The following is a 54,211-nucleotide window of genomic DNA, read 5'->3' as shown; positions in this document are numbered from 1 at the left end:
GCTCGAAGAGGTCCTCGACGTGCTTGCGCACGGTGCGCTCCGAGATCGACAGCCTGCGACCGATCTGCGCGTTCGTCAGCCCTCGGGCGACGAGGACGACGACCTCGAGCTGGCGCGGGGTCAGCCGCACCTCGTCCGGCCCGCCCGACCAGTCCGAGCGCGGCTGCGCCGGGTCGGCGAGGCCGACGAGGCGGCGGCGCAGGAGCACGGCGTCGTGCACGGCGGCCCGCACCCCCTCGACGACCTCGAGCGCCGCGTCGTCGAAGTCGTGGGTCTCGCGCCACAGGCACACCAGCGTCATCGTCGTCGGCCCGCTCCCGAGCGTCGCGGCTGCCTGGTAGCGCATCCCGCGTGGTGCGAGCAGCTCCTCGTAGACCTGCGACCCCCAGACGTCCTCAGGCACGACGCATTGGGTCATCCGGGTGGTCAGGGTCGGCCGACTCGCGAGGTACCGGGCGTAGGGGTGGGTCGGGAGCAGCTCCCGCCACCGCGCACGCTCGACCTCGGTGAGGTCGTCGCCGTGCACGAGGACCCGCGGCACCGGGTGCACGAGGTCGAGACCGAGGTCGACCGACAGGGTCGTCGTGTCGGCGCCGACGTGTCGCGCGAGCAGAGCCAGGAGGTCGGGCCCGACGTCGTCGCCGTCGACGACGGCGTGGGCGATCTCAGCGGTCTCGCGCACCAGCGCGGCGCGACGGGCGTACGGGTCGGCCACCATCGACGGCCCCCTCCGGGCCGGGGCCACCCCTCCGCGGCCCGCCTCCGCCCAGCATCCCACCGGCGTGCGACCCGTGACCGCGTGCGCCACCCGCGATCCCGTCCACCGAGAGGTCGCGAAGGGGTCGCCGCGAGTTCGTCACCTATCTCCCCCTTCGGGCGGTTTGGTGTGATAAGGGGAGTCGTGGGTAGGGTGCCACCCGCCGCGATCCCCTGCGACGGCCACGCCACACACCAGAAGGGCACGACCTCGTGTCAGAGACGACATACCAGCTCATCGCCATCGCGATCTACTTCGCCGCGATGCTGAGCATCGGCTACTACGCCTACACCCGCACGCGGAACATCGACGGCTACATGCTCGCCGAGCGCGGGCTGCGCCCCTCGGTCGCGGCCCTGTCCGCGAACGCCTCGGACATGTCCGGCTGGCTGCTCATGGGTCTGCCCGGAGCCATCTACACCTCGGGTCTCATCGAGGCGTGGATCGCCATCGGCCTGACCATCGGCGCCTACCTCAACTGGACCTTCGTCGCGCCCCGGCTGCGCGCCTACACCGAGATCGCCGGTGACTCGATCACGATCCCGAGCTTCTTCGAGCGCCGCACGCGCGACACGACGCGGCTGCTGCGCGTCGTCGCCGCCCTCGTCATCCTCGTCTTCTTCACCTTCTACGTGTCCTCGGGCATGGTCGCCGCCGGCAAGTTCTTCGAGAGCTCCTTCGGCTGGAGCTACCTCAGCGGGATGGTCCTCGTCGCAGTCATCACCCTCGCCTACACGCTCTTCGGCGGCTTCCTCGGCGCCACCCTCACCGACGTCGCCCAGGGCCTGCTGATGTTCGCCGCCCTCGTCGCGGTGCCCGTCGTCGCCCTCGTCAAGCTCGGCGACCTCGGTGACGTCGTCGCGCAGGCCGAGAGCGTCAACCCCGACGCCTTCAACCTCTTCACCGGCATCGACGGCGGCGCGATCGCGTGGGTCGTCGGGATCATCTCCACCGCGGCGTGGGGCCTGGGCTACTTCGGGCAGCCGCACATCATCGTGCGCTTCATGGCGCTGCGCACCCCGGCCGAGGCCAAGATCGGCCGCCGCGTCGGCACGACGTGGATGGTCATCACCGCCCTCGGCGCCGTCGGCACCGCCCTCATCGGCATCGCCTACTTCGCGGGCGACCCCGCCAAGCCGATCGAGGACCCGGAGACGGTCTTCCTCCTGCTGAGCCAGATCTTCTTCCACCCGCTGATCGCCGGTCTCGTCCTGGCCGCGGTGCTCGCCGCGATCATGTCGACGATGAGCAGCCAGCTCGTCGTCTGCTCCTCGGCCCTCGTCGAGGACCTCGTCAACCTCACCGGTCGCAAGGCCAGCCCCGAGCGCCTGCTCGCGTACGGCCGCCTCGGCGTCCTCGCCGTCGCGCTCGTCGCCTTCGTCCTCGCGCTCGACTCCGACTCGGCGATCCTCGAGCTCGTGGCCTTCGCGTGGGCCGGCTTCGGCGCCGCCTTCGGCCCGATCGTCCTGCTGTCGCTGTACTGGCGCCGCCTGACCGCCATGGGCGCCCTCGCCGGCATGATCACCGGCGCGGTCGTCGTCTTCGTCTGGGGCAACATCGACGCCCTCTCCGACGAGATGTACGAGATCGTCCCCGGCTTCCTCGCCGCGCTGCTCGTCGCCGTCGTCGTCAGCCGCCTCACGGCGACCGACCAGCCGGGCGTCGACGAGGAGTTCGACCAGATGATGGTCGAGCTCGACCGCCCCCGCGTCACCGTCTGAGCGCAGACCTCATGACGACGCCCTCCCCGGGTCACCCGGGGAGGGCGTCGTGCGTCACGGGGTCGTCAGCCGGGGGCGACGGGGCGCTGGTCGTGGACGTGGCGGCGCACCCACGCGTGCATGACGATCGCGGCGGCGGCCCCGGCGTTCATCGAGCGGGTCGAGCCGTGCTGGCCGATCTCGACGACGTCGTCGCACACCGCGAGCATTTCCGCGGTGATGCCCGGCCCCTCCTGCCCGAGGACGAGGACGCACCCGTGGGGCAGGTCGTAGGTCTCCAGCGGCGCCGCGCCGGGCACGTTGTCGACGGCGACGAGGCGAAGGGGTGCGCCCCCCTCTCCCGCCGTCTGCGCCCACGCGTGGAGCGCCTCGGCGTCCGCGTGGTGGTGCTCGACCTGGTAGCGGTCGGTGACCATCGCGCCCCGCCTGTTCCACCGGCGTCGCCCGACGACGTGGAAGGCGGCGGCCCCCAGCGCGTTCGCCGTGCGCACGACGGAGCCGATGTTGAAGTCGTGCTCCCAGTTCTCGATGGCGACGTGGAAGCCCAGACGTCGCGTCGCGAGGTCGGCGACGATCGCGTCGTGGCTCCAGTACCGGTAGCGGTCGACGACGTTGCGCCGGTCCCCCGCCTCGAGCAGGGCCGGGTCGAGACGGTCGTCCTGCGGCCACGGGCCCTGCCACGGACCGACCCCGACCTCGCGCTCCTCGCTCACGGGGGCCCAACCTACGCGGGGCGGGCGGGTCCCCCTTCGCCCCCTCGCCCGGCGGTCTGTCCAGCGCTCTCCCAGGCCCGGACCTCTACCCTGGGTCGCGGCCCGTCCCGCCCGGGACGGCCACCAACCGCGGGAAGGGCGGCATGCAACAGCTCATCGACTGGGTCCTCTCGGTCATGGAGTCCGTCGGCGGTCCGGGGATCGCGCTGGCGATCTTCCTCGAGAACGTCTTCCCGCCGATCCCGAGCGAGGTGGTCCTGCCGCTCGCGGGGTTCACCGCCGCCAACGGCGAGTACACGATCGTCGAGGCCATCGCCTGGGCCACGCTCGGCTCGGTCGCCGGCGCGCTCCTGCTGTACGCGATCGGCGCGGTCGTCGGGATGGACCGGCTGCGCCTCGTCGCCCAGAAGATGCCGCTCGTCGACGTCTCGGACGTCGACAAGGCCGACGTGTGGTTCAGCAGGCACGGGAGCAAGGCGGTCTTCTTCGGCCGGCTCATCCCCGGCATCCGCAGCCTCATCTCCATCCCCGCCGGTGTCGACCGCATGCCGATGGGGCGCTTCTTCCTCATGACCCTGGCAGGCAGCGCGCTGTGGAACACCGCCCTCGTCAGCGCCGGGTACGCGCTGGGCAGCCGCTACCACCTCGTGGAGCAGTACATCGACCCGATCAGCAAGGTCGTCTACGTCCTCATCATCGTGACCTTCCTCGTGTGGGTCGGCTTCCTCGTGCGCCGCTCGCGGCGTCGCTCGCACGACCCGGACGACCAGGTCGACCTCGAGGCCGGCACCGACCGCTGAGCCCAGGCTCGCCGAGGTATGGCAATCGGGCTCCGATCCCCACCGGATCGGAGCCCGTTGCCATACCTCGGCGGACGAAGGGGTGGTGGCGGCAGCCCGGGCGAGGCGATATCTCGTGGCGCCCTCGCCCGACGCCTGAGAGGGTCGGCAGATGACCGTGGACCGACCGTGGTGGCACGCGCACAACGCCGGGCTCGAGGCGCTGAGCGCCGAGGACCGGCGGTGGCTCCCCGAGGACGCCGCCCTGCCCACCCACGTCCTGGATCTGCTCGACGCCGTGGAGGCGCGCTTCGCCGCGGCCCGCACCGTCGCCGACTGGGCGGACCCGCACGAGGACCCCGCGGCCCCGGGCGAGCACGCGGAGCCGCGCGAGGAGGAGTATTCCCGGGTCAGCCACCCAGAGCGTCATGTCGTCGTCGGCGAGCGGGTGCAGGCCTGGGTCGACGAGCTCGTCGCCCGCGGCCTGGCGGACCCCGAGGAGGTCCCGCCGCCCCGGCCTCTCGGCCCGTCGGAGGCAGCCAGCAGCGGTGACGGGTGGCTGCTCCGCCCCCGCCTCGAGCTCGACCGGGTCGTCGTGCTCCGTCCGCAGCGCGCCGGCGCACTTCCCCTCGTCCTGGGGCAGATCGGGTCCGAGGCGGTCGTCGTCGCGGCGGGCTCGCCCGCCGTCGAGCTGGCCCTGCTCCCCGACTGCGGGTGCGACGCGTGCGACAGCGGCTCGGCCGCGCTGCTGCAGGAGGTCGACGAGGCCGTCCTGCCCGTCGTCGACGGGTCGCTGCGGGTCCGGGTCACCGCCGAGCGGGAGCAGGTCGCGAGTGCGGGCTCCGCGCGCACTGCCTCGTGGGCGCGGCCCGAGACCCGGGCGCGTCGGCGTGCGCTCGGGCGCGGGGCGCACGAGCACGCCGGGCCCCCGTGGGACCCGGCGTGGCCGGTGCGTCGTCCTGCCCCCTTCGCCTGAGCCCTGGCTCGCCGAGGTATGGCAGACGGGCCCCGATCCTCACCGGATCGGGGCCCGTTGCCATACCTCGGCGGACGACGGGGTGACCGCCTCAGATCTCGGCGTTCCACGCCTCCTTGTAGCCCAGCTTGCCGCTCGTCTGGAGCAACGCCCGGCGGTAGATCCGGGTGGCGACCGCGAGGACGAGGGTGGTGAGGGCGAGGAGGAGCAGGAGCGCGACGAGGGCCTGCCACCACTGCGCCTGGCCGGTGACGAGCCGCATCGGCATGAGGACCGCCGAGAAGGGCGGCAGCCAGGACAGCACCGAGGCGATCGTGCCGGTGGCGAAGATGCCGGAGAAGAAGACCGCCATGATGAGCAGGGTGACCGGCGTCGACGTCGACTGGACGTCCTCGACCCGGCTGGCCAGCGCCCCCGCCATCGCGAAGAGCGTCGCGACGAGGACGAAGCCGGCGAGGTAGAAGGCGACGTACCAGAGGATGCCCGAGGACAGCGACGGCAGCAGCGACCCGAGGTCGGTGAGCGTGAGGCCGACGAGGCCCACCCCGACGAAGAGCGCGAGCTGGCCGACGGCGAGGACGAAGTTGCCGAGGATCTTGCCGGCGAGCAGCTGGGTCACCGGCATCGACGTCGCGATGATCTCGACGATGCGCGACTGCTTCTCCTCGACGACGCTCATCGCGAGCGTCATGCCGAACATCATCGCGCTGAAGTAGAAGAGGATCGCCATGACGAAGCCGACGGCCTGCGCCAGACCGGCCCGCTCGGCGTCGCCCTTGAGCAGGGTCTGGGTGACCTCGCTCCCCTTCGTCAGCTCGGCGGTCGTCGTGCCGGCCGCCTCGGCCCGCTCGGCGAGCACCTGCTGGGCGACACCCTCGGTGACCGCGCTCGACAGCGCGCCGTCCTGCTCGTCGTAGGCGGTGAGGGTCCACGTGCCGTCCTGCTCGTGCAGCCAGCCGTCGGCGTCCCCGGACTCCAGCGCCGCCCGTGCCGCGTCGGCGTCGGGCTCGTCCTGCACCGTGATCGTCAGCTTGTCGTCCGCCTCGGCGGGCTTCGCGACCGCCTGGGCCATCGACGTCGCCTCGGGCGTCGCGACGAGGGTGACGTCGCGGTGCCGCTCGGCCTGCCAGGCCTGGAAGCCCATGAGGCCGGCGACGAGGGCGAGGGACATGAGGGTCCCGAGGATGAAGGACTTGTCCCTCAGCTTGACCATGACCTCGCGCTGGGCGACGAGGCGCCACGGGGCGGTGCGGGTGCTCATGCCGTGACCTCTCGGTAGATGTCGGACAGGGCGGGGACGACGCGGGTCAGCTCTCGCACGCCGCCGCGCTCCAGCGCGGCCCGCACGAGGGCGTCGACCCGCGGGTCGCTCCCGGCCCAGGTGGGGTCGACCCCGGCAGCGGCCCCTGTACCGCCGCCGGGATCGAGCTCGATGAGGGCCGTCGGCCCGTCCACGTCGACCGTGTGGATGCCGGGCAGGTCACGGACCCAGCCGGCGTCCGACCCGAGCGTGACGCGGTACCGCTCGGGCCCGCCGGTGCGCAGCTCCGCCGAGGTGCCCTGCGCCCGGACCTGGCCCTGGGCGAGGACGACGAGTCGGTCGCACAGGCGCTCGACGAGGTCGAGCTGGTGGCTGGAGAAGAGCACCGGCACCCCGCGCGCGGTGTGCTCGCGCAGCAGGTCGGCCATCGAGTCGACGGCCTGCGGGTCCAGCCCGCTGAAGGGCTCGTCGAGGACGAGCGCGACGGGCTGCGACATCACCGCGGCGATGATCTGCACCCGCTGCTGGTTGCCCAGCGAGAGCTTCTCGACGGTGTCACCGGCCCGGTCGAGGAGCCCGAAGCGGTCGAGCAGCTCGCTCGCCTCCGTCGTCGCCGCCGCCCTGTCGGCCCCGCCGAGGGTGGCGAGGTAGACGAGCTGCTCGAGGATCTTTTGCTTCGGGTAGAGGCCGCGCTCCTCGGGCATGTACCCGAAGCGGCGGCGGTCGGCGGTCGTGATCTCGTGCTCGCCGTAGCGCACCGTGCCCTCGGAGATGCCGAGGACGCCCATGATCATGCGCATCGTCGTCGTCTTGCCCGCGCCGTTGCCGCCGACGAAGCCGGTCATCTGACCGCCCGGGACGGTGAAGCTCACGTCGTCGACGACGGCCCGGTCGCCGAAGCGGCGCGTGAGGCCCTCGACGCTGATGGAGTCAGGGGTGGAAGCCATGTCCACGACACTAGGTCGGCCCCCTGCCACGGCGGATCCACCGCGGGGGTGACCCGGGACGGCCCCGTCCTCCCCCTGAGGAGGGAGGGCTCAGCCGACGACGCCCGCCTGGTGGGCGAGCACGACGGCCTGCACCCGGTCGCGCAGCTGCAGCTTGGCCAGGACGTTGCTCACGTGGGTCTTCACCGTGGCCTCGCCGATGTAGAGCTCGCGCGAGATCTCGGAGTTCGACAGCCCGCGCCCCACCGCGACGAGCACCTCGCGCTCGCGCTCGGTGAGCACGCCGAGGTCGGGGGTGTCGCCCGACGAGGCGGCCTCGGTCGTCTCGCTCGTCACCATCGCGCTGATGACGCGGCGGGTGACCTCCGGCGCGAGGAGGGAGTGGCCGCGGCCGACGGCCCGCACGGCGTCGACGAGCTGCTCGGCCTCGGCGTTCTTCAGCAGGAAGCCGCTCGCCCCCGCCCGCAGCGCGTCGAAGAGGTAGTCGTCGCGGTCGAAGGTCGTGAGGACGACGACCTGCCCGAGGCCCTGCCGCACGATCTCGCGGGTCGCGGCGATGCCGTCCATGCCGGGCATCTGGACGTCCATGAGGACGAGGTCGGGGCGCAGCTGGGCGGCCCGCTCGACCGCCTCGGCTCCGTCGCCGGCCTCGCCGACGACCTCGATGTCGGGCTCGACGCCGAGCATCATCGCGAAGCCGGCCCGGATGAGGCGCTGGTCGTCGACGAGGAGGAGCCGCAGCGGTGCCTCCGGCGTCGCCTGCTCGCTCACGCGTCTCCCCCTTCGAGCGGGACCCTGAGCCGCACACGGTAGCCGCCGGTCGCCCGCGGCCCGACCTCGACCGTGCCGCCGAGGAGGCCGGCCCGCTCACGGATGCCCATGTGGCCCAGGCCGGAGCCGGTGCTCCCGGCGCGGGCGCGACCGTCGTCGGTCACCTCGACCTCGGCGAAGGGGGAGCCCGACCGGGTCCGCACCCGCACGACGACCCGGGCGGTCCGGGCGGTCGAGTGCTTCGCGACGTTGGTCAGCGCCTCCTGGGCGGTGCGGTACATGCTGTGCCCGACCGCGGCCGGCACGGCGTCGAGGGCGTCCTCGCAGTCGAGCACGACCTCGTGCTCGACGTGGAGCACCGGCCCGTCGCGCTCGGCGACGAGCCGGGCGATGTCGCCCAGGTGCGGCTCCGGGCCGCGGTGCTCCTCCTGGGTGACGACCGGCGTCGCCGTGCGCAGGGTGCGCAGCAGCGATCGCATCTGGGTGACCGCCTCGCGGCTCGAGCTCTCGATGACCCCGAGGGCGTCCGTCGCGGCGACCGGGTCGCGCTGGAGCACGCGCCGCGCGCCGGCCGCCTGGACGCCGATGACGGAGACGTGGTGGGCGACGACGTCGTGCAGCTCGCGGGCGATGCGCAGCCGCTCCTCGACGACGGCGCGCTCGCTCAGCTCTTCGGACTGCGCCGAGATCGTGCTCGCCTGGTCCTCGAGACGGGCCCGCTGCCGGCGGTTGCGCCAGGCGCTCTGGCCGACGAGGACGGCGCCGCCGAAGTAGACGACGTTGATGAGGGTCGTCAGCGCGATGCCGGCGACGATCGCCCGCGACCGGTTGGCCGGGTCGCTCCCGGCGAGCATGTCGTCGACGGCGCTGCCCACGGCGAGGCTCCAGACCAGCCAGGCGAACATCCCGACGAGCACGGCGCCGACGACGAGGACCATCTCGGAGCGCCGGCGGGCGTAGGCGACACCGGAGTAGACGACGGCGAAGTAGACGAGCTGCGTCGACAGCAGGCTCGCCATCGGGCTGGCGAAGGTCGCGATCGCCCAGTAGGCCACCGAGCCGACGACGAGCATCGTGAGCGGCCACCGGCGGCGGCCGAGCAGGAGCAGACAGGGCCCGGCGGTGACGAGCCACTGCACCCAGACGGGGTGGTCGACGGCCTCGAGCACCCCGACCCCGCGCATGAGCTCGACGGTGAGCAGGCTGAGCACGGCGGTCCCCGCGGTGATGAGCGCGTCCTGACGGGTCACCTCGCTCCCCGGGCGCTCCCAGGGGTCGTCGATCGCGAAGAACCGGCGCAGGGTGTCGATGAGGACCACCCCGACACCCTAGGAGAGCGCAGGTGCGCCGCGCCTCCGTCGCGAGACGGAGACACGGCGCACGGGAGGCAGCAGGCCGGCGAAGGGGGTGGCCTCAGTCGTCGTCCCACTCGTCGTCGTCGCGGTCCTCGGTCTCGACGTCGTCATCGTCGTCGTCGTCGTAGGTACGCGGGCTCGGGGCGACGGTGCGCGGCGAGGGCGGTGCCGTCGTCGTGCGCGCCGGGGTGCGGGTCGTCGAGGACGTGGGCCTCGTCGGGGTCTTCGAGGAGGAGCTCTTCGAGGAGGAGCTCTTCGAGGAGGAGCTCTTCGAAGAGGACGACGAGCTCGTCGAGGACGTCGTCGACGAGCTGCTCGAGGTGCTGCGGGCCGCGGGCTCCGTGGTCGCGCTGCCGATGCGCACGCCCGGGACCGTCTCGGGAGCGGGGGCGCTCGCCTGGACCCAGAGCAGGACCGATGCGGCGCCCACGAGGAGGAACCCGACGACTGCTGCCATGACCTTCATGACGCCCAGCCTCCCAGCCGAGCATGACGGCGCGCTAAGACCCGCATGAGAGCGCTCTCATGAGAGGCGGTGCCGACGCCACCCGCTCGAGCTCGGTGCGGGCGAGACCCGCCCACCTCGGCCGGAAGAGGTAGATCCCCGCGAGGCGCAGCCGGGTCGCGGCGCGGTAGGCGGCCAGCCGCCGCGGGTCGGCGCCGACCCGCTCGGCGGCCCGGCGCACGCCCTCCTCGCCGAGCGCGACGACCGCCGGCGACCACAGGCCCTGCCGGCCGCGCAGGCGCACGTGCTCGAGGAGGTTGGCCAGGTCGAGCTCGGGCTCGGCACGAGCGGCGGTGTCGAGGTCGAGCAGCCCGAGGCCCTCGCCGACGAGCAGCTGCTTGTCGTGGAGGTCGCGGTGGCTGGGCACGGCGGGGGCACCCGCGTCGTCGAGCAGCGCGGCGACCGTGAGGTCGAGCGCTCGCTCGACGCCCAGGCGGACCGGCGCCGGGGGCGAGCACACGTCGAGGGCCTGACGCACGGCCCGCTCGGCGACCTGGACCTCGGCGCTCGCGTCGTGCGCGGGCAGCCCGCTCGCGTCACCGGCGACGACCTCGGGCCAGCCCTCGGCGAAGGCGCCCCACCCCCTGCGCACCGCCTCCTCGTCACCGCGCACGCCGAGGTCGTGCAGGGGCGCGCCGGGCACGGTGCTCAGCCGGATCGTCCCGGGCCGACCCGGCACCACCTCGGCGGCGGGGGCCGCCCAGCCGGCGCGTGCGGCGAGCCGAGCGCCGGTGCGATGGGCCTGCAGCACCGCGTCCAGCGCACCCGGGCGGACGACCTTCGTGTACGACCCGGCCTCGCGCAGCACCGCTCGACGGCCGCCGCGGTGGACGAGCAGGGTGCCGTCGAGCCCGGCGAGCCCGGGCAGACGTGGGTCGGTCGCGAAGGGGAGGACCCTCACCTCGTCGACCTGCCACCGTCCGCGCGACCGGATGAGGTCGAGCTCGCCGGCGCGCAGCCGGTCGGAGCCGTCACGGCCCTCGACGCGCAGGGAGAGCCGGTCGGCAGACAGGTCCTTCGGCCAGGCGCGGCCGACACGCAGCTCGTCCGCGCCGAGGCCGACCCGCTCGGGCACGGCGCTCATCGCAGCAGCTCCTCGGCGAGGTCGAGGGTGCGCCCGACCCCGTGGCGCCACGTCGGCTCTGCCCGGCGCAAGGGCTCCTTCGCCCGGGTGAGGAGGGCGGCCGCGCTCGCCGACCGCACCGCGGCGTCGCCGGGCCAGCGCCCGCCGCCCTCCTCGTACCCGGCGCGCAACCCGGCCGCGCCCGCCCCCTGGGGGTCGCCCGCGCGCAGGGCCTCGACGGCGAGATAGGAGGCGAGGTCTCGCAGCGCCGGCCCGGAGCCGGCCCGGTCGAGGTCGATCATCCGCGGGCCGTGCTCGCCGACGACGAGCTGGTCGCTCGACCAGTCGCCGTGGAGCAGCACCGGCGCTCCGTCGGGCACCGCGGGGAGCCGGTCGACGAGACCGGCGGCGCGCGCACCGAGGTCGGCGTCGACGTCGGCCAGACCTCGGGCGGTGGCGCGCAGGCCCCCGTCGTCCCAGGCCTCGCGCTGCGGCAGCCGCTCGTGCGCACCGGCTGGTACGGCGAGCTGGTGCAGCCGGGCGAGCAGCCCGCCGGCGATCTCGCCGGCGCGACGCGCGCCGAGGTCTCCGCGGTCGGAGAGGGCGTCGAGGCTCTCGCCCGGCACCCACTCCCAGCGGGTGACCCGGCTCGAGGCGCGACCGCGGGGGGCCGCGGCCAGGCCCTCCTCCGCGAGGGCGGGGACGAGGCGGTGCACGTCGGGCTGGGCCTTCGTCGTCACGCGGATCTGCGTCGTGCCACGGCGCAGGACGAGGCGGCGCAGGGGGTTGTGCCGCACGACGACGGAGGCGTCGACGAGATCGGCCGCGCGGTGCAGCACCCGCGCCAGACGGGGGTCGGTCCACAGGTCGCCGTGCACGAGGACGAGACCGTCGACCTCGTCCACCTCGACCCGACGCCCGACGCGCGCCGCCCCTCCCGCGTCGCGCACCGCACGGTCGTGGTGAGGGGTGAGCCGCAGCCAGCCGGTGGGACCGGTCGCGTCCGCGAGCGCCGCGACGGTGTACTGCCCCGGCTTGTGCCGCAGACGGGTGACCCGCATGTCGGCGCCGAGGAGCTCGCAGACCCGGTCCGGGTCGAGGGCGACGTGCAGCGTCGCGTGGCGGCTCATGCCCGCACCGGGATCGGCACGGTGTCCTCGGTGCCGTCACGCACGACCCGGTGGCCGCCCAGGACGATCGGCGCGTCCGGGTCGTCGGGTCGGAAAGCATGGCCGCTCGGCATCTCGTCGTGAGGGCCGCCGTCCCAGCGCACCCGGCCGTCCTCGAGCCAGATGATCCGGTCGCACGCCCTCGCGGTCTGCTCGTCGTGCGTGACGACGAGGGTCGTGCGGCCCCGGGTCAGCTCGTCGAGCCCGGTCCGCACAGCGGCGGCGTTCTTCGGGTCGAGCCCGCTCGTCGCCTCGTCGAGCACGACGACGGCGCTGTCGCGCAGCATCGCCCGGGCGATGGCGATGCGCTGGCGCTGCCCGCCCGACAGCGTCGAGCCGCGCTCGCCGACGACCGTCTCGTAGGCGTCGGGCTGCTCCATGACGAAGTCGTGGGCGCGAGCCCGACGGGCGGCCTCCCACACCTCCTCGAGCGTGGCGTCCGGCCGCCCCTGACGGATGTTGTCGGCGATGGTGCCGGTGAAGAGCACGGACTCCTGCAGCAGGAGGGTGACCTCACGACGCACGAGCGACAGCTCGAGGTCGCGCAGGTCGTGCCCGTCGAGCCGGACCGAGCCGCCCTGGGGGTCCTGCAGCCGGGCGAGCAGCGCGGTGAGCGTGGACTTGCCGGACCCGCTCGGGCCGACGAGGGCGACCCGCTGGCCGGCGGGGATGTCCAGGTCGACCCGGTCGAGCACCCGCCGGCCGGGGCCGTACCCGGCGACGACGTCGCGCAGCGTGAGCGCACCGCGGACGCGGGAGGGGCGCACGGGCTCCTGCGGCGAGAGGATCTCCGGCACCTCGTCGAGCAGGTCGGCGACCCGCTCGCCCGAGGCGGCCGAGCGCGAGATCCGCCCGGTGTACTTCGCGATGTCGCGCAACGGCTTCATCGAGGTCTTGAGGTAGGTGAGGAAGAGGACGAGGTCGCCGGGGGTCATCACCTGCTGCACGACCCGCCAGCCGCCGACGAAGATCACGGCGGCCGTCGCGAGCCCGACGACGACGTCGGTCGAGCGCTCGAGACCGGCGGCGAGGCGACGAGCCCTCACCCCGTCGCGCAGCGCCCGGTCGTTGCTCCCGCCGAAGGAGCGCGAGAGCGCCCCCTCGAGCGTGTACGCCTGGACGACGGGGATCGCGCCGATGGCCTCCTGCGCGACCCCGGCCAGCTCGCCCTCGCTGCGGCGCGTCTTGCGCGAGGCGACGGTGATCTGGCTCGTGCTGCCGCGCGAGAGGAGCACGAAGACGAGCGACGCGGCGACGACGACGAGCGCGAGGAGCGGGTCGAGCCAGATCATCACGCCGGTCATGACGACGAGGGTGAAGACGTTGACGAGCAGCGGCAGACCCGCGGTGACCGCGACCTCCTGGAGCTTGCCGACGTCGCCGACGAGCCGCTGCACGATGTCGGCCGACCCGTTGCGCGAGTGGTACCCCTTCGACAGCGCGGTGACGTGGTCGAAGGTGCGCTGGCGCAGCTGGGTGGCGACGCGGCTGCCGACGAGCGCGAAGGCGATCGTCGCGAGGTAGTTGCACACCGCGCGCAGCCCGACGAGGGCGATCGTCGCGAGCGCGGCGGCGCCGAGCAGCGCGGGTCCGGCCTCCGGTCCGCTCGTCGCGAGGTCGGCGCCGAGCGAGCGGGTCACGGCGTCGACGACGACCTTGACCGGCCACGGCTCGAGGACCCGGAAGAGCACCTCGAGGACGAGGGCGAGGGCGCCGGCCCCGATGAGCAGGCGCTGCTCGGGCAGGTGGGGCCGCAGGACGCCGAGGGTCCGGCGCAGCGCGCCCTGGTCGCGGCTCATGCCGTCGCCTCCTCGCGCGCGCCCGCCCAGGGCAGGGCCAGCCCGGCCGTCGCGCGGTCGAGCACGTGGAGCCAGGTGTGCTGGCGCACGACCCGGCGGCGGCCGGCGCGTCCCATCCGCTCGGCCCGGTCGGGGACGGACACGAGCGCGTCGACGGCGGCGGCGAGCGCCTCGGGGTCCGACGGCGGCACGAGCAGCCCGGTGACGCCGTCGTGGACGAGGTCGCCGAGCTGGCCGACGTCGCTCGCCACGACGGGCAGGGCGGCGGCGCTGTACTCGAGCACCTTGAGCGGCGAGAAGTACTGGTCCTGCCCCGCCGGGTAGGGCGCGACCGCGACCGCGGCTCCCTCGAGGTGCGTGGGCACCTCCTGCGGGGTCACCGCACCGCGGAAGTCGACGCTCAGGCCGAGCCGGTCGGCGCGCTCGCGCAGGGCGCTCGCCTGAGGGCCGTCGCCGACGACGCGCACCTGCCACGGTCGACGGGCCAGGGCAGCCGCGTCGAGCAGGTGCTCGACGCCGTGCCACGGCTTGAGCGTGCCGACGAAGACGACGACCGGCGCGCCCACGCGGTCGGGCGCGACGGCGTGGATGCGACCGGGGTCGACGCCGTTGGGGGTGATGACGACCCGCGCCGAGGGCACGTGCGTGCGCACCCAGTCAGACACGGGGCCGGAGACGGCGAGCACCCGGTCGGCGGCCGCCGCCTGGGTCCGGAGCGCGGCCAGGGCGCCCGCGGCGTCGTCGAGCTCGCGGTGCTGCGCCTGCTCCTCGACGAGCGGGGCGTTGACCTCGAGCAGGCCGACGGCGCCGGTGCGAGCCGTCACCTGCGCGAGCGCGGTGGAGAAGAGGGAGTAGCGCTCGTGCACGACGTCCGCGCCGTCGGCGAGCACGGCCCGGGCCAGCGCGTCCGCGGCGACCCGCTGCGCGCGCTCGCGCCCGGCCGTCCCGCCGTCGGCCGGTCGGCCGACCGGCACGTGGGTCACCGGGACGTCGAGGAGGTCGTCGGGCACGTGGTCTCCGGTGCGGACGACGTAGAGGTGGACCTGCGCCCCCTTCGCCCGCCAGGCCCGGACCATCTCCTGGATGTGGACCGAGGCCCCTTTCGTGCCGAAGGCGGGGACGCCGGGGTCGGCGCAGACGTAGGCGACTCTCATGCGACGGCTCCTGTCGATCGGGCCAGGAGGGCGGCCTGGCGGGTGGTGTCGTGGTCGCGCTCGACGAGGTCCCGGGCGCGGCGGGCGACGTCGGCGCGGGGGAAGGCGTCGGCCGCGACGGCGCGCAGCGCGTCGGCCAGGGCGCTCGGGTCCCCCGGCTCGAGGAGCACCCCGGTGACGGGGTCGGCGACGGTGCCGCGGACGACCTCGGGGATCCCGGTGACGGCGGTCGAGATGACGGGCGTGCCCACCGCCATGGCCTCGAGGATCACCGTCGGCAGCCCGTCGGCGTTGCCGTCGGCGCCGACGACGCACGGCGCGACGAAGACGTCGGCCTGCCGCAGCAGCGCGAGCACCTCGTCCTGCGGCCGCGCCCCCAGCCAGGTGACGACGTCGTCGAGACCGAGCGCGCGGGCGCGGGTGAGGAGGTCGGGGCCGAGCTCACCGGACCCGGCGACCTCCGCGCGGACCTCGAGCCCGGCGGCGCGGGCGGTCGCGAGCGCGTCGAGGAGGACGTCGAAGCCCTTCTTCTCGACGAGCCGGCCGACGGCGAGGACGCGAAGGGGGCCCGCGACCGGCTTCGGCTCCCGGTAGCCGAAGCCGGTGAGGTCGAGACCGTTCGCGACCCGGGCGACGCGGGCCCGCGGCGCGACCCGGCCGAGGTGCCGCTCGTTGTACGCGCTGATCGCGACGACCGTGCTCGCGCCGTGCAGCAGGTCGACGAGCAGGTCGAGGTCGACCTCGTCGTGGAAGATGTCCTTCGCGTGGGTGGTGACGCTCCACGGGACCTGGGCGAGGTGCGCGGCCACCGCGGCGACGCGGGCCTGGGCCGACGCGAAGTGCGCGTGCAGCCGGGTGATCCCCCGGGTGCGCACGGCGATCGCGAGCTCGACGCCCTGGGCGACCTCGTCCGCGGCCAGCCGCGTCGTGAGCGGCAGCACCTCGGCCAGACGCGGCCCGAGGTCGGGCAGCACGTCGTGGGCGCGGGCGATGCTCGCCCACAGCTCGGAGGCCTTGAGGGCGCGGGGCAGGTAGGTGACGGGGGCGTGCACGCGGGCGAGCGCCGGGTGGAAGTGGGTGTCGGTCGTCGGGCGCAGCGCGAAGATCTCGAGCTCCTCGCCCTGGGCCTCGCGGGCGAGGACCTCGGTGACGACGAAGGTCTCCGAGAAGCGCGGGTACACCTTGACGACGTAGCCGACGCGCTCGGTGGCGGTCGCGGGGGCGCCGCACGACGCGGTGGTCGGGGACGGCGTCGTCGACGGCGGGGCGGACGGCGACGGCGGGGCGCTGGTGCGCGCGGGGGCGAGGGTCTCAGACCGCATGGCGGATCTCCTGGGGGGTCGTGGCGAGCAGGTCGGCCGCGTGGCCGGCGACGGCGGCCAGCCCGTCGCGGCGCAGGTGGCTGCGGTCGACGCTGCGGTGGAGGTTGTCGGCGAACCAGCGGCCGAGCCGCTCGGGGGTGAGCTCGGCGGCGCGGATGACGTCGAGGGCGCCGGTGGCCTCGAGCGAGCGGGCCCGGATGAGCTGCTCCTGGCGCGGCTCCTCCCGGGGCACGACGACGGCGGGTCGGTCGGTGCTCATCACCTCGCACACGGTGTTGTAGCCGCCCATGCAGGCGACGGCCTCGGCGGAGCGGATGGCCAGCAGGCCCTCGGGCACCTCGTCGAGCACCTCGGTGCGCGGCCCGGCGAGCGCCTGCAGCTCCTCGCGCCGGCTCGGGGTCGCCTGAGGGCCGACGACGACGACGTGGCCGAGGCCCTCGGGGACGGGCGCCTGGACGGCGGCCCGGCACAGGTCCTCGCCGTCGTGCCCGCCGCCGACCGTCGTCAGCAGGTACGGGCGCTGCAGCTCGCGCAAGAAGCTGCGGGTCGCGCGGTCGGCGGAGAGGTAGCCGGTGTGGACGACGAGGTCGTGCAGCTCGGCGGGCACGGCGCCCGTGGCGCGCAGGTCGGTGACCCGCTCGTCGCCGTAGACCCAGATCGCGTCGAAGAGCTCGCGCACCCGCTCGGAGCCGACGCGACGCCACTCGCGCACGGCGACCTCGGGCTCGTCGAGCACCTCGCGCAGCCCGAGGACGACGCGGGTGCCGGGCTGCTCGCGGCGCAGCCGGCGCAGGGGCTCGAGCAGCTCGTCGTCGACGCCGAAGGCGTGCCGGTCGACGACGACGAGGTCGGGGGCGAGGGCCCCGAGCGCGCCGGAGAGGATCGCGCGACGCACGTCGATGAGGTCGGTCATCGGCACGCTCATCTCGCGCGGCGCGTAGCCGTGGGCGTCCTTGGCGATGCCCGGCAGGCGCACGACGTCGAAGTCGGCCGGCAGGTGGCCGACGACCCGCTCGACGCCGGTGAGGAGCAGCCCGGTGACCTCACGCCCGGTGAGGGCCGGCAGGTGGGTCCGCAGGGCGTGGGCGATGGCGAGGTTGCGGCGCTGGTGGCCCAGCCCCACCGAGTCGTGGGAGTACAGCGCGACGCGCAGGGGCGCTGAGGTCGGTGCGGGCGAGGTGGCGATGCGCATGCGGACATGCAACTGCGTCGCGATGAGCCGCCCGTGAGCCGATGGTGAGAGCCCTCTCATCCGCGCGGCGCCCCCTTCGCCCACCCCCGTCGCCCCCCCTTCGCCGAGGTATGGAGATCTGCAGGCCAGAGGGGGGTCTGGCCGACCGATTGCCATACCTCGGCGAAGGGGGGCGAGGGCGAAGGGGAGCCGCGCGGCTCAGGCGAGGCGGTAGCCCAGCCCGCGCACGGTGACGATGCGCTCGGCGCCGATCTTGTGCCGCAGGTAGCCGATGTAGACGTCGACGACGTTGCTGCTCGTCTCGGCGCCGTCCCAGACGCGCTCGATGAGCTGCTCGCGCGAGAGCACCTGGCCGGGGTGCTCGAGGAAGGTGCGCAGCAACGAGAACTCGCGCGCCGACAGGGTCACCGGGGCGCCGTCGAGGCGCACCTCGCGGGCGACGACGTCGAGCGAGACCTCGCCGCGCTCGAGCACCGTGACCTCGGGGGTGCCGGGGGCGCGGTCGCGCAGCCGCAACCGGATCCGGGCGAGCAGCTCGGCGAAGGTGTACGGCTTGGCGAGGTAGTCGTCGGCGCCGCCCTCGAGACCGGCGACCTTGTCGTCGGCGGAGTCACGTGCGGTGCACATGATGACCGGCACCTCGACGTCCATGCCGCGGATGAGCTTGAGCACCGTGAAGCCGTCCATGCGCGGCAGCCCCACGTCGAGGACGACGAGGTCGACCCCGCCGCCGGTCGCGTGCTCGAGCGCGGTCATGCCGTCCGCGGCGACGACGGTCTCGAAGCCGGCCTTGCGCAGGCCCTTGTCGATGAAGCGGGAGAGGTGCTCCTCGTCCTCGACGATGAGGATGCGCGCCATGGGTGTGCCCTCCTGCGGGCCGGGGACGGTCCGGGTCGGGCGGGTGCCCGGGTGCGGCCAGGCTACCGAGCCCGCGGCGACGGCTCGGGCTCGGGCGCCGGGACGACGAGGGAGAAGGTGCTCCCCTCCCCCGGTCGCGAGTCGAGCTCGATCTCGCCGCCGTGGGCGTGGGCGATGGCCCGCACGATGGGCAGCCCGAGGCCGCTGCCCTCGACGGCGCGCTGGCCCTCGGCCCGGCCGAAGCGCTCGAAGACCGCCTCCTGCTCCTCCGGGGCGATGCCGACCCCGTCGTCGGAGACCGACAGCACGAGCGCGCGGTCCTCGCCCGCCCCGCGCCAGGCGGTGCGCAGCCGGACCTGCGAGCCCGGCTGGGAGAACTTCACGGCGTTGGCGCACAGCTGCTGCACGGCCTGGACGACCCGGTCGCGGTCGACGTGGACGACGCCCTCGACGCACCCGTCGTCGACCCACTCGTGGTCGCCGAGCGCGGGGACGAGCGCGAGGAGGTCGGCGTGCAGGTCGCGGGCGTCGATGGGGGCCGGGCGCACGAAGTCGGGCCGGTCGAGCCGGGCGAGGAGGAGCAGGTCGTCGACGATGCGGCGCATGCGGTCGATCTCGACGAGCTCGATGTGGCGGGTCGCCTCGACGTCCTCGACGTCCTCCGCGTCGAGCACCTCGAGGTTGCCCCGCATGATCGTCAGCGGGGTGCGCAGCTCGTGCGCGGTGTCGTCGAGGAAGCGGCGCTGGGCGACGAAGGAGGACTCGAGCCGCTCGAGCATCGTGTTGAGCGAGGTCGCGAGCGAGGCCACCTCGGTGCGCTGCTCGGGCACGACGACCCTGCGCGAGAGCTCGCGGTCGTCGATCTGCTCGGCCGCCTCGACGAGGTCGCCGAGCGGGGAGAGCAGGCGGCGCACGGCGACGAGGAGGACGGCCCCGGCGAGCAGCAGGGTGAGCAGGGCGCCGACCCCGTAGGCGCTGAGGAGGGAGTCGACCCGGTCGAGGCGCGCCCCGCGGTCGATGCCGACGACGAGCGTGCCCTGGCCGTCGTCGCCCTGGACCGAGGTGATCGCGATGCGCAGGTCCTGGGTCGGCGTCTCGACGGTGCTCAGCACGGTCTCGTCCGGCCGGCGCTGGGTGAGCACCGCGTCGATGACGGCCGGCTCCGTGAGGTCGATGCGGCGCTCGCCGCCGGAGACGAGCGACGGCACGCGCGAGCCGCCGACGAAGGCGATCATCGACTCGTCGCTGCCGGGCACGCTGAAGCGCAGGAAGTCCTCGAGGAGGACCCCGACGTCGCGGTAGGGCCGGTCGGCCGCGGACTGGTCGGAGAGCTGGCGCAGCTCCTCGACCTCCTGGAGCAGCTCGGCGTCGGCCTGCTCGAGGACCTCGGCGCGCTGGACGACGTAGGCGATGACGCCGGCGAGGACGAGGGCGAGCGCCAGCGTGGCCGTCACGAGGGCGACGAGCCGCCCGGCGATGCCGTGCTGGCGCCCGACCATCAGCGACGGGGGGTGAGGACGTCCTTGCCGAGGTAGGGACGCAGCGCCTCCGGCACGCGCACCGACCCGTCCGGCTGCTGGTGGTTCTCGAGGATCGCGACGAGCCATCGGGTCGTCGCGAGCGTGCCGTTGAGCGTCGCCGCGACCTGGGTGCGCCCGTCGCCGTCCTTGAAGCGCGTGCCCAGACGGCGCGCCTGGTAGGTCGTGCAGTTCGACGTCGAGGTGAGCTCGCGGTAGCGGCCCTGGGTCGGCACCCACGCCTCGCAGTCGAGCTTGCGGGCCGCCGGCCCGCCGAGGTCGCCGGCCGCGGTGTCGATGACGCGGTAGGGCAGCTCGACCTTCGCGAGCATCTCGCGCTCCCAGGCGAGGAGGCGCTCGTGCTCGGCGGCGGCGTCGGCCGGGTCGCAGTAGACGAACATCTCGAGCTTGTTGAACTGGTGGACGCGGATGATGCCGCGGGTGTCCTTGCCGTAGCTGCCGGCCTCGCGGCGGAAGCAGGTCGACCACCCGGCGTAGCGGCGCGGGCCGTCGGCGAGGTCGATGATCTCGCCCGAGTGGTAGCCCGCGAGGGCCACCTCGGAGGTCCCGGTGAGGAAGAGGTCGTCCGCCGGCAGGTGGTACACCTCCTCCTCGTGGCTGTCGATGAAGCCCGCCCCGGCCATGACGTCGCGCGACACGAGCGCCGGCGTGATCATCAGGGTGAAGCCGGCCGCCGTCGCCTGGGCGACCGCCATGTTGAGCAGCGCGAGCTCGAGCTGCGCGCCGATGCCGGTGAGGAAGTAGAAGCGCGAGCCGCTGACCTTCGCCCCGCGCTCCATGTCCAGGGCGCCCAGGCCCTCGGCGAGCTCGAGGTGGTCGCGCGGCTCGAAGCCCTCGGCCGCGAAGTCCCGCGCGGTGCCGACCTCGTCGAGCACGACGTAGTCGTCCTCGCCGCCGGTCGGGACGCCGGGCTCGATGACGTTGCCCACGGTGCGCAGCAGCCGGTCGAGCTCGCCCTGGGCCTCGCCCTGGGCCGCGTCGAGCCGCTTGACCTCCGCGGCGAGCGCCGCCCCCTTCGCCTTGAGCTCGTCGGCCTCGGCCTGCAGGGCGCTCGTGTCCTCGCCGGACGTCTTGGCGGCCTTGATCTTGCCCATGATCGGGCCGAGGCCCTTGCCCGAGGCCTTCTGCTCGGCGCGGACCGACTCGAAGCCGGCGATGGCGGAGCGGCGGCGCTCGTCGGCGGCGAGGATCGCGTCGACGACGGAGTCGTCCTCGCCCCGGGCGCGCTGGCTCGCGCGGACGAGGTCGGGCTGGTCACGCAGCTGCTTGATGTCGATCACCGGGTCAGCCTAACGACGGGGTAGCGTCCGGCTCGTGCCTGGATCCTGGACCCTGCTCGCGCTCGCCGTCGCGCTCTGCCTCCTGCTGTGCGCGCTCGTCGTGTGGATGGTCCTCACCGACCCCGGCCCGCGGGGACGTGGCCGGCACCGCGCCCGTCGTCCCCCGCGCAGCGCCTTCCGCCCCGAGGCCGACCCCGAGGCCGAGCCCCCGCGTCGTCCGCGGGCCGCCGTCGTCGTCAACCCGACGAAGGTCGACGACCTCGCGGCGACCCGCGCGAGCCTGGCCCAGGCCAGCGCCCGGCTGGGCTGGGACGACCCCGTCGTCCTCGAGACGACCGCCGAGGACCCGGGGACCGGCCAGGCTCGCCTCGCCCTCGAGCAGGGCGTCGACCTCGTCTGCCCCCTCGGCGGCGACGGCACGACCCGCGCGGTCGCGGCGGCGCTCGCCGGCACCCGCACCCCGATGGGCCTGCTCCCCCGCGGCACGGGCAACCTCCTCGCCCGCAACCTCGACATCCCCGCCGGCGACCTCGAGGCGGCCTTCGAGGTCGCGTGCACCGGTCGCAACAGGGCGATCGACGTCGCCTGGCTCGACCTCGACCCCGTGGCCGAGGTCGTCGCCGACGACGAGGGCCAGGCGGAGGAGCCGGTGCGCGGCGAGCCCGTGCGCCGCCACCCCTTCCTCGTCATGGCCGGCATGGGCTTCGACGCCGAGATCATGGGCAGCACGAGCGAGGGCCTGAAGAAGAGCGTCGGCTGGCCCGCGTACTTCGCGACCGGGCTGGGCAAGATCTTCGTGCGCCGCTTCAAGATCCGGTGGAGCGTCGACGGCCAGGAGCAGACCCCCGTCGCCGCGCGCACCATCGTCTTCGGCAACTGCGGCACGCTCACCGGCGGCATCCAGCTCATGCCCTCGGCGCAGATCGACGACGGCCGGCTCGACTGCGTCGTCGTCAGCCCCCGGACGATCGTCGGCTGGGCCTCGCTGGCCGGGAGCGTCCTCTCGCGCTCCGAGCGCGACATGCCCCACCTCGCCCGCACGTCGGGCGAGCGCTTCGAGGTCGAGGTCGACGAGCCCCACCCGGTGCAGGTCGACGGCGACGTCCTCGGCGAGGCGCGCCACGTCGTCGCCACGGTCGACCGGCAGGCGCTCATCGTCCGCTCGCGCTGACCCGACGACGACGAAGGGGTGGCCCCACCGACCGGTGGGACCACCCCTTCGCGCGTCAGGCGGGGCTAGAAGATCAGGCTGAGGGTGAGGGCGAAGGCGAAGCCGACGACGCCGATGAGGGTCTCCATGACCGTCCACGTCTTGAAGGTCGTCTTCTCGTCCATGCCGAAGAAGCGGCTGACGAGCCAGAAGCCCGAGTCGTTGACGTGCGAGAGGACGGTCGCACCGCAGGCGATGGCGATGACGATCAGCGCGAGGTCGATGCTGCTCAGACCGCTCGCCGCCTCGACGGTCGGCGCCATGAGGCCGCCGGCGACCGTGAGGGCGACGGTCGCGCTGCCCTGGGCGACGCGCAGGGCCGCTGCGACGACGAAGGCCGCGACGATGACGGGCAGGCCGAGCGAGGACAGGCTGCTCTCGAGCGCCGTGCCGATGCCCGAGGCGCGGAGCACGCCGCCGAACATGCCGCCCGCGCCGGTGACGAGGATGACGACGCACACGGGGCCGAGGGCGTCGCCGAGCAGGGTCTCGACCTCGTCGCGGCTGCGGGTGCGCCAGCCGAGGACGACCATCGCGACGAGGGTGGTGATGAGCAGGGCGACGGGGGTCTGGCCGAGCAGGACGAGACCGTCGGCCCAGGCCTGGCCCTCGGCGATCGTGCCGGTGGACACGAGGGTGGTGATGCCGGTGTTGAGGAAGATCAGGGTGAAGGGCAGCAGGAGGATGAGCAGCACGGTGCCGAAGGACGGCAGCGGGCCGCGGACCCCGCCCTCGGCCTCGAGGTCGTCCTGGACGGTCATCGCCGCGGGGACGGGCAGCTCGAAGCGGCGCCCGGCCCACAGGCCCCACAGGTAGCAGGCGATGAACCACGTCGGGATGCCGATGAGCAGGCCGAAGACGATGACGAGGCCGACGTCGGCACCGACGAGACCGGCCGCGGCGACCGGTCCGGGGTGCGGCGGGACGAAGGCGTGGGTCACGGCGAAGGCGCCGGCGGCGGGCAGGGCGTAGGTGAGCACCGAGCCCCCGAAGCGCCGGGCGACGCTGAAGATGATCGGCAGCATGACGACGAGACCGGCGTCGAAGAAGATCGGCAGGCCGAAGAGGAAGGACGCGACGCCGAGGGCGAGCGGGGCCCGCTTCTGGCCGAAGCGCCCGATGAGGGTGTCGGCGAGCACCTGGGCTCCGCCGGTGACCTCGAGCAGACGACCGATCATCACGCCGAGCCCGACGAGCAGGGCGACGTTGGCCAAGGTGCCGCCGAAGCCGTCGAGGAGGGTCGACGGCACGTCGGCGAGGGGGATGCGGGTCGCGACGGCCGTCAGCAGGCTGACGAGGACGAGCGCGACGAAGGCATGGATGCGCAGCTTGATGATGAGCAGGAGCAGCAGCGCCACCGCGGCGAGCGCGATGAGCAGCATGACCGGCGCGCCGTACGCGGCGGCCGGTGGGGCGTCCTCGAAGACCATGACGTGACCTCTCGTCGGGGTGCGCGCGTGCACCCGGGACCACGCAGCGCCCACCACGTGCAGGCCGCGAACCACGTCGTCCGACGTCACGGATCCTGGCGCAAAAGTATGACTATTGCCAGCCGACGCGTCGGTGGGAGGCCTAGGATGCGCCGGGTGAGCACCCCCGCGCCGCGCCGCGACCTGCACGTCGCGCTCCTGCGCGACCTCGGCGCCGACCTGCTGGGCGGCGTCCTCGGCGTGGGCACCGCGCTGTCGACCGAGCAGCTCGAGGCGCGCTACGGCGTGAGCCGCACGGTGGTCCGCGAGGCGGTCAAGGTCCTCGAGTCGGTCGGCGTGCTCACCGCACGTCGCCGGGTCGGGCTCGTCGTGCGCCCGCCCCAGGAGTGGGACGCGCTCTCACCCCTCGTCGTCGGCTGGCGCCTCGCCGGGGCCGACCGGCACCGCCAGCTCGCGGAGATCAGCGAGCTGCGCCGCGGGGTCGAGCCGGTCGCGGCCGCCCTCGCGGCCCGGCGCGACGAGGCCGAGCACGTCGCCCGGATGCGGGCCGCCGTGGAGGGGATGGCGGCCACCGGTCCGGCCGGCGACCTGCGGGCCTATCTCGCCCACGACGTCGACTTCCACACCGCGCTGCTCCAGGCGAGCGGCAACCGCGCGCTCGCGTCCATGGCCGGTCTCGTCGAGCAGGCCCTCGCCGGTCGTACGGAGCACGACCTCATGCCCGCCGTCCCCGAGCCGCAGGCCATCCGGTGGCACCGCGAGATCGCCGAGGCGATCGCGTCCGGTGACGCGGTGCGGGCCGAGGCGACGATGCGTCTCGTCGTCGACGAGGCCGCCGACGCGATGGCGCGGCAGGACCCGGCCGGCTGAGGGGTCGGTCGCCCGCCCGTCGTCCGGCTAGCCGTCGACCGCGAAGGCCCGGTCCTCGTCCGGCACGACGCCGTCGGGGTAGGTACGGGCGAGCTCGGCGAGGGTCGGCCGGCGCGGCTCGCGCAGCTCGTCGGGCAGGAGGTCGGCGATGGCGGCCATGATGCGGTCGGTGTCACGGGCCTCGCTGCGGTGCTTGAGCTCCACCGGCGGGCCGAAGCGCACCCGCACCGTCGGCGGGCGGCGCAGCGCGAGCACGTCGGGCAGCCGGGCCGAGCGCGGCCACACCTGCTCGGTGCCGCTGAGGGCGAAGGGGACGACCGGCGCGCGGGTGAGCGCGGCGAGCCGGGCCGCGCCGGGCTTGCCGCGCAGGACGGGGTCGAAGAAGTCGGGGCCGCGCGGGATCGTCCCCTCGGGCAGGATCGCGACGAGCTCGCCGCCGGCGATGGCCCGGGCGGCGGGCACGAGCGGGTCGTCGCGCTCGTCGTCGTCACCCTGGCGGTCGACCCGGATGCCGCCGAGCGCGGTCATCACCTGGCCGAGCACGGGCACGTCGAAGATCTCCTTCTTGCCCAGGAAGCGACCGGTGCGCCCGGCCTGACGCATCGCGACGAGCATCGTCGTGACGTCGAAGTAGCTGCGGTGGTTGCCCACGAGGATGGTCCCGCCCGTCTGGGGCAGGTGCTCGACCCCCTCGACCTCGAAGCGGGCGTAGGGGATGAGCTCGGGGCGCGCGACCGCCATGGCGACCTGCTGCACCTCGAGCCCGACGACCGGGACCTTGACGACACCGGGCGAGGTGTCGAAGTGCAGCACCGGCCAGCGGCGGGCGATCGCGACGCCGAGGAGCCGGGGGTCGGGGTTGACCGCGCCGGGCTCGCCGACGGCGTGCAGGAGCGGCAGGTCGTAGACCGAGTCGGAGTAGGCGTAGGAGTCGGCGAGGTCGACGTCGTGCTCGTCGGCCCAGGCGCGCACCGCGGCGAGCTTGCCCCGCGACCACACGAAGGGGCCGTCGAGCGCCCCGGTGAAGCGCCCGTCGCGCACCTCGAAGCGGGTGCCGATGACGTCGTCGAGCCCGAGCCGGCGGGCGAAGGGGCGGATGAGGTGCTCGGGCGTCGTCGTCGCCAGGACGACGGGCCGGCCCGCCCGGCGGTGCTCGTCGAGGAGCAGCCGGGCGAAGGGCTCGACCCGCTCGGCGAGCCGGTCGGCGGCGACCTGCGCGGCCTCGTCGAAGGCGTCGGCGGCCCGGCCACGCACGAGCAGCCCGCCCTGGCGGGCGAGCGCGATCGAGCCGAGCGTCTCGCCGAAGAGGTCGAAGTAGCCGAAGATCGCGCGCTCGAGCGGCAGCGCCGCCGAGGTCACGCCGGTCTCGCGCATCGCCTCGGACAGGGCCGGCCCGGAGGCGCGGCGCAGCAGGGTGCGGTCGAGGTCGAAGAAGGCTGCTCCGGGCACGTGCCCGACCCTAGGGCGCCGGGGCCCGCCGGTGGGCGCGGCGGTGGGGCCGGTCACCCCAGCAGCGCGCGACCCCGCTCGAGCAGGTCGTCCTGCTTGGCCTGGGCGAAGCCGTCCCACAGCGCCGGGATGCGCCGGGAGCGGACGTTGTCCTCGAAGACCTCGCGGTGGTCGACGACGAAGGTCCAGTACAGCGCGTCCCAGTCGTCGCGCCACTCCCCCGGCGGCAGGTCCGACATCTTCTTGAGGTAGTTGCTGCCGGACACGTAGGGCTTGGTCGTCATCGCCTCGCCGGCGGCGAACTGGCTCATCGCGTAGACGTTGGGCACCATCACCCAGTCGTAGGCGTCGACGAAGAGCTCCATGAACCACTCGTAGGCCGCGTCGGGGCGCACCCGCAGCAGGCACATCGCGTTGCCGAGCACCATGAGCCGCTCGATGTGGTGGCAGTAGCCGGTGTCGAGCACCCGCTGCACGACGAGGTCGACGGGCAGCAGCCCGGTGCTCGCGTCCCACCAGCCCGGGGCGAGGTCCTCGTCGTGGTGCAGCCGGTTGCTCGTGCGCATCCGCCGCCCGTAGAGGTGGTAGGTCGCCCGCATGTACTCGCGCCACCCGATGACCTGGCGCACGAAGCCCTCGAGCGAGGCGATCGGCACGTCGTGCTCGTCGGCGTGCGCGAGCACCGCGTCGAGGACCTCGCGCGGGGTGATGAGGCCGATGTTGAGCATCGGCGTGATGAGGGCGTGGTGGACGACGGGGTGGTCCGCCGAGATCGCGTCCTCGTAGGGACCGAAGTCGGCCAGGCGCTCGTCGAGGAAGGCCGCGAGGTGGTCACGCGCCTCGGGGGCGTCCGTCGGCCAGGCGAAGGTCGCCGGGTCACCCGGGGCGTCCGGGAACTCGCGCGCCACCCACTCGACCGCCGCCCGCACGTCGGCGCCGTGCTCGGCGGCGAGGTCGACGCGTGGCGGGTCGTACCCCTTCGGCAGCTTCTTGCGGTTCTCGGTGTCGAAGGACCACCGCCCGCCGACGGGCTGGTCGCCGTCGACGAGGACGCCGAGGCGGCGGCGCTGCCAGGTGTAGAAGTGCTGCATCCGGGCCGGGTGCTCGGCGAACCAGCCGCGCAGCTCCTCGCGGGTCGTGAGGAAGCCGGGGGTCTCGAGCACGTCCTGCGCGCGCAGGTCGTAGCCGCCGTCGTGCAGCGCCGTGGTGATGTCGCGCGAGAGCCAGTCGTCGTGGACGTCGAAGACCTCGACCCGGTCGGGGCCGATCTCGCGGATCAGCGCCGAGAGCCGCGGACCGGTGGGCTCGTCGGCGCGGCTCTCGACGACGTCGACCTCCAGGCCCGCCCCGCGCAGCCGCCGGGCGAAGCGGCGCGTGCTCGCCCGGTGCAGCACGAGCTTGTGGGCGTGGAAGGCATACTGCCGGAAGAGGAGGTCGTCCTCGACGAGGACGACACGGGTGCCCTGCGGCACCCCGAGGTGCTCGTCGAAGAGCTGGTGGGGGTAGACCAGGCGCACCGTGACTGCCACGGCGCCACCCTAGGTGCGCGCACCGACGGCGATAGCGTGCAGCCCGTGGAGATCCTCGTCGTCGCAGCCATCGCCGCCGAGGCGGCCTACGTCCCGTCGGGGATGCCCGTCGTGCTCACCGGCATCGGCAAGACCCTCGCCGCCGTCCAGGTGACCCGGGCCCTCGCCGAGCACCCCCGCCGCGGTGAGGTCGAGGTCGTCAACATCGGCACCGCGGGCGCGCTGCGCCCCGACGTCACCGGGCTGCACGAGGTCGGCACCGTCCTCAACCACGACCTGTCGGCCGACGAGATCCGCCAGCTCGGCATCGACCCGCGCGAACGGCTCGTGCTCGACCCCGCCCTGCCGACGACGCTCGCGAGCGGCGACCTCTTCGTCACCGACCCGGTGGTGCGCGACCGCATCGCGCAGCGGGCTCACCTCGTCGACATGGAGGGCTACGCCGTCGCGCTGGCCTGCCAGGAGATGGGCGTCCCGGTGCGCCTGGTGAAGATGGTGAGCGACGGCGCGGACGAGACCGCGCACGACTGGTCGGCCGCGGTCGACGGCTGCGCGCGCGAGCTCGGGGCGTGGCTCGAGGCCTACGCAGCGAGGCGCTGACCCCCCTTCGCAGACCCGCCGCTGACCGACCCCACCCGATCCGGACGCACCTCTGACGCGCCCCTGACCGGACGTCCACCCTCCCTCGACCTGGTCCCGGACACGATGGACGGGCGGCGGCCCGACCGGTCCGGCGCCCCCTTCGCCCAGAGGTGCCCCATGACCCCGACCCGTCGCGTCGCCGCCCTCGCCGGTGCGCTCACCCTCGTCGTCGCCCCCGCCGCCCTCCCCGCCCAGGCGCTCGCGCCGGCCGCCACGACCACGGTCGCCGCGTCCGACCCGGGGACGTACTACGACGGGGTCGAGGGGCTGTCGGGCGCACAGCTGCGCGCCGCCCTCACCGAGCTGATCAGCGACCAGCGGGTCCTGTCGTACTCGCAGGTGTGGGACGGCATCAAGGACGTCGACGAGGACCCGCAGGACACGAGCAGCGTCGTCCTGCTCTACTCAGGCACCTCGTCACCGAAGAGCAACAACGGCGGCGGGGTCGACAACTGGAACCGCGAGCACGTGTGGGCCAAGAGCCACGGCGACTTCGGGACGACCGCCGGGCCGGGGACCGACCTGCACCACCTGCGCCCGACGGACGTGACGGTCAACTCCGCGCGCGGCAACCTCGACTTCGACGAGGGCGGGACGCAGAACCAGGAGGCGCCGGGCAACTACGCCGACGGCGACTCGTGGGAGCCGCGCGACGCCGACAAGGGCGACGTCGCGCGGATGATCTTCTACATGGCGGTGCGCTACGAGGGTGCCGACGGCTTCGCCGACCTCGAGGTCAACGACCGCACCGGCAACGGCTCCGCGCCGTACATGGGCCGGCTGTCGGTGCTCAAGGAGTGGAACGAGCAGGACCCGCCGAGCGCCTTCGAGCAGCGACGCAACGACCGCATCCACGACGGCTGGCAGGGCAACCGCAACCCCTTCGTCGACCACCCCGAGTGGGTCGAGTCGATCTTCTAGGAGGCCGCTACGGTCGCACGATGGACGAGCGCAGGACGTGGACGGTGACGACCCACGACTGGACCACCGAGGTGGACACCGAGCACCTCGCGGAGGTCCGTGCGCACCCCGAGACCTTCGGCGAAGGGGGACGACGTCACCTCCTCCTCGAGGTCCTCGCCTACGCGGCCGACGAGGCGGAGGCGCTCGGACGGGTCGGCCGGGTGGTCGTCACGCACCACCCGGACGGCTCGGTCACGGTCGCCGACGACGGTCGCGGCACCGACACCCGTCGCGACGCCCAGGGGCGGGTCGTGCGCAAGCCGGTGATGGCGACGCGCGACGTCCGGTTCGTCGACGGCGACGGCACCCCACTCCCCGACGGCCTGCCGCGGCGGGGCATGTCGGCCGTCGCCGCGCTCAGCGAGCGCCTCGTCCACGAGAACCACCGTGCCGAGGGCTCGTGGTCGCAGACCTACCGGCACGGCATCCCGGACGCCGGGCTGAGGGGTGTCGAGGGCACCGGCACCTCGGGGACGCGGGTGACCTTCCGGACGGACCTGCCGGGCCCGGCTCGTCTCACGCCCGAGGACCGCACCGCCTTCGCCTGGCTGGAGGTCGAGGTCCGCACCGGCACGAGGTGACCGCCGGACTGCAGGCGACCGGGGAACCCGTCGGCGACCGGGTTGTCCGTGCGGGGCCGGGACATGTCCCGGTCACGTCTGGGCATCCCGGTCGGGCGCCGGCATCCGGGTCCGGCGCCGGCATCCCGGTCCGGCGGAGGCGTCACCCCTCGTGCGTCACCCGGCCCCCGAGCACGGTGAGCGAGACGCGCACCTCGCGCAGGCGGGCGGCGGCCTCGGCGGTCGCCGCGCCGTCGCGGGGGTCGACCTCGACGGCGAAGGGGTCGGACGCGAGCAGCACGACGTCGGCCCGGTCGCCGACCCGCAGGTGCTGCCCGTCGGTCGAGGCAGCGAGCGCCTGGAGCGGGGTGATCGCCTGGTCCGGCACCCACGGCGCGCGGTCGTCGGCGCTGCGGTGCACCGCGGCGGCCATCGCCTCCCACGGGTCGAGCGGGGCCACGGGGGCGTCGGAGCCCAGCCGCAGCTCGACCCCGGCGTCGCGCATGGCGGCGAGCGCGAAGCAGCGCTCAGCCCGGTCGGGCCACAGCGCGTCGGTGACGTCCCGGTCGTCGAGCAGGTGGGCCGGCTGCACGCTCGCGGCGATGCCGAGCCGCGCCATCCGCGGCAGGTCCTCGAGCCGGACGAGCTGGGCGTGCTCGATGCTGCCCCGCGCCCCCGACGCCTCGAAGGCGTCGAGCGCGTCGGCCAGCGCCGCGTCGCCGATGGCGTGCACCGCCGCCTGCAGGCCTCCGGCCGCGGCCCGGCGCAGCATCTGGGCGAGCTCCTCGGGCCCGACGTTGCTCTTGCCGCGCGGGTCCGGCAGCACGTCGTCGGTGACGAAGGGCTCGCAGCACCATGCGGTGCGGGTGTTGAGCGACCCGTCGCTGATGACCTTGAGCGGGCCCATCGTCACCAGACCGAGGTCGTCGAGGACGTCGCCGGTGCGCACCCCTTCGCCGAGGGCGTCGTCGAGGGTCGTCGGGTAGGTCGCCGGACGGACCCGGAGGCGGTCGAGCCCGGCGGCGACCCGGCGGGGCCACTCGCGCCACAGCCCGGTCGCGTGCTCGAGGTCGGTGATGCCGACGACCCCGCGGGCGGCGGCCTCGCGCAGCACGTGGTCGAAGGCGGCGTGGACGGCCCGCGGGTTCTGCGGCAGCTCGCCCAGGCGGGCCCACAGGGCGAACCACTCGTCCTCGTCGACATGACCGGGGTGGGGCTCCACGCCGAGCGCCCGGTACGCGGCCGAGCTGAGCCAGCCGCCGTGGCAGTCGCCGCTGATGAGCACGACCGGTCGCGACCCGGCGACCTCGTCGAGTGCGGCCGTCGAGGGCAGGTCGGCCCACCCGCCGAGCCTCCAGCCGAAGCCCTCGACGAGGGAGTCGTCGCCCGGCTCGCCCGCGTCGAGGTGCGCGAGCACCCGGGCGAGCACCTCGCCCGGCCCGGAGGTGTCCGCGAGGTCGACCCGCCGCCCGACGGCCGCCCACTGGCCCATGTGGACGTGCTGGTCCCACAGCCCGGGGACCGCCCAGGTGCCGCTCGCGTCGAGGAGCTCGGCCCCCTTCGCCGGCAGGTCCGGACCGCGCTCGGCGACCCGGCCGTCGCGCAGCCGCAGGTCGACCGGCTCGTGGTCCGACCCCGCCGGCCGGACCCCCCGCAGCAGCAGGTGAGGGGTGCTCGTCGTGCTCATGGGTCGCACCCTAGCCACGGGCGCGGGGGTGCTCGCGGCGGGCGCCCATGCCCCACCCGCGCAGCCACCGCCGACCCCGTCCGCAGTGGTTGACTTCCGTCATGAGCGACACGCAGCAGACCCCCGACCCGCAGCCCGACAACCAGCAGCGCGAGGACGAGGCGCAGCAGCGCACCGAAGGGGTCGAGGTCGAGACCGACCAGGGTCCCGGCGACGGCGGTCAGCGTCCCGAGGACAGCCCCACCGCGTCCATCTGAGCCATCAGCACCCAGACAGCGACCCTCCTCGGCTGCGGCGACCTCGGCAGCCGCGTCGGGCTGCGCCTCGCGCAGGAGGGCGTGAGCGTCACGGGCGTGCGTCGTGACGCCGCCCAGGTCCCCCCGCCGATCCGTGGCGTCGCGGCGGACCTCACCGACCCCGACGTCGACCTGCCCGATCTCGACGCCGACCTCCTGCTCGTCTGCCTCACGGCCGACGGCCGGGACGAGGACGCCTACCGGCGCACGTACGTCGACGGCATGCTGCGCGGCATCGAGGCGGTCGTGCGCGAGCGGACCCCGTCGCGGGCCGTCCTCGTGTCCTCGACCGGTGTCTTCGGCGACGTCGAGGGCGAGGTCGACGAGTCGACGCCGCCCGCCCCCTCCCGGCCCACGGCCCGGGTCCTCCTCGAGGCCGAGCGGGCCTTCGCCGAGGCCCTCCCGCACGGCGTCGTCGCCCGGCTCTCCGGTCTCTACGGTCGCCCGCACCCACGGGTCGTCGACGAGGTGCGCCGCGGCGACGACCACGACCCCGGGCGCTGGACCAACCGAGTCCACCGCGACGACGCCGCCTCGGCGCTCGCCCACCTGCTGACCCGCGTCGACGACCCGGACCGCCTCTACGTCGTCACGGACGACGAGCCCTGCACGTCCGGCGAGCTGCGCGCCCTCGTCGCGGCCGAGCTCGGCGTCCCGTGGCCGACGGGGGACGACGTCACCCCCGTCGGTCGTCGGCTGAGCAACGCGCGGCTGCGGGCGACCGGCTGGCAGCCGGAGATCCCCAGCTACCGCGAGGGCTACCCGCCGCTCGTCGCCGGCAGCTGACCGGGGCCGACGACCTCGCGCAACGCGGCGAGCTGATCGCGGTCGAGGTAGGAGGGGTTGCTCCCCCACGGGCTGCGCAGCACCTCGAGCCCGCTCAGGACGGGGTGGGCGAGCAGCACCGGCCGCAGCACGGGCGGGTCGAGAGGGCGCAGCAGCATCGGCAGGTCGTCGACCGGGCCGGGGTGGAGGTCGCGCTCCACCGGGCCGACGACCTCGCCGACCGCGTGCACCCCTGACGGGACCCGTGAGCTGCCGCCGCTCACCCACAGCAGCACCGGGGCGCCGGGCACGACGAGCTCGGTGCGGTACGAGCGGCGCACGCACCACCGCCGCACCTCGGCGAAGCCCTGCGCGCGCATCGTCTCGACGTCGCTCGCACCGGGGCTGGCCTTGACCAGCCAGGCCCCGACGTCCTCGGCCTGCACGGCCCTCGCGCTGCCGGGGGCGGTCACAGGACGGGCACCTCGTCGGCGAGCGGGCCGAGGAGGTGGCGCTCCTGCGAGGTCGGACGGCGGCGGCCGGACCCGAGGAGGGCGGCGTCGACGTCCGAGATCGCCTCGTCGAGGGGCATGCCGAGGAGGGCCTCGACCGTGGCCCGGGCGAGGCGCAGCGCTGCCGGCGGGGGTGGCGGCCCCGCCACGTCGAGGTCGAGGTGGTGGACGGCGAGCTCGACCGCCCACGTCGCGAGGAAGTCGCCCGCCGCGAGCACCTGTCCCTGGAAGTCCACGGGGCGGTCGCCCATGAGCGCGGAGGCCGAGCGCACCGCCCCGGTGGTGGCGACGAGGTGCTCCCAGGCACCCCGGGGTCGCCGGTAGGCGCTCGCGGTGCGACGGGTCCACAGGATCGCGGCGACCGTGTCGTCGTCGCCGTCCTGCGCGCCCGGCCCCTCGCGCCAGTACGAGGCGGAGTCGTGGTCCGGGGTCGCCCCGGTGGGGCTGACGCACCCGCCGAGCATCTCCTCGAGCCCGGTGCGCACGTGGACGAGGACCTCGAGGCGGGACCACCCGCGGCAGCGGCTCGGCTCGAGCAGGTCGAGATCGGGCAGGTCGCCGGCCGAGACGAGGGCGTCGAGCGCCTCGTGGAGGGCGCCGCGGCCCTCCTCGAGCGTCACGCGAAGGGGGACGGGCCGGCTCCCGAGGTCGCTCGCCATGCCCTCGACCCTAGGTCCGGCGGCGACTGGGCAGGCGCTTGCGGGCCGGGCTGTCGGTGGCGCGACCTACTGTCGGGTCATGACCTCCACCGTCATCGGGCGCGCGGCGGGAGCGGCGCAGACCCGCCTCGCCCACGCCCTGCGCAGCCGCGTCGCCGGCCCCGACGCGCAGCGCGCCGCCGACCGCATCTGGCGCAGCGAGGGCCCGCGCTGGTTCACCGAGGACGACCCGGTGTGGCGGGTGCACGCCGAGGCGTCGATGTTCCCCGGTGGCATCGCCGCGCTCCTGCTGCAGTCTCTGCACCCGTCGGCGATGGCCGGTGTGGCCGGTCACAGCGGCTTCCGCGGCGACCCGTGGGGCCGCCTGCAGCGCACGAGCCACTACCTCGCGACGACGACGTACGGCACGATCGAGCACGCCGAGGAGGCGATCGCCGTCGTGCGCGCCGTGCACTCCCGGGTCCGCGGCGTCGACGACCTCGGCCAGCCGTACTCCGCCGACGACCCCCACCTCCTGCGCTGGGTGCACATCGCCGAGGTCTGGTGCTTCCTGCGCGCCCACCAGCTCTACGCGGCCAGCCCGCTTGACGTCACCGAGTGCGACCGCTACGTCGAGCAGGCCGCGCTGCCCGCGAGCCGGCTCGGCGCGACCGACCTGCCGACGAGCGTCGCCGAGCTCGAGGCCGCGCTCGAGGAGTACCGCCCGGAGCTGCGCACGACCGAGGCGGCCCGCGACGCCGCCTCCTTCCTGCTGCGCGAGCCCCCGCTGCCCGTGCCCGCGCGGCCGGGCTACGGCCTCATCGCCAGCGGTGCGCTCGGCGTGCTCCCGCCGTGGGCGGGCGAGATGCTCGACCTGCCCGCCCGGCGGGGGCTGGCCCGGTCGCTGGCCCGCGGTGCCGGGGTCGGCGCGACCCGTCTCGTGCGCTGGGGCATGGCGGCGGCATGAGCCCCGGGTCGTGGGCAGCCGGTCCGCCGGAACACCCGGGGCCCGAGCGCTGTTGAGGCCCACGTGATGGTCACCTACGGATACGAGCACTACGACCGGGCCCGCCACTACTTCGAGGACGGGCAATACCTCGACGCAGCGCGCGAGCTCGAGGAGCTCTTCACCGACGTGGCCGCCGCCCGGGCCGAGACGCCCGACAGCGGCGACGGCCGCGACCCGGTGGGGCACGGGCTCTCCGAGCCCCGCCTCCTCCTCGCCCGCTCCTACTACCACTCCGCCCAGCTGCGCCGGGCCGAGGAGGCCGCGCGCCAGGTCCTCGACGAGGACCCGCAGGACGCCTACGCGCACCTGCTCCTCGGGCGCACCCTCGTGCGCGCCGGCCGCGCCGACGAGGCGAAGGGCCCGCTGCGCATGGCCGAGCTGCTCGGCGGCTACGAGACCTCGCAGACCCCGGGTGCCGAGGTGAGCGACGAGGGGATCTGACCCCCCCCTTCGCCCCTGGCGCACGACGACGGGCTGCCTACCGCATCTGCGGTCGGCAGCCCGTCGTCATACCTGTCTTCGCCGACCCCGCCCCGCGCCGCACCGCGCCCTCGTTCGACCCGGGCTACCCCTCCGTACGTGGGGTGATCACACCCCACATACGGAGGGGTAGCCGGCGTCGTAGGGGGAGGCGGGAGTCAGGCGTTGGGGTCGGTCAGGCGAAGGGGGTCAGGCGCTGGGGTGGGTCATGTCCATCGGGACGACCCAGGCGTCGAAGTCGGCGCCGTCGACACCCGAGGCCACGGCCGACTCGCGCAGGGTCGTGCCCTCCTTGTGCGCCTTCTTCGCGATGGCCGCTGCCTTGTCGTAGCCGATGTGGCGGTTGAGGGCGGTGACGAGCATGAGGTTGCTCGCGAGGTTGGCCTCGATCCGCTCGTGGATCGGCTCGAGCCCGACGGCGCAGTTCGCGTCGAAGGAGACGCACGCGTCGCCGATGAGGCGGGCCGACTCGAGCACGGCGTGGGCCATGACCGGCTTGTAGACGTTGAGCTGGAAGTTGCCCTGGCTGCCCGCGAAGCCGACGGTCGCGTCGTTGCCGAAGACCCGGGTGGCGACCATCGTCATCGCCTCGGCCTGGGTCGGGTTGACCTTGCCCGGCATGATCGAGGAGCCCGGCTCGTTCTCCGGGATCGCGAGCTCGCCGATGCCGTTGCGGGGGCCGGAGGCGTACCAGCGCACGTCGTTGGCGATCTTCATCAGCGCGCCGGCGAGGGTGCGCTGGGCGGCGCTCACCGCGACGAGCGCGTCGTGCGCGGACAGGCTGGCGAAGAGGTTGCCCGCCTGCGAGAACTCGTGACCGGACTCGGTGGAGATGTGCTGCGCGCACAGCCGCCCGAAGTCGGGGTGGGCGTTGAGGCCGGTGCCGACGGCGGTGCCGCCGATGGCCAGCTCGCGGGCGCGCTCGTCGGCGCGGCGCACGTCCTCGACGGCGAAGTCGATCTGGGCGACCCAGCCGCCGATGACCTGACCGAGGGTGACGGGGGTGGCGTCCTGCAGGTGGGTGCGGCCGACCATGACGACGTCGGCGTACTGCTCGGCCTTCGCGGCGAGGGTGTCTCGCAGCTGCTGCACGCCCGGGTACATCGTCTCCGCGAGCTCGAGGACGACGGCGACGTGCATGGCCGTGGGGAAGGTGTCGTTGCTGCTCTGACCGCGGTTGACGTGGTCGTTGGGGTGCACCGGGTCCTTGCCGCCGCGGCTGCCGGTGGCGATCTCGTTCGCACGGCCGGCGATGACCTCGTTGGAGTTCATGTTCGACTGCGTGCCCGAGCCGGTCTGGAAGACGACGAGCGGGAAGTGGTCGTCGAGCTCGCCGTCGACGACCTCCTGGGCCGCCTGGGCGACGAGGTCGGCGACGTCGCGCGGCAGCTGGTCGAGCTCGGCGTTGGCCAGGGCCGCGGACTTCTTGAGGATGCCGAGGGCGCGGATCATCGTGCGCCCCCAGACGAAGGTGTCGCGCCCGATGTCGAAGTTGCCGAGGCTGCGCTGGGTCTGCGCGCCCCAGTACCTGTCGGCGGCCACCTCGACGGGGCCCATGCTGTCGCTCTCTGTCCGGGTACCGGCGGTGTCAACCATGGGCGTCACGCTACCGGGGCCCGCCGGGCACGTCGGCGCGAGTCCGGCGGCGCTGCGCCGAGCGAGGACGAAGGGGGCGCGGCCACCCCTTCGCCCGCCACCCGACTGGTTGACTCGACCCCATGAGCGAGCCCACGACCGAGACCATCACCCTCGACGTCGACGCCCCGGCGCAGCGGGTCTTCGCGCTGCTCACCGACCCGGCGCAGCACCCCTCCGTCGACGGCAGCCGGATGGTGCGCGAGCGCCTCGAGGGCGAGCGCCTCACGCAGGTAGGGCAGGTCTTCTCGATGCAGATGCGTCGCCGGCTGCCGGGGCGCGACGCCGAGGACTACGTCATGGACAACCACGTCGTCGCGCTCGTGCCCGACCGGGTCGTCGCCTGGCGACCCGGGCCGCAGGGCGGCCGGCCGATCGGGTGGGAGTGGCGCTACGAGCTCGACCCGATCGACGAGCACCGCACGCGGGTGCGGCAGACCTTCGACTGGACCGACGTGCCGGAGCACGTCGTGCGCGACCTCGGCATCTCCATGCCGGCCCTGCCGACGCAGGTGCGCGAGGAGTCGCTGCGCCGCCTCGCGGCCGCCGTCACGCAGTGAGCGCGGCGCCCGCCTGACGTCCGGCGGCCGAGGCGTGGCCGAGCCACGTATGCCGGTTGCCGGCCCAGCACCAGCCGACCTTGGGCGCGCCGTCGCGCTCCGGGCCGCCGTCGCGCGGTGCGCCTCCGCTGATCCAGATGGCCGGGACACGCTTGTCGTAGCCGGCGCCCTTGGGCTTGCGGGAGCCGATCGTCATGAAGCAGTGGTTCGGCTCGAGGACCGCGGGCTGCTGGAGCAGCCAGCTGATCCCCTCCGTGAGGGTGAGCGGGGTGCGCCCGCGCTCGAGGATGCGCGGCAGCGCCTCGTCAGGGCTGACGTCGCGCAGGTCGTCGCCGCGCTCGACACCGGTGACGACGTAGAGCGGGGTGTCGGGCACCTCGACCTGCGGGATCGGCCCGAAGGCCGCGAGGTCGGTCATGTCGGGCACGACGAAGCCGGGCTTGCCCGCGCGCTCGAGCAGGGCGGTCAGCCGGGCGGCCGGCACGAGGCTCGGGTGCACGGCGAGCAGGCCCGTCGTGCACAGCAGGTCACCGCCGAAGGACTCGACGAGCTGGTCCTCGTCGACACCGGCGAGCTCGGCCAGGCCGAGGTCGAGCAACCGGTCGAGCTGGGACGCGACGAACATGACGGGTCTCCTCAGGTGCCCGGGCGCAGGAGCCGGGAGTCGGTGGGGCGCTGCGCCAGCCCGGCGAGCGCGCTGTCGAGGTCGGGGGCGACGACGACGTCCGCGAGGCTCTCCGCGCTGACGAAGCCGGCGTCGGCCAGGCCCTGCAGGGCGGTGAGCAGCGGCTGCCAGAAGCCCGTGCCGGACGCGGTGGGGAGGTCGAGGAGGGCGATCGGCTTGCCGTGCAGACCGATCTGACGCCAGGTCCACACCTCGAAGAGCTCTTCGAGCGTGCCGATGCCCCCGGGCAGGACGAGGAAGGCGTCGCACAGGTCGGCCATCGTCGCCTTGCGCTCGTGCATCGAGGTGACGACGTGCAGCTCGGTGATGTCGTCGCGGCCCCACTCGCGCTGGACCATGAAGTCCGGGATCACCCCGACGACCTCTCCCCCCTCGCCCATCGCGCCGTCGGCGACGGCACCCATGAGCCCGGCTCCACCCCCGCCGTAGACGACGCCGATCCCGCGGCGGGCCAGCTCGGCCCCGACGTCGCGGGCGGCGTCGACGAGGGTCGGGTCGGTGCCGGGGCTCGACCCGGTGAAGATGCAGACGCTGCGCAGCACCCGCCCAGCGTAGGCACCACACCCCCGCGGATGCCCAATCCCGCTGACGAGCCCGGCGAAGGGGGACCCAGCCCCCTTCGCTGTCGAGGACGTGGTCTCGAGGCTCCTGCGTCGCACCTCGACCACCGCTGGCTCCCCTAACTGGCGCTCGCACCTCGACCACCAAGGCCTCGTCGCTCGCACCTCGACCACCAAGGCCTCCGACGAGGCGCTGATCACTGACGGGACCGGGCGGGGCGGCCTAGGGTGACCGCCGTCCCCCATCTAGGAGTGCACCGTGGCACGTCCCGATCTCACCGTCCTCGCCATCCCCGGCTTCGTCGCCGCGATGGGGGCCGAGTACGCCTGGCAGAAGCGGCATCCTGCGCCCGAGGGCGAGGAGCGCGCGGGCGACTACGAGCTCCAGGACACGATCGCCAGCCTGGCGATGGGGGTCGGCAGCCTCGTCGTCCCGCTCGTCACCGCCCCGGCGCTGCGTCGCCTCGCCCCCGGCAGCGGCCGGCTCGGCACGGTCCTCGCGGGCGTAGGTCTCGCCGCCGCCGCGGCGACCACCGTCGGCGACGTGCTGCGTCGCCGCCGCGAGCTCGGGCACCTGCCGGAGGCCGGCACCCTGCCCTCGCAGCAGGTCGAGCCCGAGCTCGTGCGCTCCCGGGTCGACGCCCTCGGCCGGCTCACCGCCGGCTCGGCCGTCGCCGCCGTCGCGACCGCGGCCCTGTCCGCGGCGACGCTGTGGAGCACCCAGACCTCCGCGACCCGGCTGGCGCGGTGGTCCCCCTTCGCCCTGCACGGCAAGGTCGGAGCACTCGTCGCGATCGCCGGCTGGGACGCCATCTACTACTGGAACCACCGCCTCTCGCACGAGTCGCGCTGGCTGTGGGCGGTCCACGTCGTGCACCACTCGAGCGAGCGTTACAACCTCTCGACCGCCCTGCGCCAGCCCGTCGCCGAGGGCATCACCATGGCCGTCCCCTACGGCCTGCTCGCGCTGCTCGGGGTGAGCCCGCGCGCCATCGAGGACGCCCGCGCGATCAATCTCATCTACCAGTTCTGGATCCACACCGAGGCGATCCGCTCCATCGGCCGTCTCGAGCGCGTGCTCAACACCCCCAGCCACCACCGCGCCCACCACGGCAGCCAGCGGCAGTACCTCGACATCAACCACGGCTCGATCCTCATCGTGTGGGACAAGCTCTTCGGCACCTTCGAGCCCGAGGACGAGCGGGTGCGCTACGGCCTGACGCGCAACCTCGAGACCTACGACGTGCGCACCATCGCCACCCACGAGTGGCGCGACATCGCCCGCGACGTCGCCACCGCGCCGACCTGGTCCGACCGCGCCGGCTTCCTCCTGCGCGGACCCGGGTGGGCCTACGAGCGGCGGGCCGAGCTGGCGGCGCAGGCCACCCCACCGCGTCCCGTGGCCACCCCGGTGGCCGGCTGAGCCCCCCCTCGCCCGACCCGCCCTCGACGACCCGGCCGAAGGGGGTTGCCCGCTGAGACAGCATGGGCGGGTGACCATCGTCTTCCTTCACGCCCATCCCGACGACGAGGCCTCCGGCACGGCCGGCTCGATGATCCTCGCCAGCGACGCCGGACAGCGGGTCGTCGCCGTCTACGCGACGGGCGGCGAGCTCGGCACGGTGCCCGACGGGGTCGGCGTCGACGGCCTGGCCGCCCACCGCCGTGCCGAGGCCGAGGCCTCCGCCCGGGTCACCGGGACGGCGCGCGTCGAGTGGCTCGGCTACCGCGACTCCGGGATGCACGGGTGGGAGCAGAACTCCCACGACGGCTCCTTCCACGGCGCCGACGTCGACGAGGCCGCCGGGCGCCTCGCCGCGATCCTCGACGAGGAGGACGCCGACGTGCTCGTCGGCTACGACTGGCACGGCGGCTACGGGCACCCCGACCACGTCCAGGTCCACCGCGTCGCCCACCGGGCCGCCGAGCTGGCTGCCCGCCGACCCCGCCTGCTCGAGGGCACGATGAACCGCGACGAGATCCGCCGCGGCATCGCCGCCGCGAAGGAGATAGGCATGGACCCCGGGTGGGACGCCGACGAGCCGATGGCGGACGGCGAGCCGATCGGCCTGCCGCAGGAGCAGATCCACCACCGCGTCGACGTCACCGGGGTGCTCGACCGCAAGCGCCGCGCGCTGGAGTGCCACGGCAGCCAGGAGGACGTGCAGGGGATGCTGCAGATGCCGCCGCCGGCGTACACGGCGATGTTCGGCGTCGAGTACTACACCGAGCCGGGCGCGGAGCCCGGGATGGTGGACGGCAACCCCTTCGTCTGACCAGACGCGTTCCGTCCTGCGGAAGATGGTGAGGCAAGGCTTACCTGTGCGCTACCTTTCTTCTCGTGAGCAAGAAGGTCCGGATCGGCAAGATCAAGGTCAAGCAGAAGTGCTGCGTGTCCAAGAAGCGCTGCGACTCCTGCCCGATCCGCCTGCTCAAGGAGGGCAAGATGCCCGACGGCTACGCGGTCCACAAGCGCAAGCTCGTCACCGTCGAGGCGAAGTCGAAGCTGAAGAAGGCCGCCTGAGGCTCGCCTGTCCTCACGTGACAGCAGCCCCCCGTCTGCCTAGCCTTGCGCGGTATGACGACCTCGCGCTTCGCCGCCCAGCTCAACGTCCAGATCGGTGAGGAGTTCGCGGCCCACCAGCAGTACGTCGCGATCGCCGCGCACTACGACGCGCTGACGATGCCGCAGATGGCCGGCTTCTTCTACCGCCAGGCGCGCGAGGAGCGCGACCACGCGATGATGATGATGCGCTACCTCATCGACACCGACCAGCCGGTGCAGATCCCCGCCGTGTCCGCGCCGGTGAACGGCTTCGAGGGTGTCGTCGCCCCCGTCGAGCGCGCCCTCGCCCAGGAGCGCGAGGTCACGACGCAGATCCACGGGCTGACCCGCACGGCGCGCCAGGAGGACGACTTCGCCGCCGAGCAGTTCATGCAGTGGTTCATCAAGGAGCAGGTCGAGGAGGTCGCCGTCATGGACGACCTGCTCGCCGTCGTCGCGCGCAGCCAGGACGACGTCAACGACATCGAGGCCTACGTCGAGCGCGAGCTGCAGGCCGGCGGCGAGGACCCGATGGCGCCGCGCGTCGCCGACGCCTGAGCCCTCAGGGGTAGACGACCCGCAGCCGCTCGAGGACGACGGGCATGTCGGGCCGGTAGCCGCCGGCCGCGTGCGCCTCGAAGTAGTGCTCGTGCGCGAGCCGCCAGTAGCGCAGGCTGCGATCGCCCTCGCCCTCGGCGTGCGCGTGGTCCTCGTCGACGTCCTCGAAGGGGATGACCCGCACGTGAGTCGTCTGCACGAGGGCCCGGGGGTGACCCGCCCCGTCGAGGACGATGCCGAGGTCACCCGCCTCGGGCAGCGGCTCGCCGGCCGAGAGGTAGTCGGAGTGGGCGCTCGCGGTGGCGGTCTTCGTGCCGTCGAGGACGAGCGCGAGGAGCCGGTCGGCCTGCTCGGGCGTCGAGCCGAAGGCCCACGACGGCGGGCGGAGCAGCCCGAGCGGGTTGACCCCGGTGTAGGTCGGGACGCCCGGCAGACGCAGCCGACGACTGGCCAGAGACCAGAAGGTGTCGAGCTCTCGGTCCTGCTGCGTGCGCTCGACCATGACCTCAGCCTGCCACGGGCGTGACGTGCACTCGCCCGTCGACGACCTCGAAGGAGACGTCGGCGAGCGAGTCGACGACGAGGTCGGCGTCGCCGAGGTCGCCGGACTCGGTGGTCGTGGTGACCGCGAGCACCGCGCACCCGGCGGCCCGGGCCGCGGCGATGCCGCTCGGGGCGTCCTCGCACACGAGGCAGTCGGTCGGGTCCACGCCGAGACGCTGCGCGGCGAGGAGGAAGGGGTCGGGCGCGGGCTTGCCGCGCTCGACGTCGTCGACGGTGACGAAGGCCTCCGGCGCGTCGATGCCCGCGGTCGCCAGGCGCACCTGGGCGAGCTCGCGGTGGGCCGAGGTCGCGACGGCGTAACGCCCGCCCTGAGCGGCGAGGGCCTCGATCGCGTCCAGCACGCCGGGCAGCGCGACGATGCCCTCGACGTCGGCGAGCTCGAGCTCGTCGATGCGGGCGAGCGCGGTCGTCGCGTCGAGGTGGGGCGCGACGGAGTCGATGATCGCGGCCGCCGGCATGCCGTGGTGGCCGGCGAGCGTGCGCGGGTCGACGTCGTGCTCCTGCGCCCAGCGCACCCACGAGCGCTCGACGGAGCCGCTCGAGTCCACGAGGGTCCCGTCGTTGTCGAAGATGACGGCGGCGAAGGTGCGGTCGGCGAAGGGGGATGAGCTCACCTCCCCATCATCCCCGGCCCGCCTGGTCGGCGCCCCGGGCGGGGTCAGGAGCCGGTGACGACGAGGTCGGCGTACTCGTCGTGACGCTCGACGTACGACGCGATGAAGGGGCACGTCGGGACGACGAGCTTGCCCTGCGCGCGCACGTCGTCGAGCGCGCCGCGTGCGAGCGCCGAGCCGACGCCCTGACCCTCGTACGCGTCCTCGACGACGGTGTGCGGCAGCTGGATCGCCTCACCGCGGTCGCGGTACTCGGCGTACCCGGCGACCTGGCCGTCGACGACGGCCTCGTAGCGGGAGCGCTGCTCGTCCTTGCGGATCTCGATGTCGGCCATGTCCGTCATCGTGCCACCGCAGGCGCCCGACGACGGGTCCGCGAGTCCCGCAGCCCGGCGACGAGGTAGACGAGGCCGACGAGGGGTAGACCGAGGACGAGCGTGACCGGCAGGACGAGGAGCGTCCACCCGAGCACCTGACCGACGGCGCCGGGCTGCGGCGCCGAGGACCGGTCGACGGCCGCGGTGACGGCGACGAGGGCGAACCACAGGAGCAGCGGCACCGAGGGCAGGAGCCCGGCGAGGACAGCCACCGCGTGCCGACGACGACCGCGCCGGCGAGGCGCGCGCGCATCCCCCGGGCCGAGCGGCGGCATGGGGGTGCTCATGGCGCGGCGACCGCGCGAGGCCCGCGACGAGAGGCGGCCCGGCCCGGTACGACGAGCAGCACCGAGCCCACGACGACCTGCCAGGCGATGGGGGCGTAGACGGCGACGCGCTCGGTGAGCCCCTGCAGGTCGGGCAGCACGGCGAAGCCCACCCCGCCCGCGGTGCCCGTCACGGCGAGGACCGCCGCCAGCAGGGCCGCCCTGGGGTGGTCGCGGCGCAGGGTCGCCGCGAGCAGCACGAGGACGAGCACGCCGCCCCCGATCGCGAGGAGCGCGGCGACCCCGTGCCGCAGCGCCTCGGGCGAGCCGGCGACGGCGGCGTCGGACAGGGGCGCGAGACCGACGCCGGCGATGCCCGCCCCGTAGACGAGCGCGGCCCCGGCGGTCACGACCCCCAGACGACCTGCGGCTCCCCGCAGCAGCGACAAGCCGACGGCGACGGCGAGCACGACCCGCACCCCCTGGGCGAGCATCATCGCGTTGATGACCCCGTGCCACGGCGAGCACGCCGGGACGGCACCGCCCCCGCAGTCGGTGCGACCCAGCTCGCTGATGACGGTGCCGGTCCACGAGTACGCCGGCCCAGTCCATGCCGAGGCCGTGACGACCTCGGCGACGACGAAGGCGCCGGACAGGAGCAGCAGCAGCCCGAGCACCCGCGTGCGAGCGGCGCTCACGCCGGGTCAGCCGACGCGCGCGACGGTCTCGTCGAGCCAGGTCACGAGGTCGTCGACGACCTCGTCGCGGTTGGTCTCGTTGAACATCTCGTGCCGCCCCTGGGGGTAGACCCGGGCGGTGACGTCGGTCAGCCCGACCCGCTCGTACTGCGCCTGCACGGCCTCGACGGCGGCCTGCCCGCCGACGGGGTCCTGGCTGCCCGACAGCAGGTAGATCGGCAGGTCCTTGCGGATCCGCTCGGCGTTGGAGTCCTTGGCCAGGTCGCTCACGCCGGCGAGCATGTCCGCGAAGAAGCCGGAGGTGAAGACGGCCCCGCAGCGGGGGTCGGCGACGTAGGCGTCGACCTCGTCGGTGTCGCGCGAGAGCCAGTCGAAGTCGGTCCGCGCGGGCGAGAACTCCTTGTTGAAGGAGCCGAAGGTCAGCGTGTTCATCAGCGACGACGGGTGGCGTCGGCCCCGCAGCCGCGCCTCGAGCGCGGCGACGCGCGCCCCGACCTTGCCGAGCGCACCGGGGTCGCCCATGGTCCCCGAGAGCACGAGCGCGTCGATGCCCGCGCTGCCGCGCGAGACGAGCTCGCGGGAGAGGAAGGAGCCCATCGAGTGGCCGAGGAGGACGAAGGGGACCCCGGCGAAGCGCTCCCGGGCGGCGGCCCCGACGGCGCGCATGTCGACGATCGCGGCGCTCCACCCGCCGGCGTCGGCGAGGTACCCGGCGTCCTTCGGGTCGTCGACGGTCGCCCCGTGCCCGCGGTGGTCGTGGGCGACGACGGCGTACCCGGCTGCGGTGAGGCGCTGGGCGAGCCGGTCGTAGCGCTGGGCGTGCTCGGCCATGCCGTGCGCGACCTGCACGACCGCCTTCGGCGCGCCGGCGGGCTCCCACACGTAGGTGGCTAGGGCCAGCCCGTCGTGGGGCGAAGGGATGCTCAGCGTCTCCATGGCGGGGAGCCTAGCCACGTCGCGGGCTCCGCGCGCCGGTACGCAGGGCGGGTCGAGGTGCGTGGACGAACCCAGGCGTGCCTGGATACCTCGACCGGGTCAGAAGCCGGCGTACCGAGCCGCCCGGGCGACGAGGTCGGGGTCGACGCGAAGGGGTCGGCCGTCGAGCTCTCCGACCGGCGTCGGGCCCCGGCTCGAGGCGACGAGCCACACCCCGTCGGCGTCGTAGAGGTGCCCGACCGGCACGAGCTCGAAGGCGCTGTCCTGCCCGTCCTCGGCGGCGGCCCGCAGGATCGTCGCCACCGACAGCGACTCGAGGATGCCCGTGGGTCCGGTGGGCGTCGAGAGCCAGCGTCCGTCGCGCACGACGAGCAGCCCGGCCATCGGGGCGTCGAGCGCGTACCCGTCGGTCGAGGTGAAGACGACGTCGTCGGCCCCGCGCCGTGCAGCCTCCCGCTGGGCGGCGACGTTGACGACGTAGGAGAGGGTCTTTGCCCCGCCGAGGAGCCACGGGGCGTCCTGGAAGGCGTCGCTCGGGTGACCCCGGGTGAGCGTCACCGCGCGGACAGGGTCGCTCCCCCCTTCGCCGCGCTGCGGCCGGCCCGACGCCCGTGGCGAGACGACCACCCAGGCCGTCGGACCCGCGTCGGGGTCCCACTCGCGGCCGCGGGTGAGGACGAGCTTGAGGGAGGCGTCGCCCGGGGTGTCCCACGCGGCCAGGGCCGCGTCGACGAGCGAGACCCACGCCTCGCGCGGCGGAGGCGAGATCTCGAGCGCGGCGGCCGAGCGGGCCAGCCGCTCGAGGTGGTCGTCGAGGCCGCGCACGACGTGCCCGTCGCCGTCGTCGGTGACGAGACCGGAGTCGAAGCACCCGTCGCCGCGGGTCAGACCGAGGTCGTCGACGGTGATGACGGGCTGCGCCGGGTCGACGACCTCGGGGCCGTCGGGGCGGAGGACGGCGACGACCCGGGGCATGCCGCTCACGCTACGCGGCGCAGGGGGCACGATGTGCCCCATGACGACCGCCTACGACGTGCAGGGCATCCGCTCCCACTTCCCCTCGCTCGCGCAGGGCCTGGCCCACTTCGACGGGCCCGGTGGCACCCAGACGCCCGACGTCGTCGCGGACGCGATCGCCGCGACGCTCGTCTCCTCGATCTCGAACAGGGGCGCGGTGACCTCCTCCGAGCGGCGGGCCGAAGGGGTGGTCGCGGGCTGCCGCGCGGCGATCGGCGACCTCGTGGGCACCGACCCGCGCGGCGTGATCTTCGGTCGCAGCGCGACCGCCATCACCTACGACCTCTCGCGGGCGCTCGCGAGCACGTGGGGCCCCGGCGACGAGGTCGTCGTCAGCCGTCTCGACCACGACTCCAACATCCGCCCGTGGGTCCAGGCCGCCGAGCGGGCGGGCGCCACCGTGCGCTGGGCCGAGCTCGACCCGGCGACGGGCGACCAGCGCCTCGAGCACTTCGAGGCGGTCGTCACCCAGCGCACGCGGCTCGTCGCCATGACGGCCGCGTCGAACCTCGTCGGGACGATCCCACCCGTCGCCGAGGTCTCGGCGCTGGCCCACGGCGTCGGGGCGCTGCTCTGGGTCGACGGGGTGCACTCGAGCGCGCACCGCCTGCCCGACCGGACCGGTCTGGGTGCCGACTTCTGGGCGTGCTCGCCCTACAAGTTCCTCGGCCCCCACAGCGGCACGGTGAGCGCCGACCCCGCGCTCCTCGAGACCCTCCACATGGACAAGCTGCTGCCCTCGAGCGACGCGGTCCCGGAGCGCTTCGAGCTCGGGACCCTGCCCTACGAGCTCATGGCGGGTGTCACCGCAGCGATCGACTTCCTCGCCGATCTCGCACCCGGTGACGGCGCCGAGGAGTCGCGCCGCGCGCGGCTGCAGCGCAGCTTCGCCGCGCTCCACGAGCACGAGAGCGCCCTGCTGGCCCGGCTCGAGCCCGCGCTGGGCGAGCTGCCGGGCGTCTCCCTTCGCTCCGGGGCGCCGGACCGCACGCCGACGCTCCTCGTGACCTTCGAGGGGCGCGACCCCCAGGACGTGCGCGCCCACCTCGCGCAGCGCGGTGTCGCCGCACCGGCGGGGCACTTCTACGCGATCGAGCTCAGCCGGGCGCTCGGTCTGGGCGAGACCGGGGGCGTGCGCATCGGGCTCGCCCCGTACACCGACGACTCCGACGTCGACCGGCTGCTCGAGGGCTTGCGCGAGCTCGCCTGAGCAGACGCGAAGGGGGCGGGGCCGGATGACCCGGCCCCGCCCCCTTCGTGCGCGTGGTCCGTCAGGCGACGCGTGACTTCGGCGAGCGCGCAGCGGTCTGACCCGCGTCGCGCTGCACGACCGAGCCGAGGGCCTCGTCGATCTTCGTCATGACGGAGTCGTCGAGACGCACCCCGGCGGCCTTGACGTTGTCGACGACCTGCTCGGGACGCGAGGCCCCGACGAGAGCCGCGGCGACGTTGTCGTTCTGCAGGACCCACGCGATCGCGAGCTGGGCCATGCTCAGCCCGGCCTCGTCGGCGACGGGCTTCAGACCCTGGACGGCGCTGAGGATGTCGTCCTTCATGAAGTCGCGCATGCTCGCGCCGGCCTCCTCGTGGGCGGCGCGGCTGCCCTCGGGCGGCTGCGCACCCGGCTGGTACTTGCCGGACAGCACGCCCTGGGCCATCGGGCTCCACACGATCTGGCTGATGCCGAGCTCCTCGCAGGTCGGGACGACCTCGGGCTCGATGACCCGCCACAGCATCGAGTACTGCGGCTGGCTCGAGATGAGCTGGATGCCGAGCTCGCGCGCGAGGCGGTGGCCCTCGCGGATCTGGTCGGCGGTCCACTCGCTGACACCGATGTAGAGCGCCTTGCCCTGGCGCACGACGTCGGCGAAGGCCTGCATCGTCTCCTCGAGCGGGGTCTCGGTGTCGTAGCGGTGGGCCTGGTAGAGGTCGACGTAGTCGGTCTGCAGGCGCTGCAGGGAGCCGTTGATGGACTCCATGATGTGCTTGCGGGACAGCCCGGTGTCGTTCTTGCCGCCGGGGCCGGTGGGCCAGTAGACCTTCGTGAAGATCTCGAGGCTCTCGCGGCGCTCGCCCTTGAGGGCCTCGCCGAGGACCGACTCGGCCTTGGTGTTCGCGTAGACGTCTGCGGTGTCGAAGGTGGAGATCCCCTGCTCGAGCGCGGTCCGCACGCATGCGTGCGCCTGCTGGTTCTCGACCTGGGACCCGTGGGTCAACCAGTTGCCGTAGGTGATCTCGCTGATCTTCAGCCCGCTGCTGCCGAGGTACCTGTACTCCATGCCGTCACGCTACGTCCGTGACCGGCCTCAGCGGCGCACGAGCCAGGGGCGGAAGAGACGCACGAGCTGGGGCATGACGACGTAGGTGACGATCGCGACGACGAAGACCGTGAAGATCGCGACCCGCGGGACGAAGGGGAGGGCGGCGATGAGGGGGTTGAGGACGAGCTGGAGCAGGGCGACGGTGGGGAAGATGCCGCACCACGTGACGACCGCCATCTTCCAGCGCAGCGGCGGCTTGTGGCCGGGCACCTCGGGCCGGGCGAACCACGCCTCGAGCCCGGTGAGCACCTGGTAGTCCGGGTCGCCCTCGGCGACCGCAGCGAGGCGGGCGTGCCACTCGTGGCGCACCGGCGACGCGTCCCAGGCCGCCAGCCCCTCCTCGTCCTCGAAGCGCAGGATGGTCTGGTGCTCCCCGCCCTCCGTGGACGGCGGGATGACCTCGGCGCCGATGAAGCCCGGCACCTGACGGACGTCGCCGAGCATGCCGCCGACGAGGGCCTCGTACGCAGCGGCGCACCCGGGCTTCGCGCGTCGGCGCGCGACCCGGATGACGGGCTGGTGGGGTGCGGGGACGGACATGGCTCACCTCGGTGTCGGCGCGGGTGCCAGCACCGTAGGGCGCACGCCGCTCACATCGTCGGCCTCGCACCGCCTGGCGGAACGCGTCCTCAGCGGGTGGGGCCGAAGGTGGACGGGTCGACGGGCCGCAGCCGCCTCGGCAGCCCCTCGACGACGAGGAGGTAGGACTCGGTGACGACGTCCTCGACGAGATGGGCGTCGAGGTCGCCGGGGCGAAGGGTGATCCAGTGCCGCTTGTTCATGTGGTAGCCGGCGGTGATGCACTCGTGGGCCTCCCGCAGGCTCTGCGCGTCGGCCGGGTGCGCCTTGACCGTGAGGATCGGGTCGCCCGTGACGGCGGTCTGGAGCATGAAGACCTTGCCGCGCACCTTCCACACGTCCCACTCCGCGCCGAAGGGGTGACCCAGCTCGCTCCCCGGCAGCTCGTCGGCCCGGGCACGCGCGATCTCCTGCAGCTGCGCCCCATCCATGCGACCTCCCCGTCCTTCGAGCCCCCGTCGTCGGGCTGTCCGCCGACCTTATGAGCCCCCACCGACACCGGACAGGACGAGATGAGCAGGACGACTCATGCCCGGGTGCGGGCCGGGCGCGACGATCCGGCCATGAGCGACGACACCTCCTGGGTCCGCACCGCCCTCTCCTACGGCCTGGTCGTGCTGGGACCGGCCGCGGCCTGGCTGGTCTGGGTCTCCCGGAGCGTCGACAAGGCCTCTGACATGGCGCATGTCGCCTGGTTCGTCACGGTCGCAGTCTGCTGCTTCGCCGCGGGCGTCCTGGCACCGCGACGCCGGGTGCTCTTCGCCCCGCTCCTCGTGCTGGCACCGGTCGCGGCGCTGGTCGTCCTCTACCTGTGGTGGTCGACCGAAGAGGAGCCCGGCTTCTACCTCATCGGCATCGCCATGGCTGCTGTCTTCTTCCCGATCGTCGGGACGGCGCTGCTGCTCCTGGGGCGCACGACGACCGCGACCCGCGCGAGACGTCGCACCTGACCCGGAGCAGCAGCGGTGCCAGCGCAGACCCGCGCGAGCGATGCGCGGTCGGGCTCAGCGCGCCCGGCCGAGCTCCTCGGGGGTGTCGACGTCCTGCCCGGTCGCGAGATCCGCGCACGGCACGCCCTCGCAGCCCGCCCCGACGAGGTAGCGGCGTCCCCCTTCGTCGCCCGAGAGGCTCTCGACGAAGGGGGTGACGTGCACCCTCCCGAGGAGGACCGGGTGACCCGGCCGGCCGTCGTAGGTGGCCCGTCGGAGCGCGTCGTCGTGGGGGCCCTCGCCGACGACACGGGTGACGACGTCGGGTGTCACGTCGGGCAGGTCGACGAGGGTGATGAGCACGGCGTCCGGGTCGAGCCCATCGGCGGCGCCCAGGCCGGAGCGCAGCGAGGCCGCCATCCCGGTGCCGTGGTCGGTCACCTCGACGACGGTGGTCCCGGGCTCGACCAGCGTCTGCGCCTGGGCGCGTGCCTCGTCGGCACCGGCGCCGAGGGCGACGACGACCTGGGCGCACCCGCCCGCTCGCACGGTGCGCACGGCCCGGTCGAGCAGCAGCTCGCCGGACGGCGTGCGGGCGAGCGCCTTCGGCCCGCCCATGCGCCGACCCGAGCCGGCGGCGAGGACGAGCCCGACGACGCCGGCCCTGGCCGCGCCGTCCGTCACAGGAAGTGGTCCGGCGTGAGCGGCAGCTCGCGGACCCGCACCCCCGTCGCCGCGTAGGCCGCGTTGACGATCGCAGGGGCCACTCCCGTGATGCCGATCTCGCCGATGCCGCGCGAGCCCATCGGGTTCATCACGTCGTCGCGGCCTTGCAGCCAGTGCGCCTCGACGTCGAGGACGTCGGCGTGCGCAGGCACGTGATAGCTCGCGAGGTCCTGGGTGACGACGTGCCCGAAGCGGGGGTCGCGCGCCGACTCCTCGTGCAGCGCCGCGCCGAGCCCCATGACCATCCCGCCGACGAGCTGGGAGCGGGCACCGCGCGGGTTGAGCACGCGGCCGGCGGAGTAGACCCCGAGCAGCCGACGGGCACGCACCTCGCCGGTCCACCGGTGCACCCCGACCTCGGCGAAGACCGCACCGTACGACTGGGTGACGTACCCCTCCTCGCCCGGGTCGTCCGGGGCGGGCGTCGTCACCGACGACCCGGCGGCCGGGTCGGTGCCGAACTTGTCGTGCAGCGCACGGGCAGCACCCGTGATCGCCGTGCCCCACGACGAGGTGCCCGCCGACCCACCGGCGACCGAGGCCGGCGGCAGCGAGCTGTCACCGATGCGCATCTCGACCTGGTCGCGCGACACCCCGAGGGCGTCGGCCGCCACGAGCCGCAGGACGGTCCACGCGCCCGTCCCGATGTCGGTGGCGGCGATGGAGACCTCGTAGCGCCCGTCGTCGAGGACGGTGACGCAGGCCTGGTTGCCGGGCATGGACTCACCCGGGTAGGTCGCGGTCGCGACGCCGCTGCCGAGCAGCCAGTTGTCCTCGACCCGCGAGCGCGGCTCCTGCGGACCGGTCCACCCGAAGAGCTCGGCCCCACGGTCGAAGCACTCGAGCAGGCGCCGCTCGCTGAAGGGGTCGCCCGAGTCCGGGTCGACGCCCGTGTCGTTGTGACGGCGCAGCTCGACGGGGTCGACACCGAGGTCGACGGCCAGCTCGTCCATCGCGACCTCGTGGGCGAAGACCCCCGGGAAGACGCCCGGCGCCCGCATCCACGACGGGATCGCGACGTCGAGGTCCTGGAGCCGGTGGCTCGTGCGCCGGTTGGGCGCCGCGTACAACGAGCGCGTCGAGACCGAGGTCTGCTCCGCGTACTCCTTCACCCGGCTCGACGGGGTGAAGGAGGCGTGCTCGATCCCCGTGAGGGTGCCGTCGGCCTGGGCGGCGAGGCGCATCTGCGAGGCGGTGATCGAGCGGTACCCGGTGAGCGCGAACATCTGCTGACGGGTGACGGCCAGCCGCACCGGCCGACCGGGCACGGTGCGCGCCGCCATGGCGGCCGCGAGGTCCGGCGGGTGGGGCAGCCCCTTGCTGCCGAAGCCGCCGCCGACGTGCGGCGCCCGCACGCGCACCTGCTCGGGCTCGAGCCCGAGGAGGGGGGCGAGGGTCGTGACGACACCCGGTGCCGACTGGGTCGAGACGGTCATCTCGAGGACGGGGCCGTCGCCCCCTTCGCGCCACGTGGCCGTCGCCGCGTGCGGCTCCATCGGGTTGTTGTGCTCCAGCGGGGTGACGTAGGTCTGCTGGACCGTCGTCGCGGCTTGCGCGACGGCCGCGTCGACGTCACCGGTCTCGGAGTCGGTGGGGAAGCCGGCGTTGACCTCGTCCGGCTTGCGCCGGGCCCGCCCGATCTCGAAGCGGGTCGCCGCCTCGCGCTGCACCCCGTCGACGCGCACGAGGTGCGCCCCGTGCCGGGCCGCGGCGAGGGACTCGCCGAGCACGATGGCGACGACCTGGCCGTGGTAGTCGACCCGCCCGGACTGGAGCAGGTCCATCTCGAGGTCGTCGACGCCCTCGAGCCGGGGGGCGTTGGTGTGGTCGACGACCGAGTGCACGCCGGGCGCGGCGAGCGCCTCGGAGGCGTCGACGGTCACCGACCCCAGGGCGAAGGGGGCCCCGACGAGCACCGCGTAGAGGGGGTCCTCGACCGGGTGCTCGACGGCGTAGGGCGCGGTGCCGGTGACCTTGAGACGGGCGTCGTCGCGGGCGACGTCGCTGCCCATCTCCGAGGGCGTGAGCGGGGCGAGGCGCTCGCCGGAGTCGTCGGTGCTCATGCTGCGGCTCCTGCCGGACGGGTCGCGAGCTGCTCGATCGCGTGGGCGGTGGTGCGGGCGAGGAGGGGGACCTTGAAGGCGTTGCCCGGCCAGGTGCGGGCCTGGCCCAGCTCCTCCTCGCACGCGGCGAGGACGGCGTCCGTGTCGACGGGCCCGCCGACGAGAGCGGTCTCGACCCCGGTCGGGCGCCACGGCGCATGGGCGACGCCGCCCCACGCGAGACGCAGGTGCGAGATCGTCTCGCCGTCCGTGACGAGCTCGGCCGCGACGGACACGAGCGCGAAGGCGTAGGAGGCCCGGTCGCGGACCTTGACGTACGTCGCCACGGCGCCGGGCGTCGGGGGTGCGAGCTCGACGGCGGTGATGAGGTCGCCGTGCTCGAGCGTCGTGTCGAGATCGGGCCGGTCGCCGGGCAGCCGGTGCAGCTCGCCGATCGGGACGCGGCGCTCGCCGCCCGTGCCGCGCACGACGACGACGGCGTCGAGCGCGCGCAGCGCGACCGCGAGGTCGCCGGGGTGCACCGCGACGCAGTGCTCGCTCGTGCCGAGGACGGCGTTCTCCCTCGTGCGCGCCTCGTCGTGGTCGGCCGAGCACCCGGTGCCCGGCTCGCGCTTGTTGCACGGCGTCGTGAGATCCTGGAAGTACACGCACCGCGTGCGCTGGAGCAGGTTGCCGCCGGTGCTCGCCTGGTGACGCAGCTGGCCCGAGGCGCCGGCGAGCAGGGCCCGCGCGACGAGGGGGTGGTCGCGGCGGATCGCGGGGTGGGCGGCGAGGTCGCTGTTGCGCACGTTGGTGCCGATGCGCAGACCGCCGTCCTGCGTCGGCGTGATCTCGTCGAGCCCGAGGTGCCCGACGTCGACGAGACGCGACGGCGTGCGGATCCCGAGCTTGAGGTGGTCGAGCAGGTTGCTGCCGCCGTCGACGTACGCGACGTCGGGGTCGCCGCCGTGGCGTGCGACGGCGTCGGCCGGGTCGGTGGCCCGCTCGTAGGCGAAGGGGTTCATCGCGCGCCCCCGTCGCCCGTGCCGGAGACGATCTCGGCCTCGGCCACCCGGTCCGGCGGCGGGTCACCCGCGGCCTGGCAGATCGCGTCGACGATGTTCGGGTAGGCCCCGCAGCGGCACAGGTTGCCGCTCATCCGCTCGCGGATCTCGTCTCGCGTCAGCTGCGCACCGCCGTCGAGGCCCTCCTCGAGGTCGTCGGTGACGTGGCTGGCATGGCCCTGCGCGATCTCGTCGAGCACCCCGACGGCGCTGCAGACCTGACCGGGCGTGCAGTAGCCGCACTGCAGGGCGTCGCGGTCGACGAAGGCCTGCTGCACCGGGTGCAGCTCGGCGTCGTCGAGCGCGGTGAGCGAGGGGTCGCCGTGCGCCGTCGC

At 74.2% G+C, this 54,211-nt stretch carries 58 protein-coding genes (2 of these 58 only partly in view); 20 read left to right on the top strand and 38 right to left on the bottom strand.

Translation table 11 applies throughout. The features are described from left to right. A protein-coding gene (locus tag ABIB53_RS12240; protein ID WP_252975429.1) for a response regulator transcription factor crosses the window boundary here: on the bottom strand, positions 1–718 show its 5' portion. The gene continues 104 nt to the left of window position 1, outside the view; 718 of the gene's 822 nt are visible here — the first part of the coding sequence; the start codon lies at positions 716–718; its stop codon lies off the left edge, out of view. Between the two features lie 251 nt (positions 719–969). On the opposite strand from ABIB53_RS12240, the gene putP reads away from it, so the two are divergent. Next, positions 970–2,478: a sodium/proline symporter PutP gene (putP, locus tag ABIB53_RS12235; protein ID WP_354588363.1), complete on the top strand. Its 1,509-nt coding sequence runs from the start codon at positions 970–972 to the stop codon at positions 2,476–2,478. A gap of 65 nt (positions 2,479–2,543) precedes the next feature. Here the strand turns inward: putP and ABIB53_RS12230 are convergent, their stop codons facing one another. After that, a complete protein-coding gene (locus ABIB53_RS12230) occupies positions 2,544–3,191 on the bottom strand; it encodes a TrmH family RNA methyltransferase (protein ID WP_354588362.1) in 648 nt (215 codons plus the stop codon). 143 nt (positions 3,192–3,334) lie between these two features. Between ABIB53_RS12230 and ABIB53_RS12225 the strand changes: the two genes are divergently transcribed. After that, entirely contained in the window at positions 3,335–3,991 is a 657-nt protein-coding gene (locus ABIB53_RS12225; RefSeq protein ID WP_354588361.1) for a DedA family protein, read from the top strand. Positions 3,992–4,142: 151 nt separating this feature from the next. Next, the gene (locus ABIB53_RS12220) at positions 4,143–4,946 is read left to right on the top strand and encodes a DUF6226 family protein (RefSeq protein WP_354588360.1); all 804 of its coding nucleotides are present in this window, start codon (positions 4,143–4,145) and stop codon (positions 4,944–4,946) included. 91 nt (positions 4,947–5,037) lie between these two features. Here the strand turns inward: ABIB53_RS12220 and ABIB53_RS12215 are convergent, their stop codons facing one another. From ABIB53_RS12215 to ABIB53_RS12200, 4 genes are all read right to left on the bottom strand, one after another. Then, a complete protein-coding gene (locus tag ABIB53_RS12215; protein WP_354588359.1) occupies positions 5,038–6,207 on the bottom strand; it encodes an ABC transporter permease in 1,170 nt (389 codons plus the stop codon). Continuing rightward, positions 6,204–7,154, bottom strand: coding sequence for an ABC transporter ATP-binding protein (locus ABIB53_RS12210; protein ID WP_354588358.1), 951 nt, complete (start codon positions 7,152–7,154; stop codon positions 6,204–6,206). The genes ABIB53_RS12215 and ABIB53_RS12210 overlap by 4 nt, the downstream gene beginning before the upstream one ends. 90 nt (positions 7,155–7,244) lie before the next feature. Further along, a complete protein-coding gene (locus ABIB53_RS12205; protein ID WP_502914649.1) occupies positions 7,245–7,844 on the bottom strand; it encodes a response regulator in 600 nt (199 codons plus the stop codon). A 77-nt stretch (positions 7,845–7,921) separates the two neighbouring features. Beyond that, complete coding sequence (locus ABIB53_RS12200; protein WP_354588356.1) at positions 7,922–9,244, bottom strand: sensor histidine kinase; 1,323 nt, start codon at positions 9,242–9,244, stop codon at positions 7,922–7,924. A 185-nt stretch (positions 9,245–9,429) separates the two neighbouring features. Here ABIB53_RS12200 and ABIB53_RS12195 point away from each other — a divergent pair, with 185 nt between their 5' ends. Then, positions 9,430–9,795 (top strand): hypothetical protein, encoded by a 366-nt coding sequence (locus ABIB53_RS12195; RefSeq protein ID WP_354588355.1) that lies wholly within the window; start codon positions 9,430–9,432, stop codon positions 9,793–9,795. Here ABIB53_RS12195 and ABIB53_RS12190 read toward each other — a convergent pair. From ABIB53_RS12190 to serS, 9 genes are all read right to left on the bottom strand, one after another. Then, positions 9,781–10,869 carry a hypothetical protein gene (locus tag ABIB53_RS12190; protein WP_354588354.1) on the bottom strand — a complete coding sequence of 363 codons (1,089 nt, stop codon included), beginning with the start codon at positions 10,867–10,869 and terminating at the stop codon, positions 9,781–9,783. The genes ABIB53_RS12195 and ABIB53_RS12190 overlap by 15 nt on opposite strands. Then, the gene (locus tag ABIB53_RS12185; RefSeq protein WP_354588353.1) at positions 10,866–11,978 is read right to left on the bottom strand and encodes an aminoglycoside phosphotransferase family protein; all 1,113 of its coding nucleotides are present in this window, start codon (positions 11,976–11,978) and stop codon (positions 10,866–10,868) included. Before ABIB53_RS12185 ends, ABIB53_RS12190 begins: the two co-directional genes overlap by 4 nt. Beyond that, entirely contained in the window at positions 11,975–13,816 is a 1,842-nt protein-coding gene (locus tag ABIB53_RS12180; RefSeq protein ID WP_354588352.1) for an ABC transporter ATP-binding protein, read from the bottom strand. The genes ABIB53_RS12185 and ABIB53_RS12180 overlap by 4 nt, the downstream gene beginning before the upstream one ends. Then, on the bottom strand, positions 13,813–14,970 hold the full coding sequence (locus tag ABIB53_RS12175; protein WP_201467889.1) for a glycosyltransferase family 4 protein: 1,158 nt from the start codon (positions 14,968–14,970) through the stop codon (positions 13,813–13,815). Before ABIB53_RS12175 ends, ABIB53_RS12180 begins: the two co-directional genes overlap by 4 nt. After that, positions 14,967–16,292 (bottom strand): glycosyltransferase family 4 protein, encoded by a 1,326-nt coding sequence (locus tag ABIB53_RS12170; RefSeq protein WP_354588351.1) that lies wholly within the window; start codon positions 16,290–16,292, stop codon positions 14,967–14,969. Before ABIB53_RS12170 ends, ABIB53_RS12175 begins: the two co-directional genes overlap by 4 nt. Then, on the bottom strand, positions 16,282–17,484 hold the full coding sequence (locus ABIB53_RS12165) for a glycosyltransferase family protein (RefSeq protein ID WP_123093065.1): 1,203 nt from the start codon (positions 17,482–17,484) through the stop codon (positions 16,282–16,284). Before ABIB53_RS12165 ends, ABIB53_RS12170 begins: the two co-directional genes overlap by 11 nt. Before the next feature lie 198 nt (positions 17,485–17,682). After that, on the bottom strand, positions 17,683–18,342 hold the full coding sequence (locus ABIB53_RS12160; protein ID WP_123093063.1) for a response regulator transcription factor: 660 nt from the start codon (positions 18,340–18,342) through the stop codon (positions 17,683–17,685). 62 nt (positions 18,343–18,404) lie between these two features. Next, on the bottom strand, positions 18,405–19,841 hold the full coding sequence (locus ABIB53_RS12155) for a sensor histidine kinase (RefSeq protein WP_354588350.1): 1,437 nt from the start codon (positions 19,839–19,841) through the stop codon (positions 18,405–18,407). Next, positions 19,841–21,160 carry a serine--tRNA ligase gene (serS, locus tag ABIB53_RS12150; protein WP_354588349.1) on the bottom strand — a complete coding sequence of 440 codons (1,320 nt, stop codon included), beginning with the start codon at positions 21,158–21,160 and terminating at the stop codon, positions 19,841–19,843. The genes ABIB53_RS12155 and serS overlap by 1 nt, the downstream gene beginning before the upstream one ends. A 34-nt stretch (positions 21,161–21,194) precedes the next feature. Here serS and ABIB53_RS12145 point away from each other — a divergent pair, with 34 nt between their 5' ends. Beyond that, positions 21,195–22,331, top strand: a complete 1,137-nt coding sequence (locus tag ABIB53_RS12145; protein WP_224766825.1) for a diacylglycerol/lipid kinase family protein — start codon at positions 21,195–21,197, stop codon at positions 22,329–22,331. Between the two features lie 65 nt (positions 22,332–22,396). Here the strand turns inward: ABIB53_RS12145 and ABIB53_RS12140 are convergent, their stop codons facing one another. Continuing rightward, positions 22,397–23,800, bottom strand: coding sequence for a GntP family permease (locus tag ABIB53_RS12140; RefSeq protein ID WP_354588348.1), 1,404 nt, complete (start codon positions 23,798–23,800; stop codon positions 22,397–22,399). A 147-nt stretch (positions 23,801–23,947) separates the two neighbouring features. On the opposite strand from ABIB53_RS12140, the gene ABIB53_RS12135 reads away from it, so the two are divergent. Further along, positions 23,948–24,670, top strand: coding sequence for a FadR/GntR family transcriptional regulator (locus ABIB53_RS12135; RefSeq protein WP_502914642.1), 723 nt, complete (start codon positions 23,948–23,950; stop codon positions 24,668–24,670). Between the two features lie 27 nt (positions 24,671–24,697). Here the strand turns inward: ABIB53_RS12135 and ABIB53_RS12130 are convergent, their stop codons facing one another. Beyond that, a complete protein-coding gene (locus ABIB53_RS12130; RefSeq protein ID WP_354588346.1) occupies positions 24,698–26,119 on the bottom strand; it encodes an HAD-IB family hydrolase in 1,422 nt (473 codons plus the stop codon). Between the two features lie 53 nt (positions 26,120–26,172). Then, complete coding sequence (locus ABIB53_RS12125; RefSeq protein ID WP_354588345.1) at positions 26,173–27,648, bottom strand: cryptochrome/photolyase family protein; 1,476 nt, start codon at positions 27,646–27,648, stop codon at positions 26,173–26,175. Between the two features lie 45 nt (positions 27,649–27,693). On the opposite strand from ABIB53_RS12125, the gene ABIB53_RS12120 reads away from it, so the two are divergent. The 3 genes from ABIB53_RS12120 (at position 27,694) to ABIB53_RS12110 (ending at position 29,834) form a co-directional block, all read left to right on the top strand. Continuing rightward, entirely contained in the window at positions 27,694–28,248 is a 555-nt protein-coding gene (locus tag ABIB53_RS12120; RefSeq protein WP_354588344.1) for a nucleosidase, read from the top strand. Between the two features lie 159 nt (positions 28,249–28,407). Beyond that, positions 28,408–29,211 (top strand): endonuclease I family protein, encoded by an 804-nt coding sequence (locus ABIB53_RS12115; protein ID WP_354588343.1) that lies wholly within the window; start codon positions 28,408–28,410, stop codon positions 29,209–29,211. A 20-nt stretch (positions 29,212–29,231) separates the two neighbouring features. Further along, complete coding sequence (locus ABIB53_RS12110) at positions 29,232–29,834, top strand: ATP-binding protein (RefSeq protein WP_354588342.1); 603 nt, start codon at positions 29,232–29,234, stop codon at positions 29,832–29,834. Between the two features lie 142 nt (positions 29,835–29,976). On the opposite strand, the gene ABIB53_RS12105 is transcribed toward ABIB53_RS12110, so the two are convergent. Then, the gene (locus ABIB53_RS12105; protein ID WP_354588341.1) at positions 29,977–31,500 is read right to left on the bottom strand and encodes an amidohydrolase; all 1,524 of its coding nucleotides are present in this window, start codon (positions 31,498–31,500) and stop codon (positions 29,977–29,979) included. Positions 31,501–31,601: 101 nt separating this feature from the next. Between ABIB53_RS12105 and ABIB53_RS12100 the strand changes: the two genes are divergently transcribed. Beyond that, positions 31,602–31,757 (top strand): hypothetical protein, encoded by a 156-nt coding sequence (locus ABIB53_RS12100; protein WP_191563533.1) that lies wholly within the window; start codon positions 31,602–31,604, stop codon positions 31,755–31,757. A gap of 3 nt (positions 31,758–31,760) precedes the next feature. Beyond that, positions 31,761–32,582: an NAD-dependent epimerase/dehydratase family protein gene (locus tag ABIB53_RS12095; RefSeq protein WP_354588468.1), complete on the top strand. Its 822-nt coding sequence runs from the start codon at positions 31,761–31,763 to the stop codon at positions 32,580–32,582. Here ABIB53_RS12095 and ABIB53_RS12090 read toward each other — a convergent pair. Beyond that, entirely contained in the window at positions 32,555–33,034 is a 480-nt protein-coding gene (locus ABIB53_RS12090; RefSeq protein ID WP_354588340.1) for an EVE domain-containing protein, read from the bottom strand. The two genes, ABIB53_RS12095 and ABIB53_RS12090, sit on opposite strands and share 28 nt — an antisense overlap. After that, positions 33,031–33,732: a maleylpyruvate isomerase N-terminal domain-containing protein gene (locus ABIB53_RS12085; RefSeq protein WP_354588339.1), complete on the bottom strand. Its 702-nt coding sequence runs from the start codon at positions 33,730–33,732 to the stop codon at positions 33,031–33,033. Before ABIB53_RS12085 ends, ABIB53_RS12090 begins: the two co-directional genes overlap by 4 nt. Before the next feature lie 79 nt (positions 33,733–33,811). Here ABIB53_RS12085 and ABIB53_RS12080 point away from each other — a divergent pair, with 79 nt between their 5' ends. Continuing rightward, positions 33,812–34,678 (top strand): oxygenase MpaB family protein, encoded by an 867-nt coding sequence (locus tag ABIB53_RS12080; protein WP_251718023.1) that lies wholly within the window; start codon positions 33,812–33,814, stop codon positions 34,676–34,678. A gap of 66 nt (positions 34,679–34,744) precedes the next feature. Further along, complete coding sequence (locus ABIB53_RS12075) at positions 34,745–35,161, top strand: tetratricopeptide repeat protein (protein ID WP_354588338.1); 417 nt, start codon at positions 34,745–34,747, stop codon at positions 35,159–35,161. Positions 35,162–35,389: 228 nt separating this feature from the next. On the opposite strand, the gene fumC is transcribed toward ABIB53_RS12075, so the two are convergent. Continuing rightward, complete coding sequence (gene fumC / locus ABIB53_RS12070) at positions 35,390–36,796, bottom strand: class II fumarate hydratase (RefSeq protein WP_354588337.1); 1,407 nt, start codon at positions 36,794–36,796, stop codon at positions 35,390–35,392. Between the two features lie 122 nt (positions 36,797–36,918). Between fumC and ABIB53_RS12065 the strand changes: the two genes are divergently transcribed. Further along, positions 36,919–37,395: an SRPBCC family protein gene (locus ABIB53_RS12065; RefSeq protein WP_354588336.1), complete on the top strand. Its 477-nt coding sequence runs from the start codon at positions 36,919–36,921 to the stop codon at positions 37,393–37,395. On the opposite strand, the gene ABIB53_RS12060 is transcribed toward ABIB53_RS12065, so the two are convergent. Together ABIB53_RS12060 and ABIB53_RS12055 are read right to left on the bottom strand one after the other, a co-directional pair. After that, positions 37,385–38,020 carry a DUF5701 family protein gene (locus tag ABIB53_RS12060; protein WP_191681658.1) on the bottom strand — a complete coding sequence of 212 codons (636 nt, stop codon included), beginning with the start codon at positions 38,018–38,020 and terminating at the stop codon, positions 37,385–37,387. The genes ABIB53_RS12065 and ABIB53_RS12060 overlap by 11 nt on opposite strands. A gap of 11 nt (positions 38,021–38,031) precedes the next feature. Beyond that, complete coding sequence (locus tag ABIB53_RS12055; protein ID WP_354588335.1) at positions 38,032–38,622, bottom strand: LOG family protein; 591 nt, start codon at positions 38,620–38,622, stop codon at positions 38,032–38,034. Positions 38,623–38,899: 277 nt separating this feature from the next. On the opposite strand from ABIB53_RS12055, the gene ABIB53_RS12050 reads away from it, so the two are divergent. The 4 genes from ABIB53_RS12050 (at position 38,900) to ABIB53_RS12035 (ending at position 41,743) form a co-directional block, all read left to right on the top strand. Further along, a complete protein-coding gene (locus tag ABIB53_RS12050) occupies positions 38,900–40,063 on the top strand; it encodes a sterol desaturase family protein (protein WP_354588334.1) in 1,164 nt (387 codons plus the stop codon). 70 nt (positions 40,064–40,133) lie between these two features. Further along, positions 40,134–40,916 carry a PIG-L deacetylase family protein gene (locus ABIB53_RS12045; protein ID WP_354588333.1) on the top strand — a complete coding sequence of 261 codons (783 nt, stop codon included), beginning with the start codon at positions 40,134–40,136 and terminating at the stop codon, positions 40,914–40,916. Positions 40,917–40,981: 65 nt separating this feature from the next. After that, positions 40,982–41,164 (top strand): hypothetical protein, encoded by a 183-nt coding sequence (locus ABIB53_RS12040; RefSeq protein ID WP_068270315.1) that lies wholly within the window; start codon positions 40,982–40,984, stop codon positions 41,162–41,164. A gap of 54 nt (positions 41,165–41,218) precedes the next feature. Continuing rightward, positions 41,219–41,743 (top strand): ferritin, encoded by a 525-nt coding sequence (locus tag ABIB53_RS12035; RefSeq protein ID WP_068270320.1) that lies wholly within the window; start codon positions 41,219–41,221, stop codon positions 41,741–41,743. A 4-nt stretch (positions 41,744–41,747) separates the two neighbouring features. Here the strand turns inward: ABIB53_RS12035 and ABIB53_RS12030 are convergent, their stop codons facing one another. The 7 genes from ABIB53_RS12030 to ABIB53_RS12000 all read right to left on the bottom strand — a co-directional run bounded on the left by ABIB53_RS12030 (position 41,748) and on the right by ABIB53_RS12000 (position 46,173). Further along, a complete protein-coding gene (locus ABIB53_RS12030; protein WP_123093129.1) occupies positions 41,748–42,245 on the bottom strand; it encodes an ASCH domain-containing protein in 498 nt (165 codons plus the stop codon). 4 nt (positions 42,246–42,249) lie between these two features. Continuing rightward, positions 42,250–42,921 (bottom strand): HAD-IA family hydrolase, encoded by a 672-nt coding sequence (locus ABIB53_RS12025; protein ID WP_354588332.1) that lies wholly within the window; start codon positions 42,919–42,921, stop codon positions 42,250–42,252. Between the two features lie 44 nt (positions 42,922–42,965). After that, positions 42,966–43,256: a GNAT family N-acetyltransferase gene (locus tag ABIB53_RS12020; protein ID WP_123093015.1), complete on the bottom strand. Its 291-nt coding sequence runs from the start codon at positions 43,254–43,256 to the stop codon at positions 42,966–42,968. Positions 43,257–43,261: 5 nt separating this feature from the next. Beyond that, the gene (locus ABIB53_RS12015; RefSeq protein ID WP_354588331.1) at positions 43,262–43,585 is read right to left on the bottom strand and encodes a hypothetical protein; all 324 of its coding nucleotides are present in this window, start codon (positions 43,583–43,585) and stop codon (positions 43,262–43,264) included. Continuing rightward, complete coding sequence (locus ABIB53_RS12010; RefSeq protein ID WP_354588330.1) at positions 43,582–44,262, bottom strand: DUF998 domain-containing protein; 681 nt, start codon at positions 44,260–44,262, stop codon at positions 43,582–43,584. The genes ABIB53_RS12015 and ABIB53_RS12010 overlap by 4 nt, the downstream gene beginning before the upstream one ends. Positions 44,263–44,268: 6 nt before the next feature. Next, a complete protein-coding gene (locus tag ABIB53_RS12005; RefSeq protein ID WP_123093009.1) occupies positions 44,269–45,198 on the bottom strand; it encodes an alpha/beta hydrolase in 930 nt (309 codons plus the stop codon). A 99-nt stretch (positions 45,199–45,297) separates the two neighbouring features. Next, positions 45,298–46,173 carry an aminodeoxychorismate lyase gene (locus tag ABIB53_RS12000; RefSeq protein ID WP_354588329.1) on the bottom strand — a complete coding sequence of 292 codons (876 nt, stop codon included), beginning with the start codon at positions 46,171–46,173 and terminating at the stop codon, positions 45,298–45,300. A gap of 40 nt (positions 46,174–46,213) precedes the next feature. Here ABIB53_RS12000 and ABIB53_RS11995 point away from each other — a divergent pair, with 40 nt between their 5' ends. Beyond that, on the top strand, positions 46,214–47,425 hold the full coding sequence (locus tag ABIB53_RS11995; RefSeq protein ID WP_354588328.1) for a cysteine desulfurase-like protein: 1,212 nt from the start codon (positions 46,214–46,216) through the stop codon (positions 47,423–47,425). A gap of 61 nt (positions 47,426–47,486) precedes the next feature. On the opposite strand, the gene ABIB53_RS11990 is transcribed toward ABIB53_RS11995, so the two are convergent. The 3 genes from ABIB53_RS11990 to ABIB53_RS11980 form a co-directional block, all read right to left on the bottom strand. After that, on the bottom strand, positions 47,487–48,494 hold the full coding sequence (locus ABIB53_RS11990) for an aldo/keto reductase family protein (RefSeq protein ID WP_354588327.1): 1,008 nt from the start codon (positions 48,492–48,494) through the stop codon (positions 47,487–47,489). A 27-nt stretch (positions 48,495–48,521) separates the two neighbouring features. Beyond that, positions 48,522–49,076: an antibiotic biosynthesis monooxygenase gene (locus ABIB53_RS11985; protein ID WP_191564297.1), complete on the bottom strand. Its 555-nt coding sequence runs from the start codon at positions 49,074–49,076 to the stop codon at positions 48,522–48,524. An 89-nt stretch (positions 49,077–49,165) separates the two neighbouring features. After that, positions 49,166–49,546 (bottom strand): MmcQ/YjbR family DNA-binding protein, encoded by a 381-nt coding sequence (locus tag ABIB53_RS11980; RefSeq protein WP_354588326.1) that lies wholly within the window; start codon positions 49,544–49,546, stop codon positions 49,166–49,168. Positions 49,547–49,678: 132 nt separating this feature from the next. Between ABIB53_RS11980 and ABIB53_RS11975 the strand changes: the two genes are divergently transcribed. Then, positions 49,679–50,065 carry a hypothetical protein gene (locus ABIB53_RS11975; protein ID WP_123092999.1) on the top strand — a complete coding sequence of 129 codons (387 nt, stop codon included), beginning with the start codon at positions 49,679–49,681 and terminating at the stop codon, positions 50,063–50,065. A 54-nt stretch (positions 50,066–50,119) separates the two neighbouring features. Here the strand turns inward: ABIB53_RS11975 and ABIB53_RS11970 are convergent, their stop codons facing one another. The 4 genes in view from ABIB53_RS11970 to ABIB53_RS11955 are tightly spaced (each overlapping or abutting the next) and all read right to left on the bottom strand, a layout consistent with a single transcriptional unit that may run on beyond the window. Continuing rightward, on the bottom strand, positions 50,120–50,728 hold the full coding sequence (locus ABIB53_RS11970) for a nucleotidyltransferase family protein (protein WP_354588325.1): 609 nt from the start codon (positions 50,726–50,728) through the stop codon (positions 50,120–50,122). After that, entirely contained in the window at positions 50,725–52,833 is a 2,109-nt protein-coding gene (locus ABIB53_RS11965) for a xanthine dehydrogenase family protein molybdopterin-binding subunit (protein WP_354588324.1), read from the bottom strand. The genes ABIB53_RS11970 and ABIB53_RS11965 overlap by 4 nt, the downstream gene beginning before the upstream one ends. Beyond that, a complete protein-coding gene (locus ABIB53_RS11960) occupies positions 52,830–53,837 on the bottom strand; it encodes an FAD binding domain-containing protein (RefSeq protein WP_354588323.1) in 1,008 nt (335 codons plus the stop codon). The genes ABIB53_RS11965 and ABIB53_RS11960 overlap by 4 nt, the downstream gene beginning before the upstream one ends. Beyond that, a protein-coding gene (locus ABIB53_RS11955; RefSeq protein WP_354588322.1) for a (2Fe-2S)-binding protein crosses the window boundary here: on the bottom strand, positions 53,834–54,211 show its 3' portion. It continues 261 nt past the right edge of the window; the window shows 378 of its 639 coding nt (coding positions 262–639); the start codon falls outside the window, past its right edge; its stop codon occupies positions 53,834–53,836. The genes ABIB53_RS11960 and ABIB53_RS11955 overlap by 4 nt, the downstream gene beginning before the upstream one ends.

Origin of the sequence: Janibacter sp. UYMM211, assembly GCF_040547045.1 — a bacterium.
Classification (GTDB): domain Bacteria; phylum Actinomycetota; class Actinomycetes; order Actinomycetales; family Dermatophilaceae; genus Marihabitans; species Marihabitans melonis.
Note: the sequence above shows the minus strand (reverse complement) of the source record. Positions and strands in the feature narration are given on the sequence as shown.

What these genes read in the sequence shown, in the direction of transcription:
- ABIB53_RS12225 (WP_354588361.1), top strand. Translation starts at nt 3,335, where the DNA reads ATGCAACAGCTCATCGACTGGGTCCTCTCGGTCATGGAGTCCGTCGGC.
- ABIB53_RS12220 (WP_354588360.1), top strand. Translation starts at nt 4,143, where the DNA reads ATGACCGTGGACCGACCGTGGTGGCACGCGCACAACGCCGGGCTCGAG.
- ABIB53_RS12215 (WP_354588359.1), bottom strand. Translation starts at nt 6,207, where the DNA reads ATGAGCACCCGCACCGCCCCGTGGCGCCTCGTCGCCCAGCGCGAGGTC.
- ABIB53_RS12210 (WP_354588358.1), bottom strand. Translation starts at nt 7,154, where the DNA reads ATGGCTTCCACCCCTGACTCCATCAGCGTCGAGGGCCTCACGCGCCGC.
- ABIB53_RS12205 (WP_502914649.1), bottom strand. Translation starts at nt 7,844, where the DNA reads ATGATGCTCGGCGTCGAGCCCGACATCGAGGTCGTCGGCGAGGCCGGC.
- ABIB53_RS12190 (WP_354588354.1), bottom strand. Translation starts at nt 10,869, where the DNA reads ATGAGCGCCGTGCCCGAGCGGGTCGGCCTCGGCGCGGACGAGCTGCGT.
- ABIB53_RS12185 (WP_354588353.1), bottom strand. Translation starts at nt 11,978, where the DNA reads ATGAGCCGCCACGCGACGCTGCACGTCGCCCTCGACCCGGACCGGGTC.
- ABIB53_RS12180 (WP_354588352.1), bottom strand. Translation starts at nt 13,816, where the DNA reads ATGAGCCGCGACCAGGGCGCGCTGCGCCGGACCCTCGGCGTCCTGCGG.
- ABIB53_RS12175 (WP_201467889.1), bottom strand. Translation starts at nt 14,970, where the DNA reads ATGAGAGTCGCCTACGTCTGCGCCGACCCCGGCGTCCCCGCCTTCGGC.
- ABIB53_RS12170 (WP_354588351.1), bottom strand. Translation starts at nt 16,292, where the DNA reads ATGCGGTCTGAGACCCTCGCCCCCGCGCGCACCAGCGCCCCGCCGTCG.
- ABIB53_RS12165 (WP_123093065.1), bottom strand. Translation starts at nt 17,484, where the DNA reads ATGCGCATCGCCACCTCGCCCGCACCGACCTCAGCGCCCCTGCGCGTC.
- ABIB53_RS12160 (WP_123093063.1), bottom strand. Translation starts at nt 18,342, where the DNA reads ATGGCGCGCATCCTCATCGTCGAGGACGAGGAGCACCTCTCCCGCTTC.
- ABIB53_RS12155 (WP_354588350.1), bottom strand. Translation starts at nt 19,841, where the DNA reads ATGGTCGGGCGCCAGCACGGCATCGCCGGGCGGCTCGTCGCCCTCGTG.
- ABIB53_RS12140 (WP_354588348.1), bottom strand. Translation starts at nt 23,800, where the DNA reads ATGGTCTTCGAGGACGCCCCACCGGCCGCCGCGTACGGCGCGCCGGTC.
- ABIB53_RS12135 (WP_502914642.1), top strand. Translation starts at nt 23,948, where the DNA reads ATGCGCCGGGTGAGCACCCCCGCGCCGCGCCGCGACCTGCACGTCGCG.
- ABIB53_RS12115 (WP_354588343.1), top strand. Translation starts at nt 28,408, where the DNA reads ATGACCCCGACCCGTCGCGTCGCCGCCCTCGCCGGTGCGCTCACCCTC.
- ABIB53_RS12110 (WP_354588342.1), top strand. Translation starts at nt 29,232, where the DNA reads ATGGACGAGCGCAGGACGTGGACGGTGACGACCCACGACTGGACCACC.
- ABIB53_RS12105 (WP_354588341.1), bottom strand. Translation starts at nt 31,500, where the DNA reads ATGAGCACGACGAGCACCCCTCACCTGCTGCTGCGGGGGGTCCGGCCG.
- ABIB53_RS12100 (WP_191563533.1), top strand. Translation starts at nt 31,602, where the DNA reads ATGAGCGACACGCAGCAGACCCCCGACCCGCAGCCCGACAACCAGCAG.
- ABIB53_RS12085 (WP_354588339.1), bottom strand. Translation starts at nt 33,732, where the DNA reads ATGGCGAGCGACCTCGGGAGCCGGCCCGTCCCCCTTCGCGTGACGCTC.
- ABIB53_RS12080 (WP_251718023.1), top strand. Translation starts at nt 33,812, where the DNA reads ATGACCTCCACCGTCATCGGGCGCGCGGCGGGAGCGGCGCAGACCCGC.
- ABIB53_RS12075 (WP_354588338.1), top strand. Translation starts at nt 34,745, where the DNA reads ATGGTCACCTACGGATACGAGCACTACGACCGGGCCCGCCACTACTTC.
- fumC (WP_354588337.1), bottom strand. Translation starts at nt 36,796, where the DNA reads ATGGTTGACACCGCCGGTACCCGGACAGAGAGCGACAGCATGGGCCCC.
- ABIB53_RS12065 (WP_354588336.1), top strand. Translation starts at nt 36,919, where the DNA reads ATGAGCGAGCCCACGACCGAGACCATCACCCTCGACGTCGACGCCCCG.
- ABIB53_RS12060 (WP_191681658.1), bottom strand. Translation starts at nt 38,020, where the DNA reads ATGTTCGTCGCGTCCCAGCTCGACCGGTTGCTCGACCTCGGCCTGGCC.
- ABIB53_RS12035 (WP_068270320.1), top strand. Translation starts at nt 41,219, where the DNA reads ATGACGACCTCGCGCTTCGCCGCCCAGCTCAACGTCCAGATCGGTGAG.
- ABIB53_RS12030 (WP_123093129.1), bottom strand. Translation starts at nt 42,245, where the DNA reads ATGGTCGAGCGCACGCAGCAGGACCGAGAGCTCGACACCTTCTGGTCT.
- ABIB53_RS12020 (WP_123093015.1), bottom strand. Translation starts at nt 43,256, where the DNA reads ATGGCCGACATCGAGATCCGCAAGGACGAGCAGCGCTCCCGCTACGAG.
- ABIB53_RS12015 (WP_354588331.1), bottom strand. Translation starts at nt 43,585, where the DNA reads ATGAGCACCCCCATGCCGCCGCTCGGCCCGGGGGATGCGCGCGCGCCT.
- ABIB53_RS12005 (WP_123093009.1), bottom strand. Translation starts at nt 45,198, where the DNA reads ATGGAGACGCTGAGCATCCCTTCGCCCCACGACGGGCTGGCCCTAGCC.
- ABIB53_RS12000 (WP_354588329.1), bottom strand. Translation starts at nt 46,173, where the DNA reads ATGCCCCGGGTCGTCGCCGTCCTCCGCCCCGACGGCCCCGAGGTCGTC.
- ABIB53_RS11995 (WP_354588328.1), top strand. Translation starts at nt 46,214, where the DNA reads ATGACGACCGCCTACGACGTGCAGGGCATCCGCTCCCACTTCCCCTCG.
- ABIB53_RS11990 (WP_354588327.1), bottom strand. Translation starts at nt 48,494, where the DNA reads ATGGAGTACAGGTACCTCGGCAGCAGCGGGCTGAAGATCAGCGAGATC.
- ABIB53_RS11985 (WP_191564297.1), bottom strand. Translation starts at nt 49,076, where the DNA reads ATGTCCGTCCCCGCACCCCACCAGCCCGTCATCCGGGTCGCGCGCCGA.
- ABIB53_RS11980 (WP_354588326.1), bottom strand. Translation starts at nt 49,546, where the DNA reads ATGGATGGGGCGCAGCTGCAGGAGATCGCGCGTGCCCGGGCCGACGAG.
- ABIB53_RS11975 (WP_123092999.1), top strand. Translation starts at nt 49,679, where the DNA reads ATGAGCGACGACACCTCCTGGGTCCGCACCGCCCTCTCCTACGGCCTG.
- ABIB53_RS11965 (WP_354588324.1), bottom strand. Translation starts at nt 52,833, where the DNA reads ATGAGCACCGACGACTCCGGCGAGCGCCTCGCCCCGCTCACGCCCTCG.
- ABIB53_RS11960 (WP_354588323.1), bottom strand. Translation starts at nt 53,837, where the DNA reads ATGAACCCCTTCGCCTACGAGCGGGCCACCGACCCGGCCGACGCCGTC.